The sequence below is a fragment of the Agromyces sp. NPDC004153 genome, assembly GCF_053603635.1.
Window position 1 is genome coordinate 1,008,523 of sequence record NZ_JBSGFY010000001.1, and the last position, 55,526, is coordinate 1,064,048.

Sequence of the window (55,526 nt, forward strand, 5' to 3'; positions counted from 1 at the left end):
TGCGCATGACGAAGGCGGAGAACGGGATCGAGATCGCCGTGTACACGATGATCATGCCCACCTGGGTGTCGTAGAGGCCCACCCGCGAGTACGCGTCGAACAGGGGAAGCAGGACCATCTGCAGCGGGAAGACCGTGCCGCCGAAGATCACCACGAACCAGAGGAACCCCCGCTTGAGCCGGAGGGCCACGATCGCGAAGCCCGCCGCGGCGCCGACCACGACCGCGATGATCGGCGAGACCACCGCGTAGACGAGCGTGCTCACGACGCTGTCGCTCAGCCCCGAGAGCTGCATGGCGTCGGCGATGTTGCCGAAGAGCGAGAAGTCGGTCGGGATCCACGCCTGGGTGGACGTGAAGGTGGCCGGCGACTTGCTCGCGTTGATCACGAGGAGGTAGACGGGGAGCAGCCAGACCACCCCGAGGACGACGAGGACGGTGGTGCGGAGGATTCTCGACATGGGCTACATCTCGTGCTTCTTGGAGAGCTGCTGGCGCAGGTAGAGCACCGACGCGAGCAGCGTGACGATCGAGAGGAAGACGGCGATCGCGGACCCGAGCCCGTAGTCGCTGTTGACGAAGGTCTCGCGATACATGGTGAGCGCGAGCGTCTCCGACGCGCGGCCCGGGCCGCCCTTCGTCATCGAGAGCACGATGTCGAACGTCTTCAGGCTGGCGACGATCGAGAGCCCGACGACGACCGCGGTGAGCGGGCGGAGCATCGGCCAGAGGATGCTCGTGAAGAGGCGGACACCGGTGGCGCCGTCGACGCGGGCCGCCTCGAGCGGCTCCTTCGGGATCGACTGGAGGCCGATCGTGAACAGGAGGGCGTTGACGCCGACGCCCTGCCAGGCCGCGGCGATGATCATCACGAACGTGTTCAGCGGGGCGTCCACCAGCCACCGCGGCGGATCGGTGATGCCGATCACCGCGAGGGCCTGGTCGAGGGCTCCGTTGCTGGAGAGGATGAACGACCAGATGACGCCGACGCCGATGCCGGAGACCGCGTAGGGGATCAGGAACGGCAGGCGGAGCCAGATGCCGCCCGGCAGGTTCCACGTGAGCAGGGCGAGCGCGAGGCCGATGCCGACCGGGATCAGCAGCGTGCCGCCCACCCACAACAGGGTGTTCAGGAGCGACCCGGCGAACGACGGGTCCGTGAACATCTCGACGTAGTTGTCGAGTCCGACGAACTCGGGGTCTCCGAGGCCGTTGTACTCGGTGAAGCTGAGGAACGTCGTCCACAGCAGGGGCAGGTAGAGCAGGACGGCCACCAGCAGTACGCCCGGGGCGATGAACCCACGTGCAGCCCCCTGGTAGGGCGTCTTCCGGCGCCGAGCGGGGTGGTGCGGGGCCTCGGCGAGGCCCCGCACCTCCTGCTCCCGCTCGGGCGTCTGCAGGATAGCCATCATCGAACTACTTCTGGTCGGCCCAGTACGTGTCCGCCTCGGCCTGGATGGCCTCGAGGAACGGCATGGGGTCACCGGGGTTGGCGTTGAACGCGCCGAACTGCTCGAGCGCGACGGTGAGGATCGGCGTCGGCGTCGCCTCGAAGTAGCGCGTGAACAGCGAGTGCTCGCCGTCGGCGACCGTGGTGCCGAGCTCGGAGAGCATCGGGTCCGCGACGGTGGCCTTCGGGTTGAAGGCGACGTCGCCGCGGGCGGCGTTCCACGCGGTCTGCGCGTCGGCCGACATCCACCACTCGGAGTAGGCGAGGCCGAGGTCCTTCTGCTTCGAGTTCTCGGCGACGCAGAGCGGGCCGGACTCCACCGAGACCGGCGTCGTGCCGAGGTCGCCGTTCACCGCGGGGATCACGAACATGTCGTAGTCCTCACCCGAGACCATGCCGGCGCCGTCGAGCGAGCCGTTGAAGAACGATCCGAAGTTGATCATCGCGAAGTCGCCCTGCTTCAGGCCGACCGCGGGGTCGACCGTGCTGCCGGCGTCGCTGAACCAGCCCTTCTCCTGCTCGTCGAGCCAGATGTTCATGATGTCGACGATCTCGGGGTCGGTGTACTTCACGTCACCGGTCGAGAGGCCCTTGTACAGCTCGGGGTCGGTGCCCGCGACGAGCTGCTGGAACCACTGGAAGGTGAACAGCGTGCTCGTCTGGTAGTACGGCGTGACGCCGGCGTCCTTGAGCTTCGCCGCTGCCGCGTCGAGCTCCTTCCAGGTCGTCGGCTCCTCGATGCCCTGCTCCTCGAAGATCGTCTTGTTGTAGTACATGACCCAGTAGGCGATGTTCATGGGCACGCAGTACTGCTTGTCGTCGATCGTGTACTCGTCGCGCAGGCCCTCGGTCGCCCAGCCCTCGTCGATGGCCGTGTCCCAGAGGTCGGTGGTCTCCGCGACGAGACCCTCGTCCACGAGCTGCTTGAGCGAGTCGCCGGTGTGCCAGGTGAACAGGCCCGGGCTCTTGTCGGTGCGGAACGACTGCTTGATGAACGCGTCGTACTGCTGGGCGTCCGAGTAGCCGGTCGTGTTGAGGGTGATGTCGACCGCCTCTTCGCTCGTGGCATTCAGCTCGTCGAAGTCGGGCTCCCACGCCGCCTTGTCGGTGTAGAAATCGAGCGCGCCCGTCGTGGCGCCGGCCTCGGCGCCGCCGTTGCCGCTGCCCGAGCAACCGGTCAACAGCATCGTGGCCGCGGCGAGCGCGGCGACGCCGGCTCCGACCATCCGTCGTGACTTCACTGGAACTCCCTTGTCCTGAGATTTGGTATCGTTACCAACCCCCGCGCAAAAATATCAACTCTCTCGAGCGGACGCAAGGCGGTGAGGTGGCCTGCGGCGAGTGCCGCGGTGCTGTGGTGCTGCAAAGTCAGTGTTCAATTGTGGGGTGTTCAGTTGTGGGCTTGCTGAGGCTCAGGCGTCGCTCGTCCGCGTGCCGCGGACGTACGCCTTCACCGTCCCGAAGCGCTCGCTCCGGGAGTTCGCGGTCCGTCGGATCACGTACGGTCCGACGGCGGCCGGGACGATGAACGTCTCGGCGTAGTGCACGACGTAGGGCGCGAACGCCCCGGTCGGGCTCACGATCTCGACCTCGTCGCCTTCGACCAGGTTGAGCACGTTGACCGTGCCCTCGGTGTCGTGGGCGGCCTCCTGCTCGAACCAGTGCCGGCGGACCTCGATGAACTCGAGCTCGTGCAGGCCGGTCCGCTCCTCGACGAGACCCGGCTCGCGCCGGAGCTCCTCGACCCGGCCGACCAGGTTCCGCTCCACCCATTCGGTGTCGCGTTCCCACTGGATGTTCTGCTCGCCGTGGTCGAGGTGCACTGGGCGCGGCACGCCGTCGAGTCCGACGCGGCCCCAGTCCCAGAGCTTGAACGTGAAGATGAACGGCGTCGCCGAGATCTCGAGGACCATCGAGTTCGCGCCCGAGCAGTGCACGGTGCCCGCCGGAATGGCGAAGTGGTCGTGCTTGCGCGCCGGGAACACGTTCACGTACTTCTCGGCGTCGAAGGGATGCTCCCCGTCGGTCGCCGCGCGAAGCGCCGCGAGCATCTCGTCGGCGTCGACACCCGACTTCAGGCCGAGGTAGACGACCGCGTCCTCGTCTGCGTCGAGCATGTAGTAGCTCTCGTCCTGCGTGTACGCCATGCCGAACGTGTCGCGGATGTACTCCGTGAGCGGGTGCACCTGCAGCGAGAGGTTGCCACCGCCCATGGTGTCGAGGAAGTCGAACCGGATCGGGAACTCGGCGCCGAAGCGGGCGAAGGTCCGCTCCCCGAGGAGCTCGCGGGGCCTGCTGAGGACGAGGTCCATCGCCGGGATCTCGACGATCCGCCCCGCCGCCTCGAGCAGCAGCGAGTTCTCCTCGGGCACGCAGTCGAAGCACCACGCGTAGTTCGCCATCGACGGGTCGAGGTCGAGCGTGCTCTTCATCCACTGCCCGCCCCACACGCCGGGGTCGAAGAACGGGACGACGCGGAACGGTGCCGTGGCCGCATCGGAGAGCGCCTGGCGGAAGTCGCCGCCGCGCACGGCGCCGGCCACGTCGAGCGCGGCGTTGCCGTCGACGAGCAGGTCGATCCGGTCGAAGAGGGTGCGCTTGTGCCGATCCGCGGTGCGCCACTCGACGAAGAAGCCGCGCTTGTACTTGCGGAGGATGTCCTCGTCGCCGTTGTCAGCGCGCCAGTTCGTCGCACCCGCACGCAGGCGCTGCTGGATCTCCCAGCGAGCGAGGTCGACCAGGATGAGCGCATCGGCGCGGCGTCCGGCGGCCAGGTCAGCGCCCCACCCGACGATCACCGTCGGCCCGGTCCGGTCAGCGATCCGGCGCTGCAGGGCGGCGAGGCGCTGCGCGTCGTAGAACTCGTCGACCGTGAAGTGGCTCATGACGCCGAACACGCGGTCGTCGGTGAGGTTGCGCGCGATGAGGGCGCCGATCACGGCAGGGTCGGCCGCAGCCTCGTCCTCGGCGTCGATGACCTCGGCCTCGGGCAGGACCTGCCGGATCCGGTCCGCGATCGCCGCGACGTCCGCGCCCGGGTACACGTCGACGGCGACGAGCGGATGCCCCGTCGCGGTCGTCGCCACGTCCATCGCGGCGCGCCAGGCCTCGTCGCCGACGAGCACCTCGCTGCCCTCGGGCAGGGACACGGTGGGCAGCTTCACGTAGCTGCTCCGGTCGTCGAGCAGGTATTCCTCGAGCGGGATCTGGCGGGAGTCAACGGTCGTCATGGCCGTCCTTCGTCGGTGCGGTCGGTAGTGCTGGTGCCGGCAGGGTCGAGATCGTGGGCGGCGAGCGCCGCGAGTCCTCGCAGGACCGAGGTGGCCGGGTCGTCGGGTGTGACGAACGTCGGGCGGAACGACGAGGACCAGAGATCGGCGTGCACCCGCTCGCGAAGTGCCGGCAGGATGACGTCGGCGGCGCGCATGACGCCGCCGGTCACGACGACCACCTCGGGGTCGAAGGCGTGGCACTGCGTCACGATGACGGCTGCCCAGGCGCGGAGGTACCGGTCGAGGATCGCGGCGGACTCGGGCTCCTGACGGGTCTCGACGAGGTCGCGGATGCCGACGGTCCCCGCCTCGGCGAGGCGAGCAGCAAGCGCTGGGCCGAGTGCGAGGTCACCGGCTGCGGCGTCCGCCGCGAGTGCCCACGTGCTGGCGAGCGCCTCGGCGCAACCGAGGTTGCCGCAGGGGCAGCGGGGCCCGTCGAGATCGACCGTCACGTGGCCGCCGAGGATCCCGGCGTGGCCGTGGCGTCCGCGGACGATGCGTCCGTCGAGGATCGCGGCCGTTCCGATGCCCGTGCCGAGGACGATGAGGACGGCGTCCTGCTCGCCTCGCGCGCTGCCGTCGGCGAGCTCGCCGATGAGGGCGGCGCGGGCGTCGTTCTCGACGACGGCGGGGCATCCGAATCGAGTGCGGGACCACGCCGAGAGATCGAGGTCGTGCAACTCCGCGTACTTGCCATGCGCCGCGATGAGGCGCGAGCCCTCGGAGTCGACGATGCCGGGGACGGCGATGCCGACCGCGTCGGCATGCTCGCCGTCGAGGAGCCGGTCGATACGGCCGGCGACCTCGTCGAGACCGATCCCTCCGTTGACGGCGGTGAACTCGTCGGCCACGACGAGGCGGCCGTGCTCGAACACGCCGAGCTTGACGGCGGTGCCGCCGAGGTCGATGGCCACGGTGCGCATGCGTCCTCCTGATCGTCGTGGTCGAGATTGGTATCGTTACCATAACCGGCGGTCGGCAATCGCGCAAGTCCGGTTCGGGAGGCCGGGCCGGGCGCGCCTCGGAGCAGCTCGGCGCGGCGCGTCAGCCGACGGCCGGCGCGAGGCGCACGGGCATCTCGACGAGTCGCGCGGGCCCGCGATGGCGATCGCCGTTGCCGAGTCGTGACAGCAGCAGCTTGGCCGCCTCCCGCCCCAGCTCACGCGGGTCGTGGTCGACCACTGTGACCGGGACGGGCATGAGCCCGGCGAGTTCGAAGTCGTCGAAGCTGACGAGCTCCGGCAGGTCCGCAGCGTCGGCGCCCGCCCGCAGGCGCCGGCCGATCTCGTGCAGCGCGCCGATGCTGTTGCGGTTGTTCGCGCTGAAGATGGCCGTCGGCGGCTCGTCGAGGTCGAGCAACCGCCGAGTCGCCTCACTGGCCGAGTCGGCGTCCTGCTGCTCGCGGAGCACGAGGGCCGGGTCGAGCGGGATGCCGCGCTCCTCCAGCGCGTGGAGGTAGCCCTCGTAGCGGCGGCCGCCCGTGAACGCGGAGCTGACGTTCCCGAGGTACCCGATGCGGGTGTGGCCCGCGTCGAGCAGCGCGAGCGTGCCGCGATACGCGCCGCCCACGTCGTCCAAGAGCACGGCGTCGACGTCGAGGCCGTAGATCCGACGCGAGGCGAGGACCAGCGGCACATCGCCGAGGCGCTCGGGCCGCAGGTGATCGGACGGACCGCCGGACGGGACGAGTACGAGGCCCTCGACCTGACGGCCTAGGAAGTCCGCGACGAGCTGGCGCTCGCGCGCGGGGTCGCCGCCCGTGTTCCCCAGGATGATGCGGCGTCCGGTCGCGGCGACGGCCTCCTCGACGCCGAGCGCGAAGTTGCCGTAGTACGGATTGCCGAGGTTCGTGATCGCGACCCCGATGAGCCCGCTCGTCTGCCCCGGCCGGAGGCTCCGGGCATTCTCGTTCCGGCGGTAGCCGAGCTCGCGGACCGCCTCGAGCACGCGCTCCTGGATCTCGGGACGCACGTTGGCGCCGCCGGCGAGGGTTCGGGAGACCGTCATCGGGCTCACGCCCGCGCGCAGCGCGACCTCCTTGATGGTCGGCTGCTTGCCGGGGTGGGCGACACCGACCATGGCCGGCCTCCTCTCGCGTCGTCGCCGGACTACGGTAACCCGTCGCGCGGTCTCGTGCGCTCCGTGCGACGAAGGGGCTATGCAGGCGGATCCTCCCGCTGCTACGCTCCCGTGCTTGATAACGTTAACAGGAACGGGGCCTCACCGCATCCGTTCCGCGGTCCGGCGACGCTGCCGGAGGGGAGCACTCAGGTATGCCTCAGCGAATTCAATCCCGATCAACGCGCCTCGCGATCGCCTCGACGGTGAGCGCACTCGCCCTCGTCGGCGCATCCGTGCCGATGTCCGCGGCGGCCGCCCAGACCTGCGCCGACATCTCGGCACAGGTCGACACGGAGCTGCGCGACCGATTCGGCACCTACGGCGACACCGCAGGTCGATGGACCGGGGCGGACTCGGCGTACAGCGTCGAGCTTCCGGATGGCCGGATCGCATGGATCTACTCGGACACGTTCCTCGGGGAGGTGGACGAGGACCACGGCCGCCCGCTCGACTCGATGTTCATCCACAACTCGATCAACGTCGACGACGACGGCGCGATCACCACGTTCACCGGCGGCACGCCCGAGGCGCCCGAGTCGCTCGTCAAGGTCCCCGGCGGGGACGAGGGCCAGGACTGGTACTGGTTCGGCGACGCGACCGTGCACGGCGACGAGCTGCAGGTCATGCTCGTCGAGTTCGTGAAGACGGGCGACACGATGTGGGACTTCAAGTTCGCGGGCAACGGCGTGGCGACGTTCGACGCCTCAACGCTCGAGCTGCGCTCGATCGACGAACTGGCGACGAACGGCGTCAATTGGGGTTCGGCGATCTACGAGAACCCGGAGGACGGCTACACCTACGTGTACGGCGTCGAGGACCTCGGCCTGCAGAAGTTCGCCCACCTCGCTCGGGTGGCCGGCGGCGACCTCGCCGACGGCACCTGGGAGTACCTCGGCGAAGCCGGATGGTCCACCGACCCGGCCGCCACGAAGCGCATCCTCGAGGGCGTGTCGAACGAGTTCAGCGTGAGCCGATACCAGGGCCGCTACACCCTCGTCACGGGTGACGCGACGGAGATCCTCAGCTCGAAGGTCGTCATGTACCGCAGCGACAGCCTCGAGGGACCGTTCACGGACAAGACGGTGCTGTACACCACGCCCGAGACGAGCGGCAACGTCTTCACGTACAACGCGAAGGCGCACCCGCACCTCGGCGACGGCCACACGCTCCTCATCACGTACAACGTGAACAGCTTCGACACGAACGACCTCTACGTCGACGTCGACAACTACCGCCCGCGGTATGTCGCGGTCGACACGAAGGTGAAGAACGGCCAGTGCGAGTGAGCTGAACGCCGCTCCGAACGACGGATGCCCCGTGCCGAACGAATCGGCACGGGGCATCCGCGTGTCCGGGGTGGTGCGCTCCCGGCCCGGGTCAGGTCGCCGCGCGACCGGCGCTCGATCTGCCCGCCTCGCGCGATGCGTCGGCGGGCGCGGGTCGACGCTCGGCGCTCTCGAAGAGGAGCCACACGAATGGGAGGAGGAGGACCACCTTCAGGTTCACGATCGGGATCGCGAGCAGGAGGCTCACGAGCGTGACGAGCTCGACCACCACGACGATCGGCATGATCACCCAGCCGAGGACGCGGGACTTCCCGGTGCTGGCGAGCAGCAGCAGCGCGATGAACCAGAGGTAGACGAAGTACGGCAGGATCCGCTCGGCCCATTGCCCCAGCACGTCGAATGCGACGAATCGGAGGCCTTCGAGACGCGTCACGTCGGCGACGCCCTGCAACAGGAAGATCAGGCCGAACGCACCGGCCGCGACCGCGCCGATCACGCCGATCCACCGGGGCAGTCCGAAGTCGAAGGCCGAGGTCGCGAAGATGACGAAGCCCGCACCGGTGACGAAATGGATGACGGTCGGGGCGCCGCCGCCGAACAGCAACTGGACCCCGAGCGCGAGCGGGTACGAGAGCACGATCGTGGCCGCTCCGATGAACGCTCGCGGCGACCTCATGGCCGGATCCCGTTCGGAGTCGATGGCCGTACCGACGAGCAACCGGGCTTCATCGCTGATTCGCCCGCGGAGGACGAACCGGAACGGAAGGACGTCGTGGAAGCGGCGCCGCGGAGCTCGTCCGCGCGAACGGCCACGTGCCCACGGTAGCAGGGGACGCGCACGGCCCGACAGGCGCGGAAGCGGCGGATGCCCGTGCCGGATCGATTCGGCCCGGGGCATCCGCGTCGCGCCCATGGAACTCAGTGGGAACCCTGTGGCGAGCGGGCCGAGGGCGTCGTAGCGTCCGCACCGGGCGGACGTGCGAGACCGGTCAGGCCGCACGCGGCCCAGCACCGATGAGGAGGGCATCATGACCAGCGAAACGACCGCCGCCCAGAGCGCGGAGATCACGTACGAGCAGGGGATCACCCTGCAGCGGCTGGCCCGCGCGGGAGGCTACCAGGGTCCCAACGACGGGAAGCCTGGCCCGAACACCTGGAAGGGCATCCAGCAGACCGTGAAGGGCTACGGCTACGCCGGGCACCTCGACGGCTATCCGGGCCCGGCGACCTGGGACGCACTCGAGCGGCTCGCCGCAAAGGGCGGCTACAGCGGCCCCAACAACGGCTACATGAACACCGACGCCTGGAAGGGCGTCCAGGTCGTGCTCGCGGGCTTCGGCTATGCGGGAGCCGTCGACGGCTACCCGGGACCAGCCACGAACACGGCGCTGCAGGTGCTCGCCCGTATCGGCGGTTACTTCGGCCCCTACGACGGCGACCTCGGGCAGAACTCCTGGAAGGGCGTGCAGGCCGTGCTCACCGGCGCCGGGTACACGGGCCCGATCGACGGCAAGCCCGGACTGAACACCTGGAAGGGCCTGCAGCGCATCGCGCAGCGAGGCGGGTACACGGGCCCGGTCGACGGGTACCCGGGTCCGAACACCTACGCCGGACTCGCGAAGCTCCTCGTGCGGAGCGAGCACGACTGAGCAGCGGGCTCGAAAGCCGCGAAACGACGGATGCCCCGTGCCGAGCGAATCGGCACGGGGCATCCGTGTGTTCAGGTGACGCAGGTCACCTCACGTAAGTGGCGCCCGAACGGACGCGAGCACTTACTTGAGGGTGACGGTCGCGCCGGCCTCCTCGAGGGCGGCCTTCGCCTTGTCGGCGGTCTCCTTGTTCGCGCCCTCGAGCACGGCCTTGGGAGCACCGTCGACGACGGCCTTGGCCTCGCCGAGGCCGAGCGAGGTGAGCTCGCGGACGACCTTGATGACCTGGATCTTCTTGTCGCCGGCAGCCTCGAGGACGACGTCGAAGGAGTCCTTCTCCTCGACCTCTTCAGCAGCAGCGCCAGCGCCACCGGCGGCCGGAGCGGCAACCGCGACGGGGGCGGCGGCGGTGACCTCGAAGGTCTCCTCGAACGCCTTCACGAACTCCGAGAGCTCGATGAGGGTCAGGCCCTTGAACTGCTCGAGCAGCTCCTCAGTGGACAGCTTCGCCATGATTTTCTCCTTAGATTTCTCGTTACTCACCGCTTGGGAGGCTCTCGCCTACGCAGCGGACTCCTGCTTCTCACGCAGCGCGTCGACCGTGCGGACGGCCTTCGACAGCGGTGCGTTGAACAGATATGCGGCTCCGAACAGCGAGGCCTTGAAGGCGCCGGCGAGCTTCGCCAGGAGCACTTCGCGGGACTCGAGGTCGGCGAGCTTGCCTACCTCTTCGGCGGTCAGGGGCTTGCCATCGAAGTAGCCGCCCTTGACCACGAGGAGGGGGTTCGCCTTGGTGAAGTCACGCAGCGACTTCGCGACGGCGACCGGGTCGCCGTGCACGAACGCGATCGCCGACGGGCCCTTGAGCTCGTCGTCGAACGCGGTGATCCCGGCGTTGTTCGCCGCGATCTTGGTCAGCGTGTTCTTCACCACGGCGTAGCTCGCGTCCCCACTGATGGACTTGCGCAGCTCCTTGAGCTTCGCAACAGTGAGGCCGCGGTATTCGGTCAGCAGAACGGCGGTCGAGCTCTCGAACCTCTCGGTGAGCTCGGCAACCGCGGCTTCCTTGTTCGCCATGGCCACTCCTTGTGTCTTCAACGTGCATCGCGGTGGCGGTGCACGGCCTCGGAGCGCTGGAAGAATTCGGAGCGAAAGAAAAAAGCTCCGGCGCAGACGCGCGGAGCTCGGCCCGATTCGATCGGGAAGTCTTCGTCACACCTGCGTGGGCTCCTGCTTTCGCAAGACTTCGGTCGCATCCACTGCTGTGATCGACACAGTCGCGGGCGCGACGACCAACGGTCTTCGGCTCCGTCAAGGGTAGCGGATGCCGCGAGTCACGCCAAATCGCGCCCGTGCGGCGGCCGAATCGACGTGGTCGCCCGATCGACCGCGCACTGATATGAGGATGCCTCAGTGCAGCCCCCGATGCGTCGTGCTCCATCCAGATCGAGACTATGGCCACTGCGGGCGACGTGCCCCGAGCCCCGGAGCATCCCGTCGGCGCCCGTGATCAATCGAAGGATCCGATCATGAACACTGACAGCGCCACCGGACGGGTTCCCGAGGGCCCGACCGGCCGCCAGATCATCACGTTCGCCCCGGTGGACGACGCGACGGCGACCCGCGAGCTGCGCGACGTCGCGGGCTTCGACATCGGGACGCCGCGGGGGCTCGACGACCCCGCCGCGGTGGCGACGAACGACGTCTACCTCGACAAGCTCGGCATCGCCATCGTCGACTCGGCTCCCGATCAGCTCGGCGCGCTCTCGCGTGCGGTGGGCGACTCGGCCAGCCCGATCATCGCCGTCGAGCCCGAGGTCTACGTGTATCCGTTCGACACGATCGACGCCATGGACGCGCCAACCACCCCGATGGCGGTCGACCCGGACACCGAGGCCGACGACGACGAGGTCGACGCGGCGGAGACCTACGTGGACACCGACACGTACGCGTGGGGCCTCAAAGCCGTGCGCGCCGTGCCGCCGATCCTCGCCACGGCGCCCTGGGCGGGCGCCGGCATCCGGATCGCGGTGCTCGACACGGGGATCGACCTGGGCCACCCCGACTTCGCCGGGCGGGTGCTCGCGAGCCAGTCGTTCATCCCGGGCGCCGCGGTGCAGGACGGACATTCGCACGGCACGCATTGCGCGGGAACGGCCGCGGGGCCGAAGAGTCCTCCGGGCACGCAGCGCCGCTACGGCGTCGCGCACGGCTCGCGGCTCCTCATCGGCAAGGTGCTGAGCGACCAGGGCAGCGGCACGAGCGGCCAGATCCTGGCAGGCATCCAGTGGGCCGTCGAGCAGGGCGCGCACATCATCTCGATGTCGCTCGGCTCGCGCGTCGCAGTCGGCCAGACGTACTACACGTACTACGAGCAGGCGGCGACCGCCGCGCTGAACGCCGGCGCGCTGATCGTCGCCGCCGCGGGCAACGACGGGTGGAGCCCCGTGGGCGCACCCGCGAACAGCCCGTCAGTGCTCGCGGTCGCGGCGCTCGACCAGGCGCTGCAGCGTGCGCCGTTCTCGTGCGTCGCCCTCAATGGCAACGGCGGCGGGATCGACATCGCGGCGCCTGGCGTGGCGACGTACTCGTCCGTCCCGGTCGCGAAGGGCTCGTACGGGTTCAAGAACGGCACGAGCATGGCCACGCCGCACGTCGCGGGCGTCGCGGCGACGCTGGCCCGCAAGACCGGCCTGCGCAGCCGAGCGCTCTGGCAGGAGCTCGTGCGGACGGCGGTGCCGCTCCCCCAATCCGCCCAGGAGGTGGGCGCGGGGCTCGCGGTCGTCCCGACGCGGCGTCGTCCCGTCTGGGACTACCAGCCGATGCCGTGGCGACCCGGCCCGATCATCGACCCCGGCCCGCTCGAGCCGCGGCCGCTCCCCTAGGCGCGCCGATGGCCGGATCTGATGCCACGGGCGACCGGGTGCACGTGACCGTGCAGGGTCGGGGGGTCGACGACGTGCTCCCCGACCTGCTCGACGCGGGACTCGAGGTCGACGAGGCGCTCGTCGGGCTCGGCATCGTGACGGGGCGCGCGGCGCCCGACGCGATCGAGCGGCTCCGCGGCATCCCCGGAGTCACGGTCGAGCCCGAGAGCGGCGTGCAGCTGCCGCCGCCGGATGCCCCGGTGCAGTAGCGACGGCGAGCGGATGCCGCGGCGCGACGTCGCGGCATCCGCCATCAGGAGCCGGGTCCGATCGACGGGCCCGGCTCCTCGCCGGGTGTGTGGAACGGGACGATGAAATAGTTGACCTCGATCATTTGTTGACAGAAAGCAACGATCTCTTTATAGTTGACATCTATCAACATTCTTGGAGCAGAACCACACGTGACCTCATCCACCGAAACCCCCTCGCTCGAGGCCAAGCGCTCGCACCGTGAGGTGCTGACCGCGCTGTCCGGCCTCATCATGGGCATGTTCGTCGCCGTGCTCTCGGGCACGGTCGTCTCGACGTCGATGCCGATCATCATCGCCGACCTCGGCGGCGACCAGTCCGCCTACACCTGGGTCATCACCGCGAGCCTCCTGGCGACCGCCGTGTCCACCCCGATCTGGGGCAAGCTCGCCGACCTCCTCGACCGCAAGGTGCTGCTGCAGCTCGCCCTCGGCCTCTTCGTCGTGGGCACCGCCCTCGCCGGCTTCGCGCAGGACACGGGCATGCTCATCGGCTTCCGCGTCATCCAGGGCATCGGCGCCGGCGGCCTCATGTCGCTCGTCATGATCGCCGTCGCGCTCATCATCTCCCCGCGCGAGCGCGGCAAGTACATGGGCATCGTCGGCGGCGTCATGGCCATGGCCACCATCGGCGGCCCGCTGCTCGGCGGCGTCATCACCGACGCGTTCGGCTGGCGTGCCAACTTCTTCCTCGGCATCCCGTTCGCGATCGTCGCGATCCTCCTCATCCAGCGCACCCTGCACCTGCCGAAGAGCACCCGCACGAAGGTCAAGATCGACTACGTCGGCGCCGTGCTGCTCGCGGTCGGCGTCTCACTGCTGCTGATCTGGGTCTCGATGGGCGGCAACCAGTTCGAGTGGAACTCCATGACGAGCTTCGTGCTCGTCGGCATCTCCGCCGCGGCGATCCTGGGCTTCATCGTCACCGAGTTCCTCGTCGAGGAGCCCATCGTGCCGATGAGCCTCTTCGCGAACCGCACCTTCACGCTCGCAGTGATCGCGTCGATCTCGGTCGGCGTCGCGATGTTCGCGACGAGCGTCTTCCTGGCGCAGTACTTCCAGCTCGCCCGTGGCGCCACCCCGACGGAGTCCGGCCTCATGACCATCCCGATGGTCGTCGGCCAGATGGGCGCCTCGATCGGCATCGGCGCGCTCGTGAGCCGGTTCGGCAAGTGGAAGGGCTGGATGCTCCTCGGCTCGGCGCTCACCATCGCGGGCGTCAGCCTGATGTCGACGCTCCGCTACGACACCGACTTCCTCTGGGTCTCGGTCTACATGGTGGTGCTCGGCGCCGGCCTCGGCATGGTGATGCAGAACCTCACGCTCGTCGTGCAGAACGACACCCCGGCGTCGCAGCTCGGCGCGGCCAGCTCGAACGTGAACTTCTTCCGCTCGATCGCCGGCACCATCGGCGTGACGATCATGGGCTCGGTGCTCGCCACCCAGGTGACCACGCACGTGAAGGACGGGCTCTCCTCCTTCACGCCGACGTCGCCCGAGGAGGTCACCGCCCTGCAGGGCCTCGCGGGCGGCGCGGTCCCGAAAGTCTCCGAGCTGCCCGACGCGATCCGCGTGATCGTCGAGGGCGCCTACGGCCACGGCATCGCCGACGTCTTCATCATCGCGATCCCGCTCGCCGTGTTGAGCCTCATCGCGATCGCCTTCCTGCCGAACAAGCCGCTCTCGCGGCAGACCGCCTCGGAGAAGCTCGAGGAGGAGGCAGAGCAGGTCGCGATCGACCTCGCCGAGGCCGAGATCGGTGCTCCGGTCACGTCGTCGGTCGGGCTGGTCGAGGGCACCGACGGCGATGCCGACGACACGTCCGCCGAAACGGACGGGCGCGAGCGCGAGACCGCGTCGAGGAGCGCTCGATAGCATGATGACCATGACCGCCGACCCCGCCCTCGACGAGGCCATCGCCCGCGTCGAGGAGCAGCTCGGGGTCGTGTTCAACCGGGCGCGGCTCGTGTGGAAGCAGGCGGCGGAGCAGATCCACCCCGACCTGCAGCCCGCCGGTTACAAGGTGCTCTCGACGATCACCCGGCTCGGCGAGACCACGGCGCACGTGCTCGCGACCGAGCTCGACATGGACAAGAGCGTCGTCAGCCGCCAGGTGCGGGTGCTCGAGGAGGCCGGGCTCGTCGAGAGCCTGCCCGACGAGCGCGACGGCCGCATCCGCGTGCTCCGGCCGACGGCGCCCGCCGTCGAGCGGATCTCCGCGGTGCGGGCGAGCAACCAGGCCCGCGTCCGCGCGGCGCTCGAGAACCGCTCGGTCGAGGAGCTCCGCACCTTCGCGGAGATGCTGCGGGTGCTCGCCGAGGCCTAGTCGTCCCCGACTCGCGAAGGGCCGGTCCCCCATCGGGACCGGCCCTTCGCCGTGCCCGGCGTCGGTGGCCGGTGCGAGACTCGCGGCATGGAACTCATCCACGTGAATCCACCGACGCTGCACACGAGCCCGGCGTTCAGCCAGGGCGTGCTGGTGCGCGGCGACCACGACCTCCTCCAGGTCGGCGGCCAGAACGGCACGGATGCCTCGGGCGCGATCGTTCCCGGCGGCATCGGGCCGCAGACCGAGCAGGCGATGCGCAACGTGCTCGCCGTGCTCGAGGCCGTCGGCGCCGACCAGGCCAACGTCATCCGCATGTCGATCCTCCTCGTCGAGGGCCAGTCGTTCGAGGATGGGTTCGCCGCGGCGATGCCCGTGTGGGGGCCGCACGTCACCGCGATCACGGGCGCGCACGTCGCCGGCCTCGGGCGTGCCGACGCGCTGGTCGAGATCGAGGCGACGGCCGCGATCCCGCGGGGTTAGCGCGCGCGCTCGAGCGACGGCGACGACGCCGAGGCGTGCGCTGAGCCGCGCTCGGTGGTCGCCGGCAGCCGCACCGTGAACCGCGTCGCGCCCGGCTCGCTCTCGACCGACACCTCGCCCTGGTGCGCCTCGACGACGGCGCGCACGATCGCGAGCCCGAGTCCAGTGCTGCCCGCACGACGGGAGCGCGACGAGTCGCCGCGCGCGAAGCGCTCGAACAGCGTGTCGGCGAGCTGGGGCGGGATGCCGGGTCCGTCGTCCTCGACCGTCAGCACGACGTCGTCGCCGTCGCGCTCCAGCGCGGCCACGACGCTCGTGCCCTCGGGCGTATGCACGCGCGCGTTGGCGAGCAGGTTCATGACGACCTGGCGCAGGCGCGGCTCGTCGCCGACGACGGTGGTCGGGGCATCCGGCAGCCGCACCTCCCAGTCGTGGTCGGGCCCGGCCGCCTGCGCGTCGCCGAGCGCCTCCACGACGACCCGGCCCAGGTCGACGGGCTCGGAGGCGAGCTCGCGACCCTCGTCGAGACGAGCGAGCAGGAGCAGGTCCTCGACGAGCTCGGTCATGCGCACGGACTCCGACTCGATGCGTCCGATCGCGTGCACCACGTCGGGCGGCAGCTCGCCGCCGTGCAGGCGCGTGAGCTCGGCGTACCCGCGGATCGACGCGAGCGGGGTGCGCAGCTCGTGGCTCGCGTCGGCGACGAACCGGCGCACCTTCTGCTCGCTCTGCTCGCGCGCCGTGAGCGCGGAGGCCACGTGGCCGAGCATGCGGTTGAACGCGGTGCCGAGGCGTCCGACCTCGGTTCCGTCGTCGTCGACCGGGACGCGCTCGGCGAGCGCGACGTCGCCGCGGTCGAGCGGCAGCTCCGAGACGCGCTGCGCCGTCGCGGTCACCTCGGCGAGCGGACTGAGCGCACGGCGCACCACGACCGACCCGATGGCGAGCGCGAGCAGGAGGCCGCCCGCGGCCACGACCGCGACCGTGATCGCGAGCTGCGTGGTCTGGGCGTTCACGTCGGTCAACGGGAGCGCGAGGACGCTGCGCACCTCCGGCTGCGTCTGGACGGCGAGGGCTCGGTAGTCGCCGAGGTCGCCGGCGGTGACCGTGTGCGGGTCTCCGTCCGGCGGCACGGCCGCGAGGGCGGAGGTCGCCTCCGTGCCGGCATCGATGAGCTCGCCGCTCTCCGAGATGTACACGCCCGCGACGCTCTCGCCCGCCACGAGCACCCCCAGCGTGCCCACCGGCTGCCCGGGAACCCGGAGGAACTCGAGCACCGTGGAACGCGGGTCCGTCGGGAATCCCGGAGGTGCGGCATCCGTCGCCCGCGACGCGGTCTCGCGCAGGCTCGCGTCGAGGCGCCCCACCGACGTCGTATGGAACACGGCGACGCTGATGACCCCGATGACCGCGCTCACGGCGATGAGCAGCACCGCGACGATGGCGAGGAGGCGCCGGTGCAGGGTCCACGGCCGCCGGCGGCGGCTCGCGGCATCCGTCGTCGTGCCCGTCTCGTCGGCCTGAGCCTCCGCTCGCGATACGGCGGCGTAGCCGGGGGCGCCCGGGTGGGTCATCCCGCCGCCTTCAGCATGTAGCCGGCGCCGCGCACGGTATGGATCATGGGCTCGCGGCCCGCGTCGATCTTCTTGCGCAGGTAGGAGATGTAGAGCTCGACGACCGACTCCTTGCCGCCGAAGTCGTAGCTCCAGACGCGGTCGAGGATCTGCGCCTTCGAGAGCACGCGGCGCGGGTTGCGCATGAGGAAGCGGAGCAGCTCGAACTCGGTGGCGGTGAGCTCGATCGGCGTGCCGCCGCGCGCGACCTCGTACGAGTCCTCGTCGAGCGTGAGGTCGCCGACGACGAGCACCGGGTCCTTCGCCTGCGCGAGCGTCAGCGTCGAGCGGCGGATGAGCCCGCGCAGCCGGGCGACGACCTCCTCGAGGCTGAACGGCTTGGTGACGTAGTCGTCGCCGCCCGCTGTGAGGCCCGCGATGCGGTCGTCGAGGGAGTCCTTGGCGGTGAGGAAGAGCACGGGCGTCTCGGTGCCGTCGGAGCGCACGCGCTGCAGCACCTCGAGGCCGTCGATGTCGGGGAGCATGATGTCGAGCACGATCGCGTCGGGCCGGAACTCGCGCGCCACCTTCACCGCGCTGAAGCCGTCGGCGGCGGTGCGCACGTCCCAGCCCTCGTAGCGCAGCGCCATCTTCAGGAGCTCGGTCAGCGAGTGCTCGTCGTCCACGACGAGGACGCGCACCATGGAGCCGTCGCCCTTCGTGATCTGCGGGGCGCGGTGGGTCGTGGGGGTGCTCATGACTCCAGTATCCGCGTCGGCCTATGCGTTCCCTATGACCTGCATGTGCGGATGCCGCGGCATCCCTCGGGGGTGACCCATAGCGACCCCAGTGGCACGTCATAGCCCGACCAAAGCCTCCGTCCATAACGTCGCGATCGGCGCCCCGTCCGGTGCGCATCCCACGACCCCGAGGATCCCCATGTTCTTCACCTACCTCCGACGCGAACTCGCGGGGCGCCGCAGGCAGACCGCGATCATCGCCATCGGCATGGCGCTCGCGATCGCCCTCGTCATGATCGTGAACGCCGTCTCGACCGGCGTGAAAGACGCCCAGGCCGCTGTGCTCGAATCCGTCTACGGCGTCGGCACCGACCTCACCGTCTCGCAGGAGCCCACGCCGCCCGCCGAGGGCGAGGCCGGCCAGGGCCCCGGACGGTTCGAGTTCGGCGCCGACGACGGCACCGCGAACGGCGACTCGACCCAGATCAGCCAGTCCCGGCTGACCGCGGGCTTCGGCTCCACCACGTTCGACGCCTCGGCGCTGGACACGGTGACCGAGGTCGACGGCGTCGCCGCGGCATCCGCTGCACTGTCACTGACCAACATGACCTTCTCGGGCGAGCTGCCGCAGCGGATGCAGCAGGGCACGGCGCCCGCCGACGGCACCGCCCCGAGCGACCAGACGGAGCAGCCCCCGACCGGCGGCTTCGACGGCGCGGGCGGCAGCGCGTTCGACGTCGACAGCTTCACGGTGCTCGGCATCGACCCGTCGGCCGCGGCCGTGGGGCCGCTCTCGGCGGTGGAGCTCGCGGACGGACGCGGGCTCGAGGCCTCCGACGACGGCCAGCCCGTCGCCGTGCTCGACGCGAACTACGCCACGAGCGCCGAACTGGCGGTGGGCGACACGATCAACGTGGGCGGCACGGACTTCGAGGTCATCGGCACCGTGACCTCGACCTCGGCGGATGCCGCGACCGCGTCGAACGTGTACATCCCGCTCGGACTCGCGCAGGAGCTCTCGGGCCTCGCCGACCAGGTCAGCGACATCTACGTGCAGGCCGAGTCGGCCGACCGGATCGCGGCCGTGCAGGCCGACCTCGAGGAGGCGCTGCCGGATGCCACGGTGTCGACGCAGTCCGACCTCGCGGCCTCGGTGTCGGGGTCGCTCTCGACGGCGTCGAGCCTCATCGCGAACCTCGGCCTCTGGCTGTCGATCGCGGTGCTCGCCGCGGCGTTCCTCATCGCGATCCTGTTCACGATCCAGGGCGTCACGCGCCGCACACGCGAGTTCGGCACGCTGAAGGCGATCGGCTGGTCGAACCGGCGCATCACCGGGCAGGTCGCGGGCGAGTCGCTCGTGCAGGGCCTCATCGGCGGCGCCGCGGGCCTCGCGCTCGGCCTCGTCGGCATCTGGATCGTGAACCTCGTCTCCCCCACGCTCGGCGGCAGCGCCGGAACGACCCTGCCCGACGGCGTCGCCGCCGGCGGACCCGGCGGCGCGGGCGGCGGACCGTTCGGCACCATCGCCCAGGAGGCGTCGAGCTCGGCCGAGGTCGTGCTCAACGCGCCCGTCACGGTCAGCGTCATCGCGATCGCCATCGGGCTCGCCGTGCTCGGCGGCCTGCTCGCCGGCGCCATCGGCGGTTGGCGCGCCGCGCGACTCCGCCCCGCCGAGGCCCTGCGGAGCGTCGCATGACGCCCGCGGCATCCGCCCACCGACCCGCTGCCTCGCGCACCCGACCGAACGACTGAGAAGGACCGACCATGTACACGCTCGAGAACGTCTCGAAGACCTACGCGCAGTCGAAGCGCACCGTGACCGCGCTGCAGGACGTGACCCTCACGATCCCGTCGGGCCAGCTCGTCGCGATCCAGGGCCCGACCGGCGGCGGCAAGTCGACGCTGCTGCAGATGCTCGGCGCGCTCGACCGCCCGTCGGCCGGCCGGATCAGCCTCGGCGACGCGGAGCTCTCGCACCTGCCCGACGGCAAGCTCGGCCGAATCCGCGCCCGAGAGATCGGCTTCGTGTTCCAGGGGTTCAACCTCATCCCCACGCTCACCGCGCAGGAGAACGTCGAGACGGCCCTCGAGCCGCTCGCCGTGAGCGCCGAGGAGCGTCGCCGCCGCGCGGTCGAGGCACTCGCTTCGGTCAGCCTCGCCGACCGCGCCGGGCACGTGCCGGGCGAGCTGTCGGGCGGCCAGCAGCAGCGCGTGGCCATCGCCCGGGCGCTCGTGAAGGAGCCCGACGTGCTGCTGGCCGACGAGCCCACGGGCAACCTCGACGAGCAGACGCGCGACGAGATCATGGACCTGCTCGAAGGCCTGTGGCGCGACCGCGGCCTCACGCTCGTGATCGTCACGCACGACTCCGCCGTCGCGAAGCGCGCCGAGCGGCGACTGCACATCAAGAACGGCACCGTGACCGAGAAGGGGTGACCCGGCCACGAGTGCGAGCGGATGCCGCGGCGGAGCCCTCCCGCCGCGGCATCCGTCTGCGCGTCTCGCGCGGTGCCTTCGATGCCCTCGCTCAGCCGATGCGGTAGAACCGCCAGAACGGGTTCTCGATCGGCAGCACGTCGACGCGGCCGAAGCCGGCCGCCGCGGCCCAACGGCGCACGGTCGGCGCGCGCAGCACGGTGCCGTTCGCGACGGCGTCGGACTCGGCGGTCGTCGCGGGCAGGCAGTGCAGCACGCTCATCGCGTAGAGCATGCGCTCGACGGGGTCGGCGTCGGCGTGGAACTCGTCGGCGACCCGCTCGTCGGCCACGAGGATCGCGCCGCCCGGACGGAGCTGCGACCGGAACGCGGCGAGCGCATCCACCGGTCGGCCCATGTCGTGCAGTGCCTCGAAGACCGTGACGAGGTCGAAGCCGGATGCCGCGGCATCCGTCGCGCGGGATTCGACCGGACCCGTCGTGAACGCCCTGATCGCCGCGGCGGCGTCGCGAACGGCGGTCGCGTCGCCCGCGTTGCCGACGAGGAACGCGACCCGGTCCGCGACGCCGGCGGCCGCGGCCTGCTCGCGCGCCTCGTCGATCGAGGCGCCGTCGAGGTCGAGGCCGATGACGCGTGCCGCCGGAAACGCCGTCGCGATGGCGATCGTCGACCAGCCCGTGCCGCAGCCGGCGTCGAGCACCAGGCCCCCGGCGTCGAGCGCGGCGGCGCGGTCGGGCAGCGTCTCCACCCAGGCCCGCATCTCATGCGTGAAGCCGGGGCGGTTCAGCGCGCCGAGGCCCTGGCGGAGCTCGGCGCCGTACTCCTCGAATGCGACGCCACGGCCGTGCCGGAAGTCGGCGACGACCTCGGGGAAGGCGAGCGCGACGCCGGCCAGCAGTCCGGCGACGGGCGCGGCGTGCGCCGGATGCGTCTCGTCGACGAGCACGGGCGCGTGGAGCGGGGGCAACGAGAAACGGCGCTCGTCGCGAGGCGCCTCGGCACGGTCGACCGCGAGGATGCCGGCAGCGGCCTGCTGCTCGAGCCACTCGCGGGCGTAGCGCGGTGCGACGCCGGTCGTGCGCGCGAGGCGGTCGGCGGTCATCGGACCGTGCTCGCGCAGGGTGCGGTAGAGCCCGAAGCGGCGACCGAGCTCCACGGTGAGGAGCGTCGTCGCCGAGGCGAGCATGCCGACGAGCTGCTCGGCGAACGCGCCGACGAGGGCGGCCTCCTGCTCCTCGGGTGAGGGCGCGACGGCGTCGATCGCGCCGGCGGCGATCGGGACGGAGGTGACGCTCGCGTCCTCGACGAGGAGGTGCGGGTTCCTCCCACCGCGCTGCGCCGCCTGGTCGTGGGTGGTGGTCAGGGTCTGGGACATCGTGTGGTTTCCTTGCATCGTCCTGCCGCCGCACGGAGTGTGCGGCACGGGACGCCAGTCAACGCCGATGCGGCGCGCGGGGAATCGCCGGATCCGGCCAACCTCCGGTGGCCGGAACCGGCCAGCCCGCGGCATCCGCTCGGCCTGCGCCCGGCGCCGGAGCCGCGGTCAGATCAGTTCGTTGCGCAGCGCCCACGCGGCCGCGGCGGTGCGCGACGGCACGCCGAGCTTCGTGCGGATGTTGGCGATGTGCCGGTGCACGGTGTGGGTCGACAGCACGAGCTCGGTCGCGATCTCGGCGTCGGTCTGCCCGCGCGCGACGAGCCGCAGCACCTCGCGCTCACGATCGGTGAGGCGGGCCGCGCCGGGGCCGGGGCGGGCGGGAGCGACCTCGACGGGCGCGCCGAGGAAGGCGAGCGTCTCGCGCACGACGGCGTCGGCGTCGCCGCGCCAGGGGAAGTGGTCGTCGCCCTCGAGCGCGACGAAGCGGGCGTTGCGGATGCGGCGGGCGACATCCTTGCCGAGCGCGAACGGGATCGCCCGGTCGTCCCGCCGGTGCAGCACGAGCGTCGGCGCGAGCACATCGGCCAGGTGCCCCGTCGCGTCGAAGTCGTACACCGCCTGCAGCGACGCGAGCGCGACCTCGCGCGAGGCCGAGCGGCGCTGGAACTCGACGAACTCGGCGCGCTCCTCGGCGGTGGCGTCGGGCAGGAACAGGTCGGCGAGCACGCGGGAGCCGAGGCCCCAGTGCTGGTCGATGATCGAGAGCATGGCCTCGCGCGCGGCGGGCGGGGCGAGGTCGACGCCGCGGGCGTACGAGCCGTAGAGCACGAGCCGGTCGACGCGCTCGGGATGCCGCGCCGCATAGAGGGACGCCACGCCCGAGCCCGAGGAGGCGCCGAACAGCGAGATCCGGCCGGGGGCGGCTTCGTCGACGAGCGCCTCGAGGGTGGCCAGCTCCTCGTCGAGCGTGCGCGCCGGCATGCCCCCGCGATCGGAGACCCCGGCCCCGGGCCGGTCGTACCGGACGACGGTGCGATGCTCCCCGAGCGCAGCCGTGAACCGGCGGAACCTCGCATTGCGCCAGTCGAGCTCGAGGTGGCTCGACCACCACCCTCCGATGACGAGCGGCGGCCCCTGCCCGACGGCCGACCACGCGATGGACGCGCCGTCGTGCTCCGCGTAGCGGATGACCTGGTCCTCGGGCTCCACGCCCCGAGTCTAGGAGGCGAGGGAAGCTCGGCGTCTACACCAGCCGCGCGAGGCGCGCCACGTCCGCGAACGCCCGCGCCCGCTCGACCTCGACGCCGAGGGGCGCCTCCGCGTCCGCGTCGACGCGTCGGCGTGCCTGCTGCAGGACCTCGAGCACGCTGGGCAGCTCGTGGCGGTGCTCGTCGAGCAGGGCGCGGGCGCCCGCGAACTCGGGCTCGCCGTGGTCGCCGAGGAGGATCGGCACGTACTCGCCGGGGAGCAGCAGCTCCTCGCGGTCGGCCGCGGGTCCGGACACCGCGCGGAGCACGCCGGCGGCGACCTGCTCGGCGAGCCAGGCGCGGGCGTCGGCCTCCGGCACGCCCGCGAGCTCCGCGAAGGTCGCGGCATCGACGGGTCCGGCCTCGAAGAGCACGCGGTAGTAGCCGCGCTTCCTGCCGAACGCGATCGAGGCGCGTGCGACGCGCCCGATGTCGTTCGAGGCGACGGTGGCGGTGGTGGCGGCGGCGGTGGTGGTGGCGGTGCTGGACATGAGGACTCCAAGGTGGTTCGGGCCGGCCGACGGGCCGACACCTCGATTCCACGCCCGCGGCCCCGCCAGTGCATCGCGTGTTCGGGCCACTCCGTCATGGCCGGTTCGGGCCATGCATGGCGGGTGCAGAGGCGGCGCACAGGCTGGCGACGTACGGTCGAATGGATGTCGAACCCGGACCCGAACCGCATCTTCCGCCGGCGGCGAGCCCTCGTCCTCGCCGCCGCGGCCACTACTGCCCTGCTCATGGGCGGTGGCGCCGTCGCGTGGGGCTACGCGGTCGGACAGGGTTCGAACTCGTCGGATGCGGCATCCGTCGCCGACACGACGAGCGGTGCGGCGTCCGACGCCGTCCGCGACGACACCTCCGAGAGCGCCTTCGACTGGTCGGCGCTCAGCCCGGCGGTCGCCGCGCAGCTCGAGTACGTGCACGAGCACTGGGACAGCACCGAGAGCGACGAGTTCGGCTACCTCTCCGAGAACGACTGCGTGAACTTCACGAGCCAGTCGCTGCTCGCCCGCGGCTGGGAGCCCGACGACGAGTGGTGGTACGACGAGGAGGACGGCGACCCCTATTCGAGCTCCGACGCGTGGCGCAGCTCGACGGCGCTCATGCGGTACCTCGAGGAGCACCCCGAGCTCGCCACCGCACTCACCGACGACCAGCGCGACCAGGTGAAGGTGGGCGACATCGTGCAGTTCGACTGGGACGACTCGGGCGACCGCGACCACACCGGCATCGTGACCGCCGTGATCACGGAGGCAGACGGTTCGGTCTCGATCGAGTACGCGGGGCACACGGATGCCACGTGGGACCGCTCGGTGGACTGGGCGATCACCGAGTACCACCCCGGCGGCGTCGCCTCCTACTGGAGCATCCCCGACTAGTCCGCCACAGGTCGGCGCGGCGGCGACGTCCCCCGAACACGCCCGATCCCGCCGTCCGGACGGGGGTCCCCGGGGGTACCGTGGTGGAGTGACCGACACTCCGTTCGCGCTGTTCGACCTCGAGTCGGTCGCACCCCGTGTGTCGGCGGCGCTCCGATCCGAGTCGCACCCGCACGAGCGGCGCATCGTCGCCGATGCGAGCGACCGGGTCGCCTGGCTGCGGGCGCGCTCGCAGGGCGTCACCGCGACGGATGCCGCGAAGCTCGCGTCCCGCGCCTCGGTGCGCGGAGCGGCGTACGAGAAGCTGCACGGCTCGCCGCGAACCTTCGGCGGCAGCCGGTTCACCGACCACGGTCGCACGCGCGAGCCCGTGATCGCCGACTGGGTGCGGCGGGTGCACGGCATCGAGCCGTCGTCGTTGCTCTTCCACGCGGCATCCGATCGACGGCACCTGGCGACGCCCGACGGACTGCGCGTCGCGGTCGACGGCACGCCCGAGCTGTGCGAGATCAAGACGACGTCGCGCGCGTGGCGCGGCATCCCCCGCGGCTACCTGCGTCAGGTGTGGTGGCAGCAGTACGTGCTCGGCGCCGAGCGCACGCTGGTGGTGTGGGAGCAGCACGAGGACTTCGTGCCCGTTCATCCCGAGCCGCGCTGCCGCTGGGTCGACCGCGACGACGACCAGATCGCCATCCTCGTGACGCTCGCGAACGAGCTGCTCGCCGCACTGCGTCCTGACGAGGCTGCGAGGGCGGTCTACCGCCCGGGTGTGCTCGCGTGACGACGGTCCTTCTGCACGGACTCGGCAACGACCGCCGGCAGCCGCTCGGCCTGTTCGAGTCGGTCGTGGAGGAGACGTCGGGCCCCGAGGAGCTCATCGTCGCGCCCGACGTGCGCGCCCACGGCGGCTTCCTCGCCGTCGGCGAACCCGCCGACTTCGGGATCGACCGGCTCGCGCGCGAGGTCTGCGAGCACGTGCCCGCGGCGCTGGCCGAGGCCGGACGCGGGCACCACGAGGCATCCGAGCCGGTGACGATCATCGGTGTCTCGATGGGGGCCGCGATCGCGCTGCGCATCGTGCTCGACAACCTGCTGCCCGTGCGGCGCGTGGTCTTCGTGCGGCCGTCGTTCGACGACACCTCGCTGCCCGACAACCTGCGCGCGTTCCCCGTGATCGGCCAGATCCTCGCCGACGCGGGTCCCGCGGGGGCCGAGGAGTTCCGCGAGCGCGAGATCTTCCACGAGGTCGCCTCGGTGTCGCCGGCGGGCGGACGGGCGCTGCTCGCGCAGTTCCAGGCACCCGATGCCGCGCGCCGGGCGATGCGGCTCGTCGAGATCCCGCGCAACCGCGCGTTCGACGACGACGACGACCTGCGCGAGCTCTCGGCACGCGGCATCCGCTCGCTCGTCATCGGCGCGGCGCGAGACCCGGTGCATCCGTTCCCCATCGCCGAGCGCTGGGCCGGCGGGCTGCGCTCGATGCTCGAGCTGCTGCCGCCGCGCGACGACGGCCAGGCCGAGCAGACCGCGGTGCTGCGCGAGCGGGTCGGGCGCTGGCTCGCGCGCGACTAGGCGACCGGGCGAGCGTCCTCGAACTGGGCGGCACCACTCGGCGGCGCCGGCTCGACGGGCTCGTGCGGCCACGGCGTGCGGCTCAGGGCGATGATGCCCGCCCCCACGAGCAGGATGAAGGCGGCGATCGCGATGACGTAGACGAGGACGCCGCCGTACCCGACACCCGGCTCCACGTCGGGGTTCAGGAACGGGTACGGGTACCAGCCCACGATCGCGCCGCGGATCATCGTGTACCCGGCCCAGGCCAGCGGGAAGATCGCGATGGTCCAGATGCGACGCCAGGCGACGCGGCGTCGCCCGGGCGCCAGCACCCAGTCGGCGACGAGGTAGAGCGGGGCCCAGACGTGCAGGATCTCGTTCGACCAGGGCACGGTCGTGGCCTGGTCGAGCGAGATCTCGCGCAGCAGCAGGTTGTAGACGACGAACGTCGTGGCCATGTAGGTGACCGCGCAGGCGCGGACGAGGTTGTACCAGTCGGGGTCGGCCGCGCGCGTGAAGGCGTACCCCGCGCCGATGAGCAGCACGATGGCGGTGAGCGCGTTCGACAGGATCGTGAAGAAGCTGAAGAAGTTCACGACGAACGCCAGCCGGTCGGGCACCATCGACCAGCTCTGCACGAACTGCCCGACGATCGCGATGATGATCGCCGCGGCCGCGACGACCCGCAGCACCCCGAACAGCCGCCTCACGCCGAACCCCCGTCCTCGCCGACCCGTCGCGCCGGTCGCACCCGCCGCGCGCTGACTGCAGCCTAGTGGTGACGCGGCGGCCTTCCACGGAACTGCGCACCGCCTGGCACGACCCGCTGACCTAGAGTGGCGTCATGAGCGCGGATCCGCCGCTGGACCGCGGGTACCGGGCGCTGCGCGACTGGTCCTGGCAGGACGCGCGTGCCGCGTTCGAGGACGCACTGCGCGACGAGGAGACGCCGGAGGCCTGGGAGGGCCTCGGCACGGCGGCCTCGTGGCTCGACGACGCCGACACCGCGATCTCCGCCCGGGAGCTCGCGTACCGCCTCTACCGCGCCCGCGGCGAGGACGAGTCCGCCGCACGCGTCGCGGTGAACCTCGCGGACGACCTGCTCGCCTTCCGCGGCGAGCACGCCGTGGCATCCGGATGGCTGCAGCGCGCCCGCCGGCGACTCGACCTGCTGCCCGATTCGCCGGTGCTGGCCTGGACCGATGTCGTGGCCGCGGTCGGCGCGATGGTCTACGAGGGCGACCTGCCGCGAGCATCCGAGATCGCCGAGCGGGCGATCGCCCACGCCCGCCGCATCGGGGACCTCGACGCGGAGATGCTCGCGCTGTCGATGCTCGGGCTCGTGACGGTGTCGTCGGGCCGCCTGGCCGACGGCCTGCGCATGCTCGACGAGGCCACGGCGGCCGCGGTCGCCGGTGAGCTCGACGATCCGGAGGCATCGGCGGGCGTGTGCTGCTTCTTCGTCACGGCAAGCGCCAGGATCCGCGACTTCGACCGGCTGGCGCAGTGGTCCCAGCACGTCATGCGGGTGTCGCAGGACTGGACGAACCGCTCGATGTTCAGCTATCCGAGGATCGAGCACGCCTCAGCGCTCATCTGGTGGGGTCGCTGGGAGGAGGCCGAGGCGGAGCTCGCCGCGGCGCGCACCGACATGTCGGCCCGCCCGCAGTTCGCGGCGCTGGCGATGCTCCGGCTCGCGGACCTCCGGCGGCGTCAGGGCCGTCACGAGGAGGCTCGGATGCTCCTCGACGAGTTGGACGAGATCGGCGCGCGGGGCATCGGATACGGCGACCGGTCGGAGGCGGTGCTCGCGGCCGTCGTCCTGGACGCTGGGGAGCCTGCCGAAGCGGCCGACATCGCCGAGCGCTACCTTCGCGCCCTGCCGGCCGGCGACCTCGTCGAACGGGTCGACGGGCTCGACGTGCTGGTCAGGGCCCGACTGGAAACGGGTGACCTCGCGGCCGCACAACGCGCGTCCGAGGGGCTGGCGCCGATCGTCGTCGCCACGCCGACCGCGCCGATCCGGGCGGCGGCCAGCCGCGCGGAGGGCCTGATCCGAGCGGCGCGAGGCGATCACGTCGAAGCGATCGCGGCGTTCGATGCCGCGATCGATCTCTATCGCGCCAGCGGGGCGCCGTTCGAGACCGCTCGCGTCCGCGTCGAGCTCGCGCGGTCGCTCGCGGCGCTCGGCCGCATCCGACGCGCGCAGGAGGAGACCCGGAAGGCGGTCACGGCGTTCGAGGCCCTGGGCGCGAGCGCCGACGTCGACGAGTCGAGCGCGCTCGCCGCGGAGCTCGCCGTGCCGGTCGGGCGGAACGGGGCGCCCGGATCACTGACCGCTCGGGAAGCCGAGGTGCTGCGGCTGGTGGCCGCCGGACGCACCAACGAGGAGATCGCCGCCGAGCTGGTGCTGTCGGTGCGGACGGTCGAGCGCCACGTGTCGAACATCTACGCGAAGATCGGCGCGACCGGTCGTGCCGCGCGCGCGGCGGCGACCTCGTACGCCCACACCCACGCCCTCACGTAGCTCCTCGACCGGGAACCTGCGTGTCGGTCGACGCGATCTGGGTGGTGGAACGGATGAGGCGGCGCGGCCGCCGCCCTACCGTCGGATCACCGGATCCGGCCGGAAGCCGGGGCTCCGGCGCCGGCCGGATCCGGCCGCGACGAGGAGAGGACGCACGAGAGGAAGCGGCTCATGCCAAGCACATCGGAATCCAGGGCCACCGAGCACGTGGCGATCGACGGATACGAGGGAAGCCTCGAGGAGCTCGACGGCTACACGGTCGCCTTCGAGACGTACACGAAGGACGCCGACCTGGCGCCCTACTTCGTGGGATTGCCGGACGACCGGTGCCAGAGCGCGCACGTCGGCTACGTGCTCAGCGGGAGGGTGACGTTCACGTTCGCCGACGGGCACGAGGAGGACTACGTCGCCGGTGAGGCCTACCACGCCCCTCCGGGACACACGCCGACGCTCCACGCCGGAACCAGGCTGGTCGAGTTCAGCCCGACCGAGCAGCTCCGGCAGACCATCGAGGTGGTCGGCCGCAACATGGAACGGGCCGGAGTGTCATAGCGGGAGCTCGGCTCCCGCGCTGGCGATGCCGCGGTGACGCCGCGCCACGCCGCCCTGCGTCAGAATGGTGCCGCAGGACGGACGCAGGAGGGCGCGGCACATGACCGAGACGATGCGGGCGCTCGTGATCGACCGAACCGGCGATGCCGACGAACTGCACCTTTCCGACGTGCGGCGACCGCTGCGGGTGAGCGACGAGGTGCTCGTGCGCGTCGTGGCGGCGGGCGTGAACCCCATCGACGTGAAGACCCGCGCCGGCCGCGGCGTCTCGGCGGCGATCGTGTCGTATCCCGCGGTGCTCGGCAACGACTTCGCGGGCGTCGTCGAGTCGGTGCCCTACGCGGCGCATCCGCTGCAACCCGGCGATCGCGTGTACGGAATGGGGCGCGTGCCCCGCACCGGCGGCAGCTACGCCGAGTTCGTCACGGTCTCGTCGATGAGCCTCGCGCCGATGCCCGCGTCGCTCGGGTTCGTCGAGGCCGCGGGCGTGCCCCTCGCCGCGCTCACCGCGTGGGGCGCCGTCATCGACGTTGCGCGGGCGCACGACCGGCAGCGGATGCTGATCCACGCCGCCGCGGGCGGCGTCGGCCACTTCGCGGTGCAGTTCGCCGCCTACTTCGGGGCCGACGTCACGGCGACGTGCTCGGAGCGCAACGTGGAGTTCGTGCGCTCGCTCGGCGCCCGGCACGTGATCGACTACGGCGCCGAGCGCTTCGAGGACGTCGCGGGCGAGCAGGACGTCGTCATCGACCTCATCGGCAACGTCGCGGATGACACGGGGTCCCGCTCGCTCTCCGTGCTGCGGCCGGGCGGGCTGGTCGTGAACGTGCCGACCGGGTCGTGGCCGACGATGGCCGAGGAGGCGGCGGCCCGCGGCATCCGTGCGACCGGCTACTCGGTGTCGCCCGACGCGCGCACCCTCGCGGTGATCACGCGGCTCATCGACGACGGCTCGGTGCGGGTGCACGTGGAGCGGGAGCTGCCGCTGGCCGACGGCGCGGAGGCGCACCGGCTGCTCGAGGGCGGGCACGTGCGCGGCAAGATCGTGCTGCGGGTCGCGGAGGACGCGGTCGTCGAGTAGCGCCGCCCGCAGGGCGGTTCGCGAGTCGCAGGACGACCAGCGGGACGCGCGTCGTCACGACCGGCGTGTCGCACACGACGTCCTTCGACTCGCGAACCGCGCATCGCGGCCGCGGCGCAGCGCCGCTCAGCCCGCGCGGGCCTCGAGCAGGGCCGATCCGAGCTCGCTGCGGAGGTAGAGCACGCTGCGGCCGTACCGCGTGCTCACGAGCAGGCCGGCGTCGCGGAGCACGCGGAGGTGCTGGTTCACCGCCGACGCGGTGACGCCGAGGCGAACGCCGAGCTCGGTCGACGACGCGGGGTCGCCGAGTGCGGCGAGCAGGCTCGCCCGGGTCTCGCCGAGCACGGCCGCGACGGCGGCGGGGTTCGCGACGCGCTCCGCCTCCCAGAGCGCGCCCTGGCCGCGGGCCGAGTACATGATCATCGGCGGGCCGTCGCCGACGGGCGCGGAGGCGCGGCGCGTGAACATCGTCGGCACGAGGGTCAGGCCGTTGCCGTCGATCGCCTGCGTCCGGTCGTTCGGGTCGGCGAGCCGCACCGACACGACGCCGTGGTCGTACTCGATGCGCGGCGAGAGCCCGTTGAGCATGGTCGCGACGCCCGACTGCGCGATCTGGCGTCCGCGGTACACCACGTCCGCCTCGAGCACGGCGCGCATGCGCGGCCAGTACGGCTCGAAGCACGTGTCCCAGAGTTGCCGCAGGGCACGGATGACGCGGCGGAGCGCCGCGCTCGGCGCCCCGGTGAGCGCATCGGGCACGTGCCCGTGCACCGCCACGAGGTCCGCGCGGAACACGTCGGCCGGGGTCTCGGCGAGCGCCGCCAGCTCGTCGTCGAGCCGGGTCAGCGGCGAGGTCGGACGCGGATTCAGGAAGTCGGGCGTCCACATGCGCTCGTCGATGAGTCCCATGAGCGTCGGCATGTCGAGGCGGGCCCGGGCCTCCTCGGTGCGGCGCAGCCATCCGAGCTGCAGCGGGAACCGCGCCGGCTCCTTGATCGCCCGCAGCGAGAGGCCGAGCTCGCACAGCGGCGAGAGGCCGAAGCGCACGCTGCCGACGTCGTCCTCGGTCAGCAGGTACCTCAACATGAAGCACTACGCTACATCGATTTCGGCCGCCGACCGCGTCTGGGAGAACTGGATCCGTGAGTCCTGCCCCCGCCGCCTCGTCGCCCTCCCCCGACACCGACGCCGTGCCGATCGTCGAGCCCGAGCTGCCGCTCGAGCCCGAGCTCGATGCGGCGGTCGCGACGGCCACGAACGGCAAGCGCCCCGGCCTCCTGCGGCGGATCGCGGCATCCGTCGACGACCCGGTGCTGCGCATCCTCGTCATCGCGACGCTCATCAGCCGCGTGGGCCGCGGGATCTTCCTCACCGTCACGGTGCTGTACTTCACGCTCATCGTCGGCCTGGCGCCGCACGAGGTCGCGATCGTGCTGGGCGCCGCGAGCGCGGCGGGCGTGCTCTCGTCGCTCGCCGGCGGGTGGCTCGCCGACCGCACCAGCGCCCGGCGCCTGCTCGTGGTGCTCTCGATCGTCGACGGCGTCGGCCTCATCTGCTACGTGTTCGCGCACGACTTCGCGAGCGCGCTCGTGATCGCCGTCATCGTCGGCGCCGTGGAGCAGGCGGCGAACTCGACGCGCATGGCGATCATCGCCCGCGCGTTCGACGGCGACCGCCGGGTGCACGCCCGCGCCGTGCTGCGCACCGTCACCAACGTCGCGATCGCGGTCGGATCGGGCATCGGCGCCCTCGCGCTGCTCGCCGGCACGGCCGACGCCTACCGCTGGATCATCGTCGGCGCCGGTGTCATGTACCTCGCCGGCGTGACCCAGCTCGTGAAGCTGCCCCGGTACGTCGACGCTCCGACGCACGTGCCGAGCCCGGCGGGCGCGCCGACGGCGACCACCGCCACGACGGATGCCGCGGCCGACGCTTCGACCGCCGACACGACGGATGCCGCGCCGCGCCGCGCGCGCTTCGCCCACTCCCCATGGCGCGACCCCCGTTACCTCGGGCTCACCGCGCTCAGCGCGACCTTCGGGATGCAGTTCGGCGTCGGCGAGGTCGGCGTGCCGCTGTGGATCGCGAACGACACGAACGCGCCCGAGGTGCTCGTCGCCGTCGTGCTCATCCTCAACACGGTCATCGTGGTGCTGTTCCAGGTGCCGCTCTCGCGCGGCACCCACGACCTGCGCCGCGCCGGTCGCGTCTCGGCGATCGCGGCGTGGCTCATGGCGGCGGCGTGCCTCGTCTACGCCGCCGCGGCGGGCCTGCCCCAGGGCTTCGCGATCGCCGTCATCGTGATCGCCGCGATCGCGCACGCCTTCGCCGAGGTGCTCTCCCAGGCGGGCGGTTGGGGCCTCAGCTTCGAGCTGGCCGACCCGGTGCGGGCGGGCACGTACCAGGGCGTGTTCTCGATGGGCTACTCGCTCGGCGCCATGGTCGCGCCGCTCTTCGTGACGTCGACGGCGCTCACGTTCGGGCTCGGCGGATGGGCGATCCTCGGAGCGGTGTTCCTCGCCTCGGGTCTCGGCACGTGGGCGATCGCACGGGTCGCGACCCGCACGTCAACGCCTGCCGCCTGACGGCGGGCTCGGCTAGGGTCGCCGCATGAGCGACGCGCCGTCGATCGTCTGGTTCCGCGACGACCTCCGGATCGCCGACCATCCGGCCCTGCACGCCGCGATCGAGCGCGGCGCGCCGATCGTCTGCGTCTACGTGCTCGACGAGGAGTCGCGCGGCATCCGGCCGCTCGGCGGTGCTGCGCGCTGGTGGCTGCACGGCTCGCTCACCGCGCTCGCCGGCGCCCTCGAGCAGCGCGGCGGGCGGCTCGTGCTGCGGCGCGGACCGGCCGACCGCGTCATCCGTGCGCTCGTCGACGAGACCGGCGCGGGCGCCGTGTTCTGGAACCGCCGGTACGGCCGCCCCGAACGCGACCTCGACGCGGGCCTCAAGCAGGCGCTGCGCGACGACGGCCTCGTCGTCGAGAGCTTCGCGGCGAACCTGCTGTTCGAGCCGTGGACGATCCGCACCGGCCAGGGCACGCCGTTCTCGGTGTTCACGCCGTTCTGGCGCGCCTGCCGATCCGCGCCCGAGCCGCGGCATCCGCTGCCGGCCCCCAGGGGCGCGAACGCGATCAGCCCCGCGGATGCCACGACCGACGACCTCGACGACTGGGACCTGCTGCCCACCCGCCCCGACTGGGCCGGTGGCCTTCGCGCTGCGTGGACCCCCGGCGCCGACGCGGCGCATGCGCGCCTCCGCGACTTCCTCGATGACGACCTCGGCGACTACGCCGACGGGCGCGACATCCCGTCGGAGGCGGTCACCTCGCGGCTCTCGCCACACCTGCGCTGGGGCGAGCTGAGCCCCTACGAGGTCTGGCACGCGGTGCGCGAACGGCGGTCGGGCGGCGCGGGCGCCTCGCGGTTCCTCACCGAGCTCGGCTGGCGCGAGTTCGCCTGGCACGTGCTCTTCCACGCGCCCGACCTCGCGACCCGCAACTGGCGGGCGGAGTTCGACGCGTTCCCATGGCCGCGCCTGCATCCGACCGCCCTGCGCGCGTGGGAGGAGGGGCGCACGGGCGTGCCGCTCGTCGACGCCGGCATGCGCGAGCTCTGGGCGACCGGCACGATGCACAACCGCGTGCGAATGGTCACGGCGTCGTTCCTCACGAAGAACCTGCTCATCGACTGGCGCCGCGGCGAGCAGTGGTTCTGGGACACGCTCGTCGACGCCGACCCGGCCTCGAACCCGTTCAACTGGCAGTGGGTCGCGGGCTCCGGGGCGGATGCCGCGCCGTACTTCCGCGTCTTCAACCCCGAGCTGCAGGCGACGAAGTTCGACCCCGACGGCGTGTACGTGCGGCGCTGGGTGCCCGAAGCCGGCACCGACGACTACCCCGAGCCCATCGTGGATCTCAAGGAGACTCGCGAGGCGGCGCTCGCCGCGTTCGAGCACGTGAAGGCCGCGCGCGCGTAGCGCCCCGCGATCGAACCGCCGCGCTCAGAGCCGCTTCTCGAACCAGTGGTCGGCGTAGACCTCGTCGTTGAACGGCTCCACCTCGACGTAGCCCGACGCCCGGTACATCGCGATCGCCTCGGTGAGGCTCGCGTTCGTCTCGAGCGTGACGGATGCCGCGCCGTGATCGCGCGCGGCCTGCTCGAGCGCCGCGAGGATGCGCCGGCCCAGGCCCATGCCGCGCACCGCGTCGTCGACCCACATTCGCTTGATGTAGGCGGGCGCGCCATCGTGGAACAGCACCGCGCCGCATCCGATCGCCCGGCCGTGGAGTCGGGCGAGCACGAAGCCGCCCGTCGGCTCCTGGAACTCGTGCGTGTCGGGGTGGAGGCTGCGACCGGGCTCGAACCCTCCCGGGAAGCGCCGCGCGAGCTCGGCGTAGTAGGCGGCGAGGCACGCGCGGGCCTCGTCGGACGCGGCATCCGCCGGCTCGACCTCGACGAGACCCGCGTCGAGCAGCCGCGTGACGGTGGCCATGGCCTCGACGAGCCGAGCGCGCTGGCCGGCGCCGAGGGGGGCGAGCAGGGACCCGGCGAGCTCGTCGCTGCGGCGGCCGAGCTCCGAGCGCTCGGCACGGCCGCGCGCCGTCGTGCGGATCGTGCGGACCCTCGAGTCGGCGGGCGAGCCCTCGACGGTGACGAGCCCCTCGCGCTCGAGTGAGCGCAGCAGCCGCGAGAGGTAGCCCGAGTCGAGGCCGAGCCGCTCGCGGATCACGCGAACGTCGAGGCCGCCGTCGCCGACCTCCCACAGCACGCGCGACGCGCCGAGCGACCGGTCGCTGCCGAGGTAGTGGTCCTGCAGCGCGCCGACGCGGGTGGTGACCGCACGATTGAACGCCCGCACGGTGTCGATCGCGTCGCGCTCGTGCGGATCCGGTTCCGAACTGGCCGTCGACATATCTCTGACCTTAGTCAGAGATATGCCGGCCGGCAATGCCGATCGATCGAACGCGCCGATCAGCCCAGCGGATGCTCCAGCACCCAGTCCTCCTCGAGCCGATCGCCGAGCCGGAACCGCTTGCGCCCGACCCTCCCGAAGCCGTGCTTCTCGTAGAAGCGAATCGCCCGCGCGTTCTCCTCGTTCACGCCGAGCCAGATCGTCGACGCCGCGGTGGCGCCCGCCGCGTCGATCGTCGCCGTCATGAGCGGACCGGCGACCGTGCCCGAGCCGTGCGCGACCGCGCGGGTGTAGAACTTGCTGAGCTCGATCGCCGGTCGCGCCGCGACGGCCGCCGCGGCATCCGCGTCGCTCGGCTCGCCCGAAGCGCCGCCGATGAGCATCGAATAGCCGACGAGGCGGCCGCCGGGCTCCTCGGCGACGAGCAGCGTGCGATCCGCGTCCTCGAGCCACGCCGAGAGTCGGTCGACCGTGAAGTGCTCGGCGATGAACTCGGCGATCGCGTCGGGCGTCGTCGACGGCGGGCAGGCGAGCGGGAACGTCTCCGCGGCGAGCTCGGAGAGCGCCGCGGCATCCGCCCGCTCGGCGAAGCGGATGGAGATGTCGGACATGGACACCGATTCTCGCAGGGCGAGCGCCGCCCGAGCGACGGGGCGCCGCCCGATGGCAGGATCAGGGCATGGATGTCGCGCCCCCCGCCCAGGTCGATGGCACTCCCGGCGGGCGGTCCGGCGCCGCGCGCGCCCTCGAGGCGGCCGCATGGGCCGCCGTCGCGGTCCTCGCTCTCGTGCTGTCCGTGCAGCGCTTCCTCGACGCGACCGTGTCGGGCGACGTCGGCATCGACCTCGGCTTCTTCCTCGACGGCGCCGAGCACGTCGCCGACGGGGGCGACCCGTACGACGCATCCGGCTACGCCTACACGCCGCTGCTCGCATGGCTGCTCGTGCCGCTCGTGGATCATGCGCTCGCGATGCCGATCTGGGTGGGCGTCGAACTGGCCGCCGGCCTCGCCGCGGTCGCCTTCGTGCTGCTCGCCGCTCGCGACCGCCTGGCGGGCTGGCGGGCCCCGCTCGTCGCCGGCGTCGCCGTCGTGACGCTGCTGTTCACCTACACGGTGTCGACGGAGCTGTTCCTCGGCCAGGTGCAGCTGGTCCTGCTCGCGATCATCTCCCTGGCGGTGCTGCTCGAGCCGCGCCGGCCCATGCTCGCGGGCGCCGTGCTCGCCGTCGCCGGCCTCCTCAAGACCTGGCCGGGCATCCTGGTGCTCTGGTTCCTCCGCGTCGGTCAGCGGAAGCGCGCTCTCGCCCTCCTCGGCGTCCTGGCGACGGTCGTCGCCTTCGCGCTGGTCGTCCTCGTCGTGCTGGGATCCGATGGCATCGGGCGGTTCTTCGACCGCACCTTCGGCATGGGCGAGCAGCCGAGGGGCGCGTACTCGGTGTGGTACTTCGCGCGGCAGGGGGTTCCGGGGACCACCGAGCCGATACCGTTCGGGGACGCGCCGATCGGCGGCCTGGTGCTCTCCGGCCTGCTCGCCGTCGTCGTCGTCGGGCTGGTCGTGCTGATGCTGCTGCGCCCCGGCGATGCGTCGATCACGATGTGGAACCTCGTGGGCGCGACGATCCTGCTGCTGCCCGTCTCGCACCCGTTCTACCGACTGCTCATGCTGCCGCTGCTCTGGGTCTGGCTGTCGTTCGCGCTCTCCCCTGCCGCACATAGGTTGCGGAGACGATGGGCGGTGGTCGCGGCATCCGTCCTCGGCGGCTGGTGGATCGTGGCCTTCCGCCTCCCGCCCGACGACGACGGGTGGCTCCAGGGCGTCGACGTCGCCGTGACGCTGGCGGCGCTCGCGGTGTCCGTCGTGGCCGCCGCCGTGGTTCCACGCACGGATGCCGCGGGGTCCCCGCCCGCGGCATCCGCTCGCTCGGTCGTCGAGTAGCGACCGCCGAAGGCGGACGCGTATCGAGACGCGCCTGGATCACATGAACCGCGCGTACGCCCCCACCGTGAGGAATGTCGGGAACTCGGGCTCGAGTGCGATGCTGCGGAACACCGAGATGGCGTCGTCGAAGCGGTCGCCATCGAAGCGCGGCAGCTCGGCGACGGCGGCCGCCATGAGGCGCACGATCGAGGTCTGGTCGATGCGCGTCCCCTCGGCGGTGATGGTGTTGTCGTGCAGCCACTGCCAGACCTGCGAGCGCGAGATCTCGGCGGTCGCGGCATCCTCCATCAGGTTGTCGATGGCCGCGGCACCCGTGCCGCGCAGCCACGACTCGATGTATCGGATCGCGATCGAGATGTTGTCGTGCACGCCCGCCTCGGTGACCTCGCCGCCGATCGACGGGATGTCGAGCAGCTGCGCCGCCGTCACCTCGACGTCGTCGCGCCGGCGGTCGACCTGGTTCGGCCGGTCGCCGAGCACCGCGTCGAACTCCGCGCGCGCCGTCGGGATGAGGTCGGGGTGCGCCACCCAGGTGCCGTCGAAGCCGTCGCCGGCCTCGCGCCGCTTGTCGGCGGCGACCGCGGCGAGCGCGCGCTCCGTCACCTCGGGGTCGCGGCGGTTCGGGATGAACGCGCTCATGCCGCCGATGGCATGTGCTCCCCGCTTGTGGCAGGTCTGCACGAGCAGCTCGGTGTACGCCCGCATGAACGGCACGGTCATCGTGATCGACTTGCGGTCGGGCATGACCCAGCGGCGGCCCCGCGAGCGGAACGTCTTCACGATCGAGAAGATGTAGTCCCAGCGGCCGGCGTTGAGGCCGGCGCAGTGGTCGCGCAGCTCGTAGAGGATCTCGTCCATCTGGAACGCGGCCTGGATCGTCTCGATCAGCACGGTCGCGCGGATGGTGCCCTGCGGGATGCCGAGCGCGTCCTGCGCGAACACGAAGATGTCGTTCCAGAGCTTCGCCTCGCGGTGCGACTCGAGCTTCGGCAGGTAGAAGTACGGTCCGCGACCGGCGGCGATGAGGGCCTTCGCGTTGTGGAAGAAGTACAGCCCGAAGTCGACGAGCGAGCCCGAGGCGTGCATCGCGCGCCCCGCCCGGTCGTGGAACTTCAGGTGCTTCTCCACGAGGTGCCAGCCGCGCGGCCGCATCACGATGGTCGGGGTCTCCGACGCGGTGACGCGGTACTCCTTGCCCTCGGGGCTCGTGTACTCGAGGCCGCCCCGCAGGAAGTCGAACAGCGTCAGCTGCCCCTCGATGACGTTCGCCCAGGTGGGGCTCGTGGCATCCTCCTGGTCGGCGAGCCAGACCTTCGCGCCCGAGTTCAGCGCGTTGATCGCCATCTTGCGGTCGGTCGGGCCGGTGATCTCGACCCGGCGGTCCTCGAGGCCCGGGGCCGTGCCGGCGACGCGCCACGACGGGTCGTTGCGGATCCACTCGGTCTCGGGCAGGAACTTCGGGTCGCGGCCGTTCGCCGCGTCGACGCGGGTCTGCAGGCGCACGGCGAGCAGGTCGTGCCGAGTGTGGGCGAACCGGTCGTGCAGCTCGGCGAGGAAGCGCAGCGCCTCGGGCGTGAGGATCTCGTCGTAGCGCTCGCCGAGCGGCGCGGTCACCTCGATGCGGGGCTCCACGGTGCGGAAGCTGCCGGTGCCGGTGCTGCCGGCCTGCTGGGTCGCGAAGCGGGGGGCGGATGCCGCGGCATCCGTTCGCTCGCGCTCGAGCGTCATGCTGGGCGTGGTGTTCATGGTCTTCTCCTTGCGTCTCGGTGATCGAGTAGCGCCCGCCGGAGGCGGACGCGTATCGAGATCCGGTGCGGCGTCTCGATACGCGTCGGCTGCGCCGGCGATACTCGACGACCGGATCGGTCAGTGGTTGAACTGTTCTTCCTCGGTCGATCCGACGAGGGCGAGGGTGGCGCTGGTGGGGTTCAGCGCCGTGGCGATCTGGTCGAAGTAGCCGGTGCCGACCTCGCGCTGGTGGCGCGTGGCGGTGTATCCGGATGCCTCCGAGGCGAATTCCGCCTCCTGGAGTTCGACGTATGCGCTCATGTGCCGCTCGTTGTAGTCCTTGGCGAGCGTGAACATGGAGTGGTTGAGGGCGTGGAAGCCCGCGAGGGTGATGAACTGGAACGCGTAGCCCATCGACGCGAGCTCGCGCTGGAACTTCGCGATCTGGTCGTCGTCGAGGTGGCGCTTCCAGTTGAACGAGGGCGAGCAGTTGTAGCTCAGGCGCTTCCCGGGGAACTTCGCGTGCACGGCCTCGGCGAACCGGCGGGCGAGGTCGAGGTCGGGCTCGGCCGACTCGACCCACAGCAGGTCGGCGTATTCGGCGTAGGCGAGGCCGCGGGCGATGACCGGCTCGATGCCGTTCTGCACCTCGTAGAAGCCCTCCGCGGTGCGCTCGCCGGTGACGAAGGGACGGTCGCGCTCGTCGTGGTCGCTGGTGAGCAGGGTCGCGGCAAGCGCGTCGGTGCGGGCGATGATGATCGACGGGACCCCCGCGACATCCGCCGCCAGCCGTGCCGCGTTGATCGTGCGGATGTGCTGCGACGTCGGGACGAGCACCTTGCCGCCCATGTGGCCGCACTTCTTCTCGCTTGCGAGCTGGTCCTCCCAGTGCACGCCGGCCGCACCCGCCTCGATCATCTGGTGCATGAGCTCGTAGGCGTTGAGCGGGCCGCCGAAGCCCGCCTCGGCGTCGGCGACGATGGGGGCCATCCAGTCGCGCTCGCCGTCGGGGCCGTCGGTGCCCTGCTCGATCTGGCCGGCGCGCAGCAGCGCGTTGTTGATGCGGCGCACGACCGCCGGCACCGAGTTCGCCGGGTACAGCGACTGGTCGGGGTAGGTCTGCCCGCTGAGGTTCGCGTCGGCCGCGACCTGCCAGCCCGACAGGTAGATCGCCTTGAGGCCCGCGCGCACCTGCTGCACGGCCTGGTTGCCGGTGAGGGCGCCGAGCGCGGCCGACCACTGCGGGTCCTCCTGCGGAGCGAACGCCGTGCCGGTGTTCCGCTGGATGTCCTCCCACAGCTTCTCGGCGCCGCGCCTGGCGAGCGTGCGCTCCTCGCGCACCGGGCCGCGGAGGGCGACGACGTCCTCGGCGGTGTAGTCGCGGCGGACGCCCTCCCAGCGCGGGTCGGCGTCCCACTCGAGCTGCAGCTCGGCCGCGGTCTGGGTCTGATCGCCGGGGCGGTTGGTGGTTGCCATCGTGGTGCTCCTTCGGTGCAGCGTGCGGATGCTTCGGTGTTCCGTCGGGCGTCGTCTCCGGTGCCGTCCGGGGGTCTGTGCATCCATGCTGTGCCGGGCTCGAGGGGGCCGACCGACGATTCGGGGGGTGAACTTCCGCGGTTCTTCCGCGCCGCGGAAGAAGCGGCGCCCCAGGCGTGCTGACGGCGCGAAAGCCTCCCTAGGAGGCGTCGCCCGGGAGCACGAGACCCGACTCGTAGGCGAGGACCACCGCCTGGACCCGGTCGCGCACCCCGAGCTTGGCGAGCAGGCGCGTGACGTGCGCCTTGACGGTCGCCTCGCTGAGGAAGAGCCGCTTCCCGACCTCCTGGTTCGAGAGGCCGCGGGCGATGAGCAGCCACACCTCGCGTTCGCGCGGCGTCAGGTCGGGCGCCGGGTCGGATGCCGCGTCGGGCGCGGGTGCGGCGAGATAGCGCTCGATCAGCCGGCGGGTGAGCGCCGGCGCGAGGAGCGCCTCACCGCGAGCGACGGTTCGGACGCCGTCGACCAGCCGCTCGGGCGGTGCGTCCTTCAGCAGGAAGCCCGATGCACCCGCCTCGAGCGCGCGGTAGACGTACTCGTCGAGGTCGAAGGTGGTGAGCACGAGCACGCGCGGGGCATCCGCGTTCGCGGCGATGCGGGCCGTCGCCTCGATACCGTCCACGCCGGGCATGCGGATGTCCATGAGCACGACGTCGGGGCGCAGCATCCGTGCCGCTTCGACGGCGGCGGCCCCGTCGGCGGCCTCGCCGACCACCTCGAGGTCGGCCGCCTCGAGGAGGCCCACGACGCCCGAGCGCACCAGCGCGTGGTCGTCGGCCACGAGCACGCGGGGCGCTCGTCCCGCACCGGTCGGCGCCTCGCCGTCGCCGGGCACGGTCACGACGACCCCACCGGCAGCTCGGCGTGCACGCGCCATCCGCCGTCATCGGTGGGGCCGGCCTCGAGCGTGCCGCCGTACACCCGCACGCGCTCGCCCATTCCGGGCAGGCCTCGACCACTGCCGCGGACGTTGCCCGCGACGGCCTCGGCACCCGAGGCGGGCGGGCCGTTCACGACCTCGACCGTGACGACGCGGTCGCCTGGCTCGACGCGCACCGACACGTCGGCGCCCGGTGCGTGCTTGCGCACGTTCGTGAGCGACTCCTGCACGAGGCGGTACACGGCGAGCCCGAGCCCGTCGGAGATGCCTGCGACCTCGTCGCCGACCTCGAGCCGGCACGGATGCCCCGCCGACGCCGTCTCGGCGACGAGGTCGGCGATTCCCGACACCCCGGGCTGCGGTGCGTAGGCCGCGCCGTCCTCGCGCAACACGCCGAGCAGGTGCCGCATCTCGCCGAGGGCCTCCTGCGCGGTGCGGCGGGTGAGCTGGAGGTGTCGCCGCGAACGCTCGACGTCCTTGTCGAGGAACTGCTCGGCAGCGCCCGCCTGCAGCGCCACGATCGACAGGGCGTGCGCGACGATGTCGTGCAACTCGCGCGCGATGCGCGTGCGCTCGGTGGCCACCGCATCGGCGGCGAGCCGGTCGGAGCTGTCGCGCGTCCGCTGCAGCGTGAGTGCGCGATGCCGCACGAGACGACCCGCAGCCCAGGTCGCGCCCACGAAGAACACGAGGAACACGGTTCCGGCGGTCTCGATGCCGGGCGAGCCGAAGTACCCGAGCACGTGCGCGGCGAGCATCGCCGCGATCGGCACGAGTCCGAGCATCGCAGCGAGCCACCACGTGGCGATGCGCTCTGCCACGGTGAACGTCGCGACGAGCAGGCTCGGGAACGGGTTGAACGTGGCATCCGCCCCCGCGATCGCCGCGTGCACGAGCAGGGCGGTCGCGACGACGAGCATGACGAGGGCGGGGAACCGCCGCCGCACGACGAGCGGCGCCGAGATCGCGAGCGCGAATCCGAGCTGCGCCACGGGGTTCGTCGACGGCACGAGCAGCGCCTCGAGCGACGCCCAGAGCGCGATGCCGCCCGCGATCGCGAGGTCGAGCGGCGAGGTCCACGACCTCCAGTCGCGCAGGCCCCGCTGGACGTCGGCGCCCCGGGCGCCGCGACCCCGCGCCGTCGCGCGGGCGGCGGCGTCCCGCGATCGCGCGGAAGCGGTCTCCTGGGTCGGCACGGTCCGATGCTACGTGGGCGCGCACCTCCGGCGACAGCGACGAAGGTCGGCATCCGCACCGCCCGAGGTCGACATCGGATGCCGCCGTGAGGCCTCTGGGATCGAGCCACGCGTCGCGGCATCCGTCGACCCGCGGCCGATGTCGTGGCCGGTGGCCGGTCCGTACGTTCGCAGTGCCGGCCGAGATGGACCGGCTCCACCGACCAGGAAGGCTCCGCAATGGCTCCCGCCACCCTCGACTCCGCCGTCGTCTCGCGCACGGCAGACGCATCGCCCGTCTCGTTCCCCCGCGACGGCCGCCTCATCGGCCGCGTGAGCGCCCGGCTGACCGGCATCGCGGCGCTCACCGCCGGCGGCCTGTCGGTCGTCGTCGGCGTGCTGCAGTTCCTCTTCCCGCAGGACGAGGACCCGGCCATCGACCCGCGCACGCGCGTGATCCTCGCGATGTTCACCGTGAGCCTCTGGGCGTTCGCGGTGCTGTTCCTCGGCCTCGCCCGGTACGCCGGATCGAGCTGGGGCGCCGTCGTCGCCGCGACCGGGACCGTGCTGCTCACGGTCGGCACCATCACGAGCGCGGTCAACGGCATCGACCTCGAGTTCTTCCCGATGGTCGCGATGCTCGCCAACGCCCTCTGGCTCGTCGGCGCGATCGCGCTCTGCGTCTCGCTGGTGCGCGCCCGCCGGGTGAGCCTGTGGCTCGCGCTCCCGATCCCGTTCCTGCAGCTGCCGCTGCTGTTCCTCTCGCAGGTCGGCGGAGGCGTGCCGGCGGGCATCTTCCTCCTCGTGCTCGGGGTCGTCGTGCTCGCGGGCGGCCTTGAGGGTCGGGCCCGTCGCCTCGCACGACGCTGATCGCGTTCGGCACCGACCGCACCACGCCTGCGACGGCGCCATCCTCCCGGGGTGGCGCCGTCGCGGTTCGCGCCGCGGGCGTAGCGTGAGCGGATGGCGCGCATGCACGACGACGAGGTGACGACGGATGCCGCGCTCGTCGCACGCCTCGTCGCCGCGCAGTTCCCCGACTGGGCCGGGCTTCCGGTGACGCCGGTCGAGCCGTGGGGCACCGACAACGCGATCTACCGGCTCGGCGACGAGCTGTCGGTGCGGATGCCGCGCATCCACTGGGCGGTCGCGCCGCTCGAGCGCGAGTACGCGTGGCTTCCGCGCATCGCGCCGTCGCTGCCGGTCGAGGTGCCGGTGCCCCTGGCGTTCGGCGCGCCCGTGCAGGAGTGGGCGTGGCCGTGGACCGTGTGCCGCTGGGTGGCGGGGCGGCATCCGTCGACCGAGGGTGGCCCGTACGACGACGAGCAGCTCGCGCGCGACCTCGCGGGGTTCGTCCGGGCCATGCGTGCGCTCGACCCGGCCGGCGCACCGACGACGGCGTGGCCGCGCCCGCTGCACGAGGAGGACGAGCTCGTGCGCACGAACCTCGAGCTGCTCGCCGAGGAGCTCGGTCCCGTGCGCGACGACGTCGTCGGTGTATGGGACGAGGCGCTCGCGGCGCCACGCCATGGGGGCCCGCGAGTCTGGATCCACGGCGACCTCTCGCCGAGCAACCTCCTGCTGCGCGACGGACGCCTCACGGGCGTGCTCGACTTCAGCGCGATGGGCCTCGGCGACCCCGCGAGCGACCACCGCGTCGCGTGGAACCTCCTGCCGCCGCCGGCACGTGCCGTCTTCCGCGCGGAGGTCGGGGCCGACGACGCGACGTGGGCGCGCGCCCGCGGCTGGGTGCTGCTGCAGGCGCTGGCGCAGCTGCCCTACTACGCCGAGCGGAACCCCCTGCTCGCCGCGAACGCGCGCCACGTCATCGCGGCGCTCGTGGCCGAGCGCGCCTGAGCGGCCGCCCGAGGGGGCTCGCGGCATCCGATCCAGGCGTCGGATGCCGCGTCGGCGAGTTCGTCGGGCACGCTGGTGTGCTCGACCACGCGCAGCACCTTGCAGTTCCACATACATTGCGGTTCTATGTACCTAGAACTGCAAGGTATGTCCGACTCGAGGCAGGAGCATCGATGCGCATCGGCAAGGACCTCGTGGCCGCTGCCGCCACGCCCGTGGTGCTGGGCATCCTCGCCGAGGGCGAGTCCTACGGGTACGCGATCCTGCAACGGGTCACCGACCTCTCCGGCGGCGAGCTCGAATGGAGCGACGGGATGCTCTACCCCCTGCTCCACCGGCTCGAGCGGCTCGGACACGTCGAGTCCGAGTGGCGCCACTCGTCGACCGGACGACCGCGCAAGCACTACCGGCTCAGCGCCCAGGGGGCCGCCGCGCTCGCCGAGCAGCGGAAGCAGTGGTCGGTCGTCGGCGGCGTGCTCGACAAGGTCTGGCCCGACGGCGCCGACGGCCACCACCGACCCCGGCTCGCGCCCCGACTCGCCCTGGGGACGGAGTGAGGCGATGACCATCGGACAGGGCCCAGGGCTCGATGACCTGATCGCCTCGTGGCGGGAGTGGATGGCCCGTCGCGACGTGTTGAGCCCCTCGGACATCGACGAGCTCGAGTCGCACCTGCGCGACCGGATCGACGGACTCGCCGACGCCGGGCTCACCGACGACGAGGCGTTCCTCATCGCGGTCAAGCGCCTCGGCAGCATCGACGCGCTGTCGCACGAGTACGCCGCCGAGCACTCCGAGCGGCTCTGGAAGCAGCTCGTGCTCCACGACGCACCGGGCACCGACCGCACGGATGCCGCGGCCGCCCCGATCCCGTTCCACAGGCGCGCGAACGGGCTCCCCGTCGCCCTCGCGCTCGGCGTCGGCGCCGGCCTGGCCGTGAAGGTCGCGGACCTCCTGATCGACGATCCAGCCGTCGTCGTCCGCAACGCCGCGGTAGTCGTCCTGCCGTTCCTCGCGGCCTGGTTCGCCTGGCGTCGCCGGCCGCCGGCCGTCGCCGTGTGGGCCGTCGCCGGCGCGTTCGCGGTGGCGGCGATCGCCCTCAACGCGTACCCGTTCCTGCCGGATGCCTCCACGGCGACACTCGCGGCGGCGGGCTCGTTCGTGGCGCTCTGGCTCATGACGGGGGTCGTGGAGGCGCGCGGCGCCTGGCGCAGCGACACCGCCCGCATGGACTTCCTGCGCTTCAGCGGCGAGTGGGCGGTCTACTACCTGCTCATCGCCCTCGTCGGCGGTGCGCTCAGCGCGCTCACCATCGCCGTGTTCGCCTCGATCCAGGTCGACGTGGTGCCGTTCGTCGAGGAGTGGGTGCTGCCGTGCGGCGCGGCGGGCGCGGTCCTCGTCGCTGCGTGGCTGGTCGGGGCGAAGCAGCGGGTCATCGAGAACATCGCGCCGGTGCTCACCAAGGTGTTCACCCCGCTGTTCACGTTGATGATGCTCGCGCTCATCGTCGCGGCGGTGCTGCAGTGGAACCTCGTCGACGCCAGCCGCGACCTCCTGATCGCGTTCGATCTCGTGCTCGTGGTGGTCGTCGCCCTGCTGGTCTACGCGATCTCGGCGCGCGACCCGGCGCTCCCGCCGGGGTGGTTCGACCGGCTGCAGGTGCTCATGCTCGCGAGCGCGCTCGTGGTCGATGCGATCGTGCTCATCGCGATGATCGCCCGGACGGGCGAGTTCGGATTCACGGCGAACAAGACCGCGTCACTCCTGCTGAACCTCATCCTCCTCGCGAACCTGGCCTGGGCCGCGTGGCTGCAGGTCGGGTTCGTACGGCGGACCGTGGCGTTCGGGCGGCTCGAGCGCTGGCAGACCGGCTACCTGCCGATCTACCTGGGGTGGGCGGCGGTCATCCTGCTGGTGTTCCCGCCCGTGTTCGGATTCGCGTGATCGGGCAGGTCAGCGCCCCGCGTCGAGTCGCTCGTGCAGGAATGCCGCCACCGCGTCGCGTGCGGTCGTGGCCCCGCTCATCGTGCCCTCCCCGGCCACACGCTACTCGCGGCAGCAGGTGGCAAGGCGGAGGCCGGTGGCAGGGCGTGGCGCGAGGGCGGCCCTCACGCCACGACAGTCAGGCGCACACCTCGCCGATGGCCGTGAAGCTCGACGTGATGGCATCGACGTGCGTGCCGAGGGCGCTCACGTCGGCGTGGGCGGGATCGGTGAGCAGGCCGTCGAGGTACACCACGTAGGCCTGCATGGTCTCGTCGGCCGCGACGGCAATGGGCTGCACCTCGGGATTCGTCACTCCCTGCACCGCGAGCGCAAAGGCCTCGGACGCGGCCTGAAGCTGGGAAGCCGTCCCCGCCGGGTCCTCCATGGCCGCCGAGACGTCGCCCGACGAGAAGGCCATGAATCCTTCGGCCCCGTCGACCAGCACGGCGCACGCCTCGGCCACCGTTTGCTCGGCGACCGCCTCGGTCGTGGGCTCGGGCGCCTTCGACGACGACGCGACCTCCTCCGCGACCGCACCTCCGGCGCATCCGGTGAAGAGCAGGACGCCGAGGGCGGCGGGGACGAGTGCGACGGCGCGCGGAAGCGACATTTGTTCCTCCAGGGTTCGGGTCGGGCGGTAGGGACCGCCGCACCAGTGAACCAGTTCCAGGTCACGACGCGGTCTCGGTTCTCAAGGACGATGGATGAGGTGAACAGAACTTTCGCGGTTGTTCCGTTTGCGGCATCCGTGCGCCCATGTGACCATCGATGCATGGTCATCGCCGATCGCACCGCTCGCACGGCCCTCGAGGCCGCCTCCTCCGAGCCCGCGGGCGAGGGCGACGAGGTCGACGCGCTGACGCTCGGCCGACGCATCCGCGACCGCCGCACCGCCGTCGGCATGACGCTCGGCGAGCTCGCCCGGGCGATCGACCGGGCGCCGTCGCAGGTGTCGGCGATCGAGAACGGCAAGCGCGAGCCGCGGCTCTCGATGCTGCGCACGATCGCGTTCGCGCTCGGCACGACCGCCGACGAACTGCTCAAGCCCGACGCCCCGTCGGAGCGTGCCGCGCTCGAGATCGCGGTCGAGCGGGCGCAACGGGGTCCCGTCTTCCAGGCGCTCGGACTCGAGCCGTTCCGCGTGGCCAAGACGATGAGCGACCAGACGCTGGAGACGATCCTCGCGCTGCACCACGAGATCGACCGCCTGCACCGCGAGCGGGCGGCGACCCCCGAGGAGGCCCGTCGCGCGAACGCGGAGCTGCGCGCCGAGATGCGAGCCCGCGACAACTTCTATCCCGAGCTCGAGCAGAAGGCGGCCGAGCTCCTCGAGGCGGTCGGGCACACGGGCGGCCCGGTGTCGCACCAGCTCGTGGCCGACATGGCGTCGCACCTCGGCTACTCGCTGCACTACGTCGGCGACCTGCCGCACTCGACCCGATCGGTGACCGACAAGCACAACGGCCGCATCTACCTGCCGACCCAGCAGTCGCCGTCGCGTGACTCCCGCTCCCCCATCCTGCAGGCGCTCGCGAGCCATCTGCTCGGTCACGAGGAGCCGCGAAACTACGGCGAATTTCTGCGGCAGCGCATCGAGACGAACTACCTCACCGCGGCGATCCTCCTGCCCGAGCAGGCCGCCGTGCGCTTCCTCACCGAGGCGAAGAACCTGCGCCGCATCTCGATGGAGGAGCTCCGCGACGCCTTCGCCGTGTCGTACGAGACCGCCGCGCACCGGTTCACGAACCTCGCGACGGCTCGCCTCGGCATCCCGGTGCACTTCATGAAGGTGCACGAGTCGGGCACGATCATCAAGGCGTACGAGAACGACAAGGTGCGGTTCCCGTCCGACGCGCTCGGCGCGGTCGAGGGCACCACGGTCTGCCGAAACTGGACGGCGCGCACCGTGTTCGACGTCGAGGACCGGTTCAGTCCCTGGTACCAGTACACCGACACGTCGTCGGGCACGTTCTGGTGCACCTCGCGCATCGAGAAGGCCAAGGAGGGCGAGTACTCGGTGTCGGTCGGCGTGCCGTTCGAGCACGTGAAGTGGTTCCGCGGACGCGAGACGCCGCATCGCGCGGTCTCGACCTGCCCCGACGAGTCGTGCTGCCGCCGCCCGCCGTCGACGCTGTCCGAGAAGTGGGCGGATGCCTCGTGGCCGGCCGCGCGCACCCCGACGTCGCTGCTCGCGGCGCTGCCCACGGGCACGTTCCCCGGCGTCGACCAGACCGAGGTGTTCCAGTTCCTCGAGGCGCACGCGCCCCGGAGCTGACCCCGGTGGTCGAGTAGCGACCGGCGGAGCCGGACGCGTACCGAGACCCATGATGGCGTCTCGATACGCCAGGTGCGCGGGCTACTCGACCACCGGTTCCGATGCCGCGAGCTCCCGGAACCACGTGAGCGCCGCGCGGTGCGCCGTCACGCCGTAGTCGAGGGTCGCCCGCTGGTAGCGGAACACCTCGCGGTACTCGGCCGGCACCGACGCTGCCTGCGCGTCGAGCGCCACCGCGTACCCCTCGAGCCCGGCGAGCTCGCCCTCGATCTCGGCCGTGATGCCGTCGATGATCGCGCGGCGCTCGTCCGCGTTCTCGACGAGGCCGAGCAGGAACAGCCGCGAGAGGGCGGCCACCTCGAGGTCGCCGCCGCTGAGCGGGGAGCGGATCCAGGCGTGGAACACGGCGGCACCGGCATCCGTGATCTCGTAGACCTTCTTGAGGCGGCCGCCGTCGGTCTCCTCGTGCATGCGCACGCTGCCCGCGGCGAGGAGCGTGCGCAGCGCGCTCTGCAGGCTGCCGAAGCTCGCCCGGTAGAAGAGCGACGGCCCCTGCTCGAACTGCTTGTTCAGCGAGTAGAGCGTCTGCGGGCCGAGCAGCAGGAGCAGTCCGAGGATGACGTTGCCCATTCGACTCCCGCCGCGTATATTCCTACTCGTGATATCCCTAGTCGTGATATCACGATCCGTGACGAGGGGATTCTCGCAGATGGACGCCGCAGCCGACTTCACCACGCGCCTCGATCGCCATCTCGAGCGGGTTACTCGCCGCCGCGGCATCCTCGGCGCCCCGCAGGTCGCCGTCTCCGCACCGCGGCTCGGCATCGACTACCGCTCGGGCGGCGGGTCGCAGCGCTTCCACGTCGCGAGCATCGGCAAGACGTTCACGGCGACGCTCGTGATGCAGCTCGTCGAGGCGGGCGCCTTCACCGTCGAGACGCCGGTGAGCGCACTGCTCACGCGCGACGAGCTCGACGGCCTCTTCGACACGACGGGCTCGACGGATGCCGCCGGCGGCGCCACGGTGGCGCACCTGCTCACGCACACCGCCGGTGTCGCCGACTACTTCGACGGTCGCGTCACCACCGGACGCCCGGTGCGCGACCTCGTCATCACCGAGCCCGAGCGGATCTGGACGCCCGCCGACCTGCTCGCGTTCTCGCGCACGCGCCAGCGTCCGGTCGGCCGCCCGGGCGAGCGGTTCGCGTACTCCGACACGGGGTTCATCCTGCTCGGCCGCCTCCTCGAGCAGACGACCGGCCGGATGTTCCACGAGCTGCTGCACGAGCGCATCCTCACGCCGCTCGCGATGCGCGACAGCGCGCTCCTCTTCCACTCGGTGCCCGCGAACGAACGCGCGTCCGCGCCGGCCGCGGAGGCCGCGCCGGCCGCGCTCGAGGGGGCACCGGCGCCCGGAGCCGCAACGGCCGCGCCTGCCGCGGAGCCCTCGACCGGCACCTCGCTCGGCATCGCCCCGCTGCGCCTCGGACGCACCGAGGCGAGCACGTTCCGCAGCCTCAGCTGCGACTGGTCGGGCGGCGGCATCGTGTCGACGCCCGACGACCTGGTCGCCTTCGATGCCGCACTGCACCGGGGCGAGCTCGTCTCCCGCCGGAGCCTCGCGTGGCTCGCCGAGCCACGGAACCGCTTCCACGTCGGCATCCGCTACGCCGCCGGCATGATGCAGGTGCGGTTCGGGGGGTTCTCGCCGTTCCTGCGGGGTCTCCCCCGCCCGGTCGGCCATATCGGCGTGCTCGCCACGCACCTGTTCCACGATCCCGTGCACGACGCGGGCATCGTGCTGAACTTCGCCTCGACGCGCGAGATGTCGCGGAGCTTCCGCACGCTCATCACGATCGAGCAGGAGCTCGCCCGCGCCGCCGCGCGCGCCTGACTTCTGCGCCGCGCGCGCCTAATTGTCCATCCGGCCAATCCGTCCGGCACGTGTCCCCATTCCCGACACCGCGCGGTGGCGTCCCCGCAGGCGGCGCGCGAGGATGGGAGCACCGACCGCCTTGGAGAGACCGCCGTGGGAACGACCGTATTCGAACGCCGCCGGCCGCCGGCATCCGTCATCGAGCACTCGCTCGCCGGGAGCGAGCACCGCGTGTTCTGGCTCGACGACCTGGGCGCCGAGGCCACGAGGTCGCGGCCCGCGCTCACCGGCGAGCACGTCGCGCAACTCGTCGTCGTCGGCGGCGGCTACACCGGCCTCTGGACGGCGGTGCTCGCGAAGCGGCGCAATCCCGACGCGCACGTCGTGCTCATCGAGGCGAAGACCGTCGGTTGGGCGGCATCCGGTCGCAACGGCGGCTTCTGCGAGGCGAGCCTGACGCACGGCCGCGAGAACGGGATGTCGCGCTGGCCCGAGGAGATGCCGACGCTCGAGCGGCTCGGGTACGAGAACCTCGACGCGATCGAGGCCGCAGAGGCCGAGCTCGGCATGGACTTCGAGTTCGAGCGCAACGGCGCCCTCGGCGTCGCGGTCGAGCCGCATCAGGTCGACTGGATCGAGGAGGAGGTCGCCGAGGCGGCGGCCCGCGGCGACGACGGCGTCAGATTCCTCGACCAGGACCAGGTGCGCGCCGAGGTCGACTCCCCCACCTACCTCGCGGGCGTCTGGGACACCCGGGGCAGCGCCATCCTGCACCCGGCGAAGCTCGCGGCCGAACTCGCTCGCGTCGCGGAGGAGCTCGGCGTCGAGATCTTCGAGCAGTCCCGCGTGCGCCGCATCGAGACGCCCGGCTCGACGGGCGCGGTGACCGTCGTGACCGACGGCGGGCGCGTGATCGCGCAGCGAGCGGTGCTCGCGACGAACGTGTTCCCGAGCCTGCTGAAGCGCAACCGGCTCATGACCGTGCCGGTCTACGACTACGTGCTCATGACCGAGCCGCTCACCGCCGAGCAGCAGGCGTCGATCGGCTGGGCGAACCGGCAGGGGCTCGGCGACCTCGCCAACCAGTTCCACTACTACCGGCCCACGCGCGACGGTCGCATCCTGTTCGGCGGCTACGACGCGGTCTACCACTACGGCCGGCGCATCCTCGAGCGCTACGAGGATCGCGCCGAGAGCTACGAGCGACTCGCGAGCCACTTCTTCACGACGTTCCCGCAACTCGAGGGCCTGCGGTTCTCGCACCGGTGGGGTGGCGTGATCGACACGAGCACGCGGTTCGCCGCGTTCTACGGCACCGCGCGCGACCACCGGGTCGCCTACGCCGCCGGGTTCACGGGCCTCGGCGTGGCCGCCGCGCGCTTCGCCGGCGAGGTCGTGCTCGACCTGCTCGAGCAGCGCGACAACGAGCGCACCCGGCTGCGAATGGTGCTCGAACGGCCGCTGCCGTTCCCGCCCGAGCCCATCGCCGCCATGGGCATCAACGCGACGCGCTGGTCGCTCGACCGCGCCGACCACACGAGAGGCAGGCGCAACATGCTGCTGAAGACACTCGACGCCCTCGGCCTGGGGTTCGACTCATGAGCGACGCGCCCCGCCTGCATCCGGGCGTCATCGCGGATGCCGCGACGGTCGCACTCGAGCACGTGCCCGTCGAGGCGGACCAGGTGGTCGCCGGCGAGCCGACCACGGGCCACCTCGTGCTCGACGACGACGGCGGACGCACGGTCGGCGTCTGGGAGATGTCGGTCGGCGCGATGCGCGACGTCGAGGCCGACGAGGTGTTCGTCGTGCTCGCCGGTGCGGCGACCGTGGAGTTCGAGCATCCGCACGCGTCGCCGATCGTGCTCCGTCCGGGCTCGGTCGTGCGCCTCGAGTCGGGCATGCGCACCATCTGGACCGTGCGAAAGACGCTGCGCAAGGTGTACGTCTCACCGTGAGTCGCGACCAGGACCGCGACCGCGACGGCGTGACGGATGCCGCGACGCGTGTCGCGACGGTCGTCGCCGTCGCGCGCGACGACGCGCACCGGTTCACGAAGCCGATACGCGAGGAGATCCGCCTCGTCGCCGGCCACGGGATCGAGGGTGACGCGCACGCCGGGGCCACCGTGCGGCGCCGGTCGCGGTTCCGCGGCACATGGACCGAGCCGAATGTGCGCCAGGTGCACCTGCTGCAGCGCGAGCTCTTCGACGAGCTCGCCGTCGAGGGCCACGAGGTCGGGCCGGGCGAGCTCGGCGAGAACGTCACCACGAGCGGGATCGACCTGCTGTCGCTCCCGCTCGGGACGCGGCTGCGGCTCGGCGACGCCGCGGAGGTCGAGCTGACGGGGCTGCGGAATCCGTGCGTGCAGATCGATCGGTTCCAGCCGGGACTCATGCGCCGGATGATCCGCCGCGACGCGTCGGGCACGCACCGGCGCGCCGGGGTGATGGCCGTCGTCGTCGCGGACGGCGTCGTGCGCGCGGGCGACCCGATCCTGGTCGTGCTGCCGGTGGAGCCGCACGAAGCGCTGCCTGTGGTCTGACGCCGGCTCAGGCGACGGATGCCGCGTCGCCGGCCTCGCTCGCCGCGCCGGTCGGCGGCGCCACCGGGTCGATGCGGAACGTGAGGCGGAAGCGCTCGAGCAGGGCGCTGCCCCCGTCGAGGATGGCGACGCCCGATGGCGGTCCCTTCACGGTGACGGTCCCCCGGACCCCCGAGACGAGGTCGCGGAACCCCGTCGGCTCGACCGCGAGCTCGAGCACGTCCTCGGGCGCGACGTCGGGAATCGCGCGGCGCGGTACCGGGAGTGCGCCCGGTCCGACGGGCGCGACGTCGAGGTGGCGGCCCGTCACGATCGCCGAGATCGAGACGTCGCCGACGTGCAGCACGTACTCGGTGGGCGGCAGCGCCGCCGCGGCATCCGGCCGGAACGCGGCGCCGAGCGCGATCGCGAGCGCGTCGGCCGTGACCAGCTCGCCCTCGGCCGGCTCGCCCAGGGTGGACCATCCCCAGCGCTCGAGGGCGACCACGACGGGCTCGAGCGCGCGCCCGAGCTCGGTCAGCTCGTAGCCGCCGCGCACCGTCGGCACGCGGCGGACGACGCCCGCCTCCTGCAGCTCCTTCAGCCGGTCGGCCAGGATGTTCGTCGGGATGCGCGGCAGGCCGGCCTTCAGGTCGCCGTACCGGCGCGCGCCGACGAGCAGGTCGCGGACGATGAGCAGTGCCCACCGTTCCCCGACCCGCTCGACGGCACGGGCGACGCCGCTGTACTGCCCGAAGCCCCGAGTGGCGCGCGTGGCCATTCGGCGCGTCCGGTCAGGCCGACGGCGCCTCGGCGCCGGCGCCCTGCTGTGCCATGTAGGCCTCGGGACCCATCTCGGCGGCCGCAGGCTCCATGAAGAGGAACGAGAGGTTGTTGCCGTCGGGGTCGTCGAGGTCGCGCGAGTACATGAACCCGTAGTCCTGCACCGGGCGAGGCTCGCTGCCTCCGGCGGCGAGACCCTTGGCGAGCACGGCGTCGACCTCCTCGCGGGAGTCCTTGGTGAGGGCGATGGCCACCTGCGCCTGCGTCTTCGGGTCGATGATCTGCTTGTCGGTGAACGTGCCCAGGTACTCGCGCGTCAGCACCATGAAGTAGATCGTGTCGCTGAGCACGACGCACGCGGCGTTCTCGTCGGTGAAGTTGGGGTTGATCGAGAAGCCGAGCGCCTCGTAGAACGCCTTGGCGCGGTCGAGGTCGGTGGTCGGGATGTTCACGAAGATGCTCGTGGCGGTCATGGTGTCCTCCGGTGGATCGTCGTCGGTCGGTTGGTTCCGGTTGTGATCCTCAGCTTGCTCTTTGCAAGTGAACTTGTCAATAGCAAGTAAAAAGTTCGTTCGCCCCGGGCCTCAGCTCGCCGCGCTGCGGCGCACGAGCAGCGCGAGGTGCAGCCCCGTGAGCGTCTCGCCATCGTCGAGGTCGGCCCCCAGGAGGTCGCCGATCAGGGCGAGGCGCTGGTAGAACACCGACCGCGACAGGTGGCTCGCCGCGGCCGCCGCCGTGCGGTTGCCCGGATGCGCGAGCACCGCGCCGAGCACGTGCAGCAGGTCGCCGTCGCGGGCGAGGTCGTACTCGATGAGCGGCTGCAGCATCCGCTCGCTGTGACGCAGCAGCCGGTGATCGTCGCGCAGCGACGTCACGAGACGCATGAGGGGGCGCTCGTCGGCGCGCCGCAGCACCGCGCCCCGCACGCCGCGCGGACGTGCCCCGCGCGACAGGTCGGTCGCCTCCTGCACCGAGGCGAGCAGCCCGTCGAGCCCGTCGGCGACCGAGCCGATCGACACGACCAGCCGGTCGGCGGATGCCGCGTCGCCGCCCACGAGGTCGGACGCGAACCGGCTCGCGGCGGCATCCGCCAGCGTCCCGGGCAGCGAGAGCAGCACGACCCGGGCCGACCGGGTGACCGTCGCGCCCGACGCCACGCCGTCGATCGCCCGGCCGCCGAGGGCGCGCGCCGCGGCATCCGCCGCACCGTCGGGGATCGCCGGACCCGTCGCGACGATGCCGTACAGCCGTGCCCCCATCACCGGGAGCCCGGCCGCCTCGAGTCGGGCGGATGCCCCGGCGACCCCCGCGAACCGCCCCTCGAGCAGCGCGTCGACGAGCCGCGGCCGGCCGATGCGCGTCCACTCGTCGGCGCCGCCGTCGGCCAGCCGGCCGAGCGCGAGCGCGATCGCGCCCTGCTCGAGCACGCTCACGCGACCCGCGGGATGCGCCGGGCCCGGCAGCGCGATGAGGTGCCCCCAGCGGATGCCGCGGGCCTCGACGGGCACGATGAGCCACGCGTCGGCGCCGGCGGGACCGCCGTCGCGTCGGCGCTGCTCGTCGTCGCGGTGCGCCGAGCGCGAGCGCGCCTCCCAGTCGGCGAAGAGCCCCTCTTCGGCGGCGGGCGGCACTTCGGCCGCGACGACCTCGTGCGCGAGGTTCTCGAGCACCACTGCGGCGCCGAGCGTCTGCGCGAGCTGGTGCACGATGAAGTCCGCGGGCGAGCCGCGCAGGCTCAGCGCCGTGAAGCGCTCGCGCACCTCGTCGCGCGCCCGGAGCGCCTCGGTCTGCTCGGAGATGATGCGGCTGTGCACGGCCTCGGTGAGCGTCACGAACTTCACC

The 55,526-nt window shown here is 71.9% G+C and carries 54 protein-coding genes (2 of these 54 only partly in view); 27 read left to right on the forward strand and 27 right to left on the reverse strand.

Annotated elements, in window-relative coordinates; genetic code table 11:
- The 6 genes from ACWEOH_RS04750 to ACWEOH_RS04775 form a co-directional block, all read right to left on the reverse strand.
- A protein-coding gene (locus ACWEOH_RS04750) for a carbohydrate ABC transporter permease (RefSeq protein WP_452028695.1) crosses the window boundary here: on the reverse strand, positions 1-460 show its 5' portion. Its footprint begins 353 nt before the window's first position; the window shows 460 of its 813 coding nt (coding positions 1-460); its start codon is at positions 458-460; its stop codon lies off the left edge, out of view.
- A 3-nt stretch (positions 461-463) separates the two neighbouring features.
- Positions 464-1,408 carry a carbohydrate ABC transporter permease gene (locus ACWEOH_RS04755; protein ID WP_452028696.1) on the reverse strand — a complete coding sequence of 315 codons (945 nt, stop codon included), beginning with the start codon at positions 1,406-1,408 and terminating at the stop codon, positions 464-466.
- Between the two features lie 7 nt (positions 1,409-1,415).
- A complete protein-coding gene (locus ACWEOH_RS04760) occupies positions 1,416-2,690 on the reverse strand; it encodes an ABC transporter substrate-binding protein (RefSeq protein ID WP_452028697.1) in 1,275 nt (424 codons plus the stop codon).
- A gap of 171 nt (positions 2,691-2,861) precedes the next feature.
- Positions 2,862-4,679 carry a class I mannose-6-phosphate isomerase gene (locus ACWEOH_RS04765; RefSeq protein ID WP_452028699.1) on the reverse strand — a complete coding sequence of 606 codons (1,818 nt, stop codon included), beginning with the start codon at positions 4,677-4,679 and terminating at the stop codon, positions 2,862-2,864.
- The gene (locus ACWEOH_RS04770) at positions 4,676-5,644 is read right to left on the reverse strand and encodes an ROK family protein (protein WP_452028701.1); all 969 of its coding nucleotides are present in this window, start codon (positions 5,642-5,644) and stop codon (positions 4,676-4,678) included. Before ACWEOH_RS04770 ends, ACWEOH_RS04765 begins: the two co-directional genes overlap by 4 nt.
- A 121-nt stretch (positions 5,645-5,765) precedes the next feature.
- On the reverse strand, positions 5,766-6,800 hold the full coding sequence (locus ACWEOH_RS04775) for a LacI family DNA-binding transcriptional regulator (protein WP_148732482.1): 1,035 nt from the start codon (positions 6,798-6,800) through the stop codon (positions 5,766-5,768).
- Between the two features lie 245 nt (positions 6,801-7,045).
- Here ACWEOH_RS04775 and ACWEOH_RS04780 point away from each other — a divergent pair, with 245 nt between their 5' ends.
- Positions 7,046-8,128 (forward strand): DUF4185 domain-containing protein, encoded by a 1,083-nt coding sequence (locus ACWEOH_RS04780; protein ID WP_452028703.1) that lies wholly within the window; start codon positions 7,046-7,048, stop codon positions 8,126-8,128.
- A gap of 91 nt (positions 8,129-8,219) precedes the next feature.
- On the opposite strand, the gene ACWEOH_RS04785 is transcribed toward ACWEOH_RS04780, so the two are convergent.
- Positions 8,220-8,804, reverse strand: a complete 585-nt coding sequence (locus ACWEOH_RS04785) for a hypothetical protein (protein WP_452028705.1) — start codon at positions 8,802-8,804, stop codon at positions 8,220-8,222.
- Between the two features lie 352 nt (positions 8,805-9,156).
- Between ACWEOH_RS04785 and ACWEOH_RS04790 the strand changes: the two genes are divergently transcribed.
- The gene (locus ACWEOH_RS04790) at positions 9,157-9,777 is read left to right on the forward strand and encodes a peptidoglycan-binding domain-containing protein (protein WP_452028707.1); all 621 of its coding nucleotides are present in this window, start codon (positions 9,157-9,159) and stop codon (positions 9,775-9,777) included.
- A gap of 123 nt (positions 9,778-9,900) precedes the next feature.
- On the opposite strand, the gene rplL is transcribed toward ACWEOH_RS04790, so the two are convergent.
- Complete coding sequence (gene rplL / locus ACWEOH_RS04795) at positions 9,901-10,290, reverse strand: 50S ribosomal protein L7/L12 (RefSeq protein WP_092672623.1); 390 nt, start codon at positions 10,288-10,290, stop codon at positions 9,901-9,903.
- Positions 10,291-10,338: 48 nt separating this feature from the next.
- Positions 10,339-10,854, reverse strand: coding sequence for a 50S ribosomal protein L10 (rplJ, locus tag ACWEOH_RS04800; protein ID WP_148734125.1), 516 nt, complete (start codon positions 10,852-10,854; stop codon positions 10,339-10,341).
- Positions 10,855-11,306: 452 nt separating this feature from the next.
- On the opposite strand from rplJ, the gene ACWEOH_RS04805 reads away from it, so the two are divergent.
- The 5 genes from ACWEOH_RS04805 to ACWEOH_RS04825 all read left to right on the forward strand — a co-directional run bounded on the left by ACWEOH_RS04805 (position 11,307) and on the right by ACWEOH_RS04825 (position 15,761).
- A complete protein-coding gene (locus ACWEOH_RS04805) occupies positions 11,307-12,662 on the forward strand; it encodes a S8 family serine peptidase (RefSeq protein WP_452028710.1) in 1,356 nt (451 codons plus the stop codon).
- Between the two features lie 8 nt (positions 12,663-12,670).
- Positions 12,671-12,913: a hypothetical protein gene (locus ACWEOH_RS04810; protein WP_452028712.1), complete on the forward strand. Its 243-nt coding sequence runs from the start codon at positions 12,671-12,673 to the stop codon at positions 12,911-12,913.
- Positions 12,914-13,105: 192 nt separating this feature from the next.
- On the forward strand, positions 13,106-14,827 hold the full coding sequence (locus ACWEOH_RS04815; protein WP_452028714.1) for a DHA2 family efflux MFS transporter permease subunit: 1,722 nt from the start codon (positions 13,106-13,108) through the stop codon (positions 14,825-14,827).
- A gap of 10 nt (positions 14,828-14,837) precedes the next feature.
- Positions 14,838-15,278: a MarR family winged helix-turn-helix transcriptional regulator gene (locus ACWEOH_RS04820; RefSeq protein ID WP_452028716.1), complete on the forward strand. Its 441-nt coding sequence runs from the start codon at positions 14,838-14,840 to the stop codon at positions 15,276-15,278.
- Between the two features lie 87 nt (positions 15,279-15,365).
- Complete coding sequence (locus tag ACWEOH_RS04825; RefSeq protein ID WP_452028718.1) at positions 15,366-15,761, forward strand: RidA family protein; 396 nt, start codon at positions 15,366-15,368, stop codon at positions 15,759-15,761.
- On the opposite strand, the gene ACWEOH_RS04830 is transcribed toward ACWEOH_RS04825, so the two are convergent.
- Positions 15,758-17,335, reverse strand: coding sequence for a sensor histidine kinase (locus tag ACWEOH_RS04830; RefSeq protein ID WP_452028720.1), 1,578 nt, complete (start codon positions 17,333-17,335; stop codon positions 15,758-15,760). The two genes, ACWEOH_RS04825 and ACWEOH_RS04830, sit on opposite strands and share 4 nt — an antisense overlap.
- Complete coding sequence (locus ACWEOH_RS04835; protein WP_148732489.1) at positions 17,332-18,072, reverse strand: response regulator transcription factor; 741 nt, start codon at positions 18,070-18,072, stop codon at positions 17,332-17,334. The genes ACWEOH_RS04830 and ACWEOH_RS04835 overlap by 4 nt, the downstream gene beginning before the upstream one ends.
- A 181-nt stretch (positions 18,073-18,253) precedes the next feature.
- Between ACWEOH_RS04835 and ACWEOH_RS04840 the strand changes: the two genes are divergently transcribed.
- On the forward strand, positions 18,254-19,750 hold the full coding sequence (locus ACWEOH_RS04840) for an ABC transporter permease (RefSeq protein WP_452028722.1): 1,497 nt from the start codon (positions 18,254-18,256) through the stop codon (positions 19,748-19,750).
- A gap of 68 nt (positions 19,751-19,818) precedes the next feature.
- Complete coding sequence (locus ACWEOH_RS04845) at positions 19,819-20,490, forward strand: ABC transporter ATP-binding protein (RefSeq protein WP_452028724.1); 672 nt, start codon at positions 19,819-19,821, stop codon at positions 20,488-20,490.
- A 91-nt stretch (positions 20,491-20,581) separates the two neighbouring features.
- Here the strand turns inward: ACWEOH_RS04845 and ACWEOH_RS04850 are convergent, their stop codons facing one another.
- The 3 genes from ACWEOH_RS04850 to ACWEOH_RS04860 all read right to left on the reverse strand — a co-directional run bounded on the left by ACWEOH_RS04850 (position 20,582) and on the right by ACWEOH_RS04860 (position 23,606).
- A complete protein-coding gene (locus ACWEOH_RS04850) occupies positions 20,582-21,865 on the reverse strand; it encodes a class I SAM-dependent methyltransferase (protein WP_452028726.1) in 1,284 nt (427 codons plus the stop codon).
- A gap of 168 nt (positions 21,866-22,033) precedes the next feature.
- Positions 22,034-23,077 (reverse strand): alpha/beta fold hydrolase, encoded by a 1,044-nt coding sequence (locus ACWEOH_RS04855; RefSeq protein ID WP_452028728.1) that lies wholly within the window; start codon positions 23,075-23,077, stop codon positions 22,034-22,036.
- Between the two features lie 34 nt (positions 23,078-23,111).
- Positions 23,112-23,606, reverse strand: coding sequence for a hypothetical protein (locus ACWEOH_RS04860; RefSeq protein WP_452028730.1), 495 nt, complete (start codon positions 23,604-23,606; stop codon positions 23,112-23,114).
- A gap of 165 nt (positions 23,607-23,771) precedes the next feature.
- Between ACWEOH_RS04860 and ACWEOH_RS04865 the strand changes: the two genes are divergently transcribed.
- The 3 genes from ACWEOH_RS04865 (at position 23,772) to ACWEOH_RS04875 (ending at position 26,066) form a co-directional block, all read left to right on the forward strand.
- Positions 23,772-24,494 carry an amidase domain-containing protein gene (locus ACWEOH_RS04865; protein WP_452028732.1) on the forward strand — a complete coding sequence of 241 codons (723 nt, stop codon included), beginning with the start codon at positions 23,772-23,774 and terminating at the stop codon, positions 24,492-24,494.
- A 139-nt stretch (positions 24,495-24,633) separates the two neighbouring features.
- Positions 24,634-25,275, forward strand: coding sequence for a YqaJ viral recombinase family protein (locus ACWEOH_RS04870; RefSeq protein WP_452031852.1), 642 nt, complete (start codon positions 24,634-24,636; stop codon positions 25,273-25,275).
- Positions 25,272-26,066 carry an alpha/beta fold hydrolase gene (locus tag ACWEOH_RS04875; protein WP_452028734.1) on the forward strand — a complete coding sequence of 265 codons (795 nt, stop codon included), beginning with the start codon at positions 25,272-25,274 and terminating at the stop codon, positions 26,064-26,066. Before ACWEOH_RS04870 ends, ACWEOH_RS04875 begins: the two co-directional genes overlap by 4 nt.
- Here ACWEOH_RS04875 and ACWEOH_RS04880 read toward each other — a convergent pair.
- Positions 26,063-26,758, reverse strand: a complete 696-nt coding sequence (locus ACWEOH_RS04880; protein ID WP_452028736.1) for a Pr6Pr family membrane protein — start codon at positions 26,756-26,758, stop codon at positions 26,063-26,065. The two genes, ACWEOH_RS04875 and ACWEOH_RS04880, sit on opposite strands and share 4 nt — an antisense overlap.
- A 134-nt stretch (positions 26,759-26,892) precedes the next feature.
- Between ACWEOH_RS04880 and ACWEOH_RS04885 the strand changes: the two genes are divergently transcribed.
- The 3 genes from ACWEOH_RS04885 to ACWEOH_RS04895 all read left to right on the forward strand — a co-directional run bounded on the left by ACWEOH_RS04885 (position 26,893) and on the right by ACWEOH_RS04895 (position 30,208).
- Positions 26,893-28,575 carry a LuxR C-terminal-related transcriptional regulator gene (locus tag ACWEOH_RS04885; protein ID WP_452028738.1) on the forward strand — a complete coding sequence of 561 codons (1,683 nt, stop codon included), beginning with the start codon at positions 26,893-26,895 and terminating at the stop codon, positions 28,573-28,575.
- 171 nt (positions 28,576-28,746) lie between these two features.
- The gene (locus ACWEOH_RS04890; RefSeq protein WP_452028740.1) at positions 28,747-29,127 is read left to right on the forward strand and encodes a hypothetical protein; all 381 of its coding nucleotides are present in this window, start codon (positions 28,747-28,749) and stop codon (positions 29,125-29,127) included.
- A 100-nt stretch (positions 29,128-29,227) separates the two neighbouring features.
- Complete coding sequence (locus ACWEOH_RS04895; protein WP_452028742.1) at positions 29,228-30,208, forward strand: NADP-dependent oxidoreductase; 981 nt, start codon at positions 29,228-29,230, stop codon at positions 30,206-30,208.
- A gap of 126 nt (positions 30,209-30,334) precedes the next feature.
- Here the strand turns inward: ACWEOH_RS04895 and ACWEOH_RS04900 are convergent, their stop codons facing one another.
- Positions 30,335-31,294: a DUF5937 family protein gene (locus ACWEOH_RS04900; RefSeq protein ID WP_452028744.1), complete on the reverse strand. Its 960-nt coding sequence runs from the start codon at positions 31,292-31,294 to the stop codon at positions 30,335-30,337.
- Positions 31,295-31,350: 56 nt separating this feature from the next.
- On the opposite strand from ACWEOH_RS04900, the gene ACWEOH_RS04905 reads away from it, so the two are divergent.
- Entirely contained in the window at positions 31,351-32,793 is a 1,443-nt protein-coding gene (locus tag ACWEOH_RS04905; RefSeq protein ID WP_452028746.1) for an MFS transporter, read from the forward strand.
- A gap of 25 nt (positions 32,794-32,818) precedes the next feature.
- A complete protein-coding gene (locus ACWEOH_RS04910) occupies positions 32,819-34,189 on the forward strand; it encodes a cryptochrome/photolyase family protein (protein WP_452028747.1) in 1,371 nt (456 codons plus the stop codon).
- A 24-nt stretch (positions 34,190-34,213) separates the two neighbouring features.
- On the opposite strand, the gene ACWEOH_RS04915 is transcribed toward ACWEOH_RS04910, so the two are convergent.
- Together ACWEOH_RS04915 and ACWEOH_RS04920 are read right to left on the reverse strand one after the other, a co-directional pair.
- Positions 34,214-35,125, reverse strand: a complete 912-nt coding sequence (locus tag ACWEOH_RS04915; RefSeq protein WP_452028749.1) for a bifunctional helix-turn-helix transcriptional regulator/GNAT family N-acetyltransferase — start codon at positions 35,123-35,125, stop codon at positions 34,214-34,216.
- A 59-nt stretch (positions 35,126-35,184) separates the two neighbouring features.
- Positions 35,185-35,736, reverse strand: coding sequence for an N-acetyltransferase family protein (locus tag ACWEOH_RS04920; protein WP_452028751.1), 552 nt, complete (start codon positions 35,734-35,736; stop codon positions 35,185-35,187).
- Positions 35,737-35,804: 68 nt separating this feature from the next.
- Between ACWEOH_RS04920 and ACWEOH_RS04925 the strand changes: the two genes are divergently transcribed.
- Positions 35,805-37,061 carry a glycosyltransferase 87 family protein gene (locus ACWEOH_RS04925; protein WP_452028753.1) on the forward strand — a complete coding sequence of 419 codons (1,257 nt, stop codon included), beginning with the start codon at positions 35,805-35,807 and terminating at the stop codon, positions 37,059-37,061.
- A 39-nt stretch (positions 37,062-37,100) separates the two neighbouring features.
- Here the strand turns inward: ACWEOH_RS04925 and aceB are convergent, their stop codons facing one another.
- From aceB to ACWEOH_RS04945, 4 genes are all read right to left on the reverse strand, one after another.
- Positions 37,101-38,810, reverse strand: a complete 1,710-nt coding sequence (aceB, locus tag ACWEOH_RS04930) for a malate synthase A (protein WP_452028755.1) — start codon at positions 38,808-38,810, stop codon at positions 37,101-37,103.
- Positions 38,811-38,930: 120 nt separating this feature from the next.
- The gene (gene aceA / locus ACWEOH_RS04935; RefSeq protein ID WP_452028757.1) at positions 38,931-40,268 is read right to left on the reverse strand and encodes an isocitrate lyase; all 1,338 of its coding nucleotides are present in this window, start codon (positions 40,266-40,268) and stop codon (positions 38,931-38,933) included.
- A 199-nt stretch (positions 40,269-40,467) separates the two neighbouring features.
- Positions 40,468-41,169 carry a response regulator gene (locus ACWEOH_RS04940; protein ID WP_452028759.1) on the reverse strand — a complete coding sequence of 234 codons (702 nt, stop codon included), beginning with the start codon at positions 41,167-41,169 and terminating at the stop codon, positions 40,468-40,470.
- The gene (locus ACWEOH_RS04945) at positions 41,166-42,404 is read right to left on the reverse strand and encodes a sensor histidine kinase (RefSeq protein WP_452028761.1); all 1,239 of its coding nucleotides are present in this window, start codon (positions 42,402-42,404) and stop codon (positions 41,166-41,168) included. The genes ACWEOH_RS04940 and ACWEOH_RS04945 overlap by 4 nt, the downstream gene beginning before the upstream one ends.
- 219 nt (positions 42,405-42,623) lie before the next feature.
- On the opposite strand from ACWEOH_RS04945, the gene ACWEOH_RS04950 reads away from it, so the two are divergent.
- The 4 genes from ACWEOH_RS04950 to ACWEOH_RS04965 all read left to right on the forward strand — a co-directional run bounded on the left by ACWEOH_RS04950 (position 42,624) and on the right by ACWEOH_RS04965 (position 46,184).
- Positions 42,624-43,253: a hypothetical protein gene (locus ACWEOH_RS04950; protein ID WP_452028763.1), complete on the forward strand. Its 630-nt coding sequence runs from the start codon at positions 42,624-42,626 to the stop codon at positions 43,251-43,253.
- A 93-nt stretch (positions 43,254-43,346) separates the two neighbouring features.
- Positions 43,347-44,240: an aminoglycoside phosphotransferase family protein gene (locus ACWEOH_RS04955; protein ID WP_452028765.1), complete on the forward strand. Its 894-nt coding sequence runs from the start codon at positions 43,347-43,349 to the stop codon at positions 44,238-44,240.
- A 173-nt stretch (positions 44,241-44,413) separates the two neighbouring features.
- The gene (locus tag ACWEOH_RS04960; RefSeq protein ID WP_452028767.1) at positions 44,414-44,797 is read left to right on the forward strand and encodes a PadR family transcriptional regulator; all 384 of its coding nucleotides are present in this window, start codon (positions 44,414-44,416) and stop codon (positions 44,795-44,797) included.
- A 4-nt stretch (positions 44,798-44,801) separates the two neighbouring features.
- Positions 44,802-46,184 (forward strand): permease prefix domain 1-containing protein, encoded by a 1,383-nt coding sequence (locus tag ACWEOH_RS04965; RefSeq protein WP_452028769.1) that lies wholly within the window; start codon positions 44,802-44,804, stop codon positions 46,182-46,184.
- Between the two features lie 178 nt (positions 46,185-46,362).
- On the opposite strand, the gene ACWEOH_RS04970 is transcribed toward ACWEOH_RS04965, so the two are convergent.
- Positions 46,363-46,836 (reverse strand): hypothetical protein, encoded by a 474-nt coding sequence (locus ACWEOH_RS04970; RefSeq protein WP_452028771.1) that lies wholly within the window; start codon positions 46,834-46,836, stop codon positions 46,363-46,365.
- 162 nt (positions 46,837-46,998) lie between these two features.
- Between ACWEOH_RS04970 and ACWEOH_RS04975 the strand changes: the two genes are divergently transcribed.
- Positions 46,999-48,501, forward strand: coding sequence for a helix-turn-helix domain-containing protein (locus ACWEOH_RS04975; RefSeq protein ID WP_452028773.1), 1,503 nt, complete (start codon positions 46,999-47,001; stop codon positions 48,499-48,501).
- 81 nt (positions 48,502-48,582) lie between these two features.
- On the opposite strand, the gene ACWEOH_RS04980 is transcribed toward ACWEOH_RS04975, so the two are convergent.
- Complete coding sequence (locus tag ACWEOH_RS04980; protein ID WP_452028775.1) at positions 48,583-49,131, reverse strand: PadR family transcriptional regulator; 549 nt, start codon at positions 49,129-49,131, stop codon at positions 48,583-48,585.
- Positions 49,132-49,210: 79 nt separating this feature from the next.
- On the opposite strand from ACWEOH_RS04980, the gene ACWEOH_RS04985 reads away from it, so the two are divergent.
- From ACWEOH_RS04985 to ACWEOH_RS05000, 4 genes are all read left to right on the forward strand, one after another.
- Positions 49,211-50,395, forward strand: a complete 1,185-nt coding sequence (locus tag ACWEOH_RS04985) for a serine hydrolase domain-containing protein (protein ID WP_452028776.1) — start codon at positions 49,211-49,213, stop codon at positions 50,393-50,395.
- A 135-nt stretch (positions 50,396-50,530) separates the two neighbouring features.
- Positions 50,531-51,979 (forward strand): NAD(P)/FAD-dependent oxidoreductase, encoded by a 1,449-nt coding sequence (locus ACWEOH_RS04990; protein ID WP_452028778.1) that lies wholly within the window; start codon positions 50,531-50,533, stop codon positions 51,977-51,979.
- Positions 51,976-52,335, forward strand: a complete 360-nt coding sequence (locus ACWEOH_RS04995; RefSeq protein WP_452028780.1) for a cupin domain-containing protein — start codon at positions 51,976-51,978, stop codon at positions 52,333-52,335. Before ACWEOH_RS04990 ends, ACWEOH_RS04995 begins: the two co-directional genes overlap by 4 nt.
- 29 nt (positions 52,336-52,364) lie before the next feature.
- Positions 52,365-52,922 carry an MOSC domain-containing protein gene (locus tag ACWEOH_RS05000; protein ID WP_452031854.1) on the forward strand — a complete coding sequence of 186 codons (558 nt, stop codon included), beginning with the start codon at positions 52,365-52,367 and terminating at the stop codon, positions 52,920-52,922.
- 7 nt (positions 52,923-52,929) lie between these two features.
- On the opposite strand, the gene ACWEOH_RS05005 is transcribed toward ACWEOH_RS05000, so the two are convergent.
- The 3 genes from ACWEOH_RS05005 to ACWEOH_RS05015 form a co-directional block, all read right to left on the reverse strand.
- The gene (locus tag ACWEOH_RS05005; RefSeq protein WP_452028782.1) at positions 52,930-53,682 is read right to left on the reverse strand and encodes a winged helix-turn-helix transcriptional regulator; all 753 of its coding nucleotides are present in this window, start codon (positions 53,680-53,682) and stop codon (positions 52,930-52,932) included.
- A gap of 13 nt (positions 53,683-53,695) precedes the next feature.
- Positions 53,696-54,157 (reverse strand): VOC family protein, encoded by a 462-nt coding sequence (locus tag ACWEOH_RS05010; protein WP_452028784.1) that lies wholly within the window; start codon positions 54,155-54,157, stop codon positions 53,696-53,698.
- 111 nt (positions 54,158-54,268) lie between these two features.
- On the reverse strand, positions 54,269-55,526 hold the 3' portion of the coding sequence (locus ACWEOH_RS05015) for a PucR family transcriptional regulator (protein WP_452028785.1). Its footprint extends 416 nt past the window's final position; the window shows 1,258 of its 1,674 coding nt (coding positions 417-1,674); its start codon lies beyond the right edge, outside the window; its stop codon occupies positions 54,269-54,271.

Bases quoted from the DNA above. Each gene is read 5' to 3' on its own strand.
- ACWEOH_RS04955 (WP_452028765.1), top strand. From the start codon at position 43,347: ATGGCGCGCATGCACGACGACGAGGTGACGACGGATGCCGCGCTCGTC.
- ACWEOH_RS04975 (WP_452028773.1), top strand. From the start codon at position 46,999: ATGGTCATCGCCGATCGCACCGCTCGCACGGCCCTCGAGGCCGCCTCC.
- ACWEOH_RS04805 (WP_452028710.1), top strand. From the start codon at position 11,307: ATGAACACTGACAGCGCCACCGGACGGGTTCCCGAGGGCCCGACCGGC.
- ACWEOH_RS04965 (WP_452028769.1), top strand. From the start codon at position 44,802: ATGACCATCGGACAGGGCCCAGGGCTCGATGACCTGATCGCCTCGTGG.
- ACWEOH_RS04890 (WP_452028740.1), top strand. From the start codon at position 28,747: ATGCCAAGCACATCGGAATCCAGGGCCACCGAGCACGTGGCGATCGAC.
- ACWEOH_RS04980 (WP_452028775.1), bottom strand. From the start codon at position 49,131: ATGGGCAACGTCATCCTCGGACTGCTCCTGCTGCTCGGCCCGCAGACG.
- ACWEOH_RS04755 (WP_452028696.1), bottom strand. From the start codon at position 1,408: ATGGCTATCCTGCAGACGCCCGAGCGGGAGCAGGAGGTGCGGGGCCTC.
- ACWEOH_RS04820 (WP_452028716.1), top strand. From the start codon at position 14,838: ATGACCGCCGACCCCGCCCTCGACGAGGCCATCGCCCGCGTCGAGGAG.
- ACWEOH_RS04995 (WP_452028780.1), top strand. From the start codon at position 51,976: ATGAGCGACGCGCCCCGCCTGCATCCGGGCGTCATCGCGGATGCCGCG.
- ACWEOH_RS04900 (WP_452028744.1), bottom strand. From the start codon at position 31,294: ATGTTGAGGTACCTGCTGACCGAGGACGACGTCGGCAGCGTGCGCTTC.
- ACWEOH_RS04770 (WP_452028701.1), bottom strand. From the start codon at position 5,644: ATGCGCACCGTGGCCATCGACCTCGGCGGCACCGCCGTCAAGCTCGGC.
- ACWEOH_RS04985 (WP_452028776.1), top strand. From the start codon at position 49,211: ATGGACGCCGCAGCCGACTTCACCACGCGCCTCGATCGCCATCTCGAG.
- ACWEOH_RS04790 (WP_452028707.1), top strand. From the start codon at position 9,157: ATGACCAGCGAAACGACCGCCGCCCAGAGCGCGGAGATCACGTACGAG.
- ACWEOH_RS04895 (WP_452028742.1), top strand. From the start codon at position 29,228: ATGACCGAGACGATGCGGGCGCTCGTGATCGACCGAACCGGCGATGCC.
- rplL (WP_092672623.1), bottom strand. From the start codon at position 10,290: ATGGCGAAGCTGTCCACTGAGGAGCTGCTCGAGCAGTTCAAGGGCCTG.
- ACWEOH_RS04765 (WP_452028699.1), bottom strand. From the start codon at position 4,679: ATGACGACCGTTGACTCCCGCCAGATCCCGCTCGAGGAATACCTGCTC.
- ACWEOH_RS04920 (WP_452028751.1), bottom strand. From the start codon at position 35,736: ATGTCCGACATCTCCATCCGCTTCGCCGAGCGGGCGGATGCCGCGGCG.
- ACWEOH_RS04810 (WP_452028712.1), top strand. From the start codon at position 12,671: ATGGCCGGATCTGATGCCACGGGCGACCGGGTGCACGTGACCGTGCAG.
- ACWEOH_RS04960 (WP_452028767.1), top strand. From the start codon at position 44,414: ATGCGCATCGGCAAGGACCTCGTGGCCGCTGCCGCCACGCCCGTGGTG.
- ACWEOH_RS04970 (WP_452028771.1), bottom strand. From the start codon at position 46,836: ATGTCGCTTCCGCGCGCCGTCGCACTCGTCCCCGCCGCCCTCGGCGTC.
- ACWEOH_RS04860 (WP_452028730.1), bottom strand. From the start codon at position 23,606: ATGTCCAGCACCGCCACCACCACCGCCGCCGCCACCACCGCCACCGTC.
- ACWEOH_RS04925 (WP_452028753.1), top strand. From the start codon at position 35,805: ATGGATGTCGCGCCCCCCGCCCAGGTCGATGGCACTCCCGGCGGGCGG.
- ACWEOH_RS04835 (WP_148732489.1), bottom strand. From the start codon at position 18,072: ATGAGCACCCCCACGACCCACCGCGCCCCGCAGATCACGAAGGGCGAC.
- ACWEOH_RS04915 (WP_452028749.1), bottom strand. From the start codon at position 35,125: ATGTCGACGGCCAGTTCGGAACCGGATCCGCACGAGCGCGACGCGATC.
- ACWEOH_RS04785 (WP_452028705.1), bottom strand. From the start codon at position 8,804: ATGAGGTCGCCGCGAGCGTTCATCGGAGCGGCCACGATCGTGCTCTCG.
- ACWEOH_RS04865 (WP_452028732.1), top strand. From the start codon at position 23,772: ATGTCGAACCCGGACCCGAACCGCATCTTCCGCCGGCGGCGAGCCCTC.
- ACWEOH_RS04950 (WP_452028763.1), top strand. From the start codon at position 42,624: ATGGCTCCCGCCACCCTCGACTCCGCCGTCGTCTCGCGCACGGCAGAC.
- ACWEOH_RS04850 (WP_452028726.1), bottom strand. From the start codon at position 21,865: ATGTCCCAGACCCTGACCACCACCCACGACCAGGCGGCGCAGCGCGGT.
- aceA (WP_452028757.1), bottom strand. From the start codon at position 40,268: ATGGCAACCACCAACCGCCCCGGCGATCAGACCCAGACCGCGGCCGAG.
- aceB (WP_452028755.1), bottom strand. From the start codon at position 38,810: ATGAACACCACGCCCAGCATGACGCTCGAGCGCGAGCGAACGGATGCC.
- ACWEOH_RS04845 (WP_452028724.1), top strand. From the start codon at position 19,819: ATGTACACGCTCGAGAACGTCTCGAAGACCTACGCGCAGTCGAAGCGC.
- ACWEOH_RS04840 (WP_452028722.1), top strand. From the start codon at position 18,254: ATGTTCTTCACCTACCTCCGACGCGAACTCGCGGGGCGCCGCAGGCAG.
- ACWEOH_RS04825 (WP_452028718.1), top strand. From the start codon at position 15,366: ATGGAACTCATCCACGTGAATCCACCGACGCTGCACACGAGCCCGGCG.
- ACWEOH_RS05010 (WP_452028784.1), bottom strand. From the start codon at position 54,157: ATGACCGCCACGAGCATCTTCGTGAACATCCCGACCACCGACCTCGAC.
- ACWEOH_RS05005 (WP_452028782.1), bottom strand. From the start codon at position 53,682: ATGGCCACGCGCGCCACTCGGGGCTTCGGGCAGTACAGCGGCGTCGCC.
- ACWEOH_RS04885 (WP_452028738.1), top strand. From the start codon at position 26,893: ATGAGCGCGGATCCGCCGCTGGACCGCGGGTACCGGGCGCTGCGCGAC.
- ACWEOH_RS04830 (WP_452028720.1), bottom strand. From the start codon at position 17,335: ATGACCCACCCGGGCGCCCCCGGCTACGCCGCCGTATCGCGAGCGGAG.
- ACWEOH_RS04910 (WP_452028747.1), top strand. From the start codon at position 32,819: ATGAGCGACGCGCCGTCGATCGTCTGGTTCCGCGACGACCTCCGGATC.
- rplJ (WP_148734125.1), bottom strand. From the start codon at position 10,854: ATGGCGAACAAGGAAGCCGCGGTTGCCGAGCTCACCGAGAGGTTCGAG.
- ACWEOH_RS04775 (WP_148732482.1), bottom strand. From the start codon at position 6,800: ATGGTCGGTGTCGCCCACCCCGGCAAGCAGCCGACCATCAAGGAGGTC.